The sequence below is a fragment of the Pseudoalteromonas sp. T1lg76 genome (assembly GCF_002964725.1).
Classification (GTDB): domain Bacteria; phylum Pseudomonadota; class Gammaproteobacteria; order Enterobacterales; family Alteromonadaceae; genus Pseudoalteromonas.
On the sequence record NZ_PQCE01000005.1, the window covers coordinates 1 to 56,740 of the forward strand.

58 protein-coding genes and 1 tRNA gene (1 of these 59 cut by a window edge) are annotated in these 56,740 nt (G+C 48.7%); 39 read left to right on the top strand and 20 right to left on the bottom strand.

What is annotated here, in order from left to right:
* Position 1: 1 nt before the first annotated feature.
* Positions 2 to 86, top strand: a tRNA-Leu gene (locus C2M35_RS01000).
* Positions 87 to 251: 165 nt separating this feature from the next.
* Here C2M35_RS01000 and C2M35_RS01005 read toward each other — a convergent pair.
* Positions 252 to 1,415, bottom strand: coding sequence for an FAD-dependent oxidoreductase (locus tag C2M35_RS01005; RefSeq protein WP_105200658.1), 1,164 nt, complete (start codon positions 1,413 to 1,415; stop codon positions 252 to 254).
* Between the two features lie 267 nt (positions 1,416 to 1,682).
* Here C2M35_RS01005 and miaB point away from each other — a divergent pair, with 267 nt between their 5' ends.
* From miaB to lnt, 5 genes are read left to right on the top strand one after another with little or no spacing between them, the layout of a single operon-like run.
* Positions 1,683 to 3,119, top strand: a complete 1,437-nt coding sequence (miaB, locus tag C2M35_RS01010; RefSeq protein WP_105213645.1) for a tRNA (N6-isopentenyl adenosine(37)-C2)-methylthiotransferase MiaB — start codon at positions 1,683 to 1,685, stop codon at positions 3,117 to 3,119.
* A gap of 53 nt (positions 3,120 to 3,172) precedes the next feature.
* Positions 3,173 to 4,204: a PhoH family protein gene (locus C2M35_RS01015; protein WP_105213766.1), complete on the top strand. Its 1,032-nt coding sequence runs from the start codon at positions 3,173 to 3,175 to the stop codon at positions 4,202 to 4,204.
* Entirely contained in the window at positions 4,201 to 4,662 is a 462-nt protein-coding gene (ybeY, locus tag C2M35_RS01020) for an rRNA maturation RNase YbeY (protein WP_105213646.1), read from the top strand. The genes C2M35_RS01015 and ybeY overlap by 4 nt, the downstream gene beginning before the upstream one ends.
* Before the next feature lie 60 nt (positions 4,663 to 4,722).
* Complete coding sequence (gene corC / locus C2M35_RS01025) at positions 4,723 to 5,604, top strand: CNNM family magnesium/cobalt transport protein CorC (RefSeq protein WP_105200661.1); 882 nt, start codon at positions 4,723 to 4,725, stop codon at positions 5,602 to 5,604.
* Positions 5,579 to 7,129 (top strand): apolipoprotein N-acyltransferase, encoded by a 1,551-nt coding sequence (gene lnt, locus C2M35_RS01030; RefSeq protein ID WP_105264488.1) that lies wholly within the window; start codon positions 5,579 to 5,581, stop codon positions 7,127 to 7,129. Before corC ends, lnt begins: the two co-directional genes overlap by 26 nt.
* A 29-nt stretch (positions 7,130 to 7,158) precedes the next feature.
* Here lnt and C2M35_RS01035 read toward each other — a convergent pair whose 3' ends face one another.
* From C2M35_RS01035 to C2M35_RS01050, 4 genes are all read right to left on the bottom strand, one after another.
* A complete protein-coding gene (locus tag C2M35_RS01035) occupies positions 7,159 to 8,403 on the bottom strand; it encodes an amidohydrolase (protein WP_442792743.1) in 1,245 nt (414 codons plus the stop codon).
* Positions 8,404 to 8,623: 220 nt separating this feature from the next.
* Positions 8,624 to 9,097 (bottom strand): FKBP-type peptidyl-prolyl cis-trans isomerase, encoded by a 474-nt coding sequence (locus C2M35_RS01040; protein WP_105264423.1) that lies wholly within the window; start codon positions 9,095 to 9,097, stop codon positions 8,624 to 8,626.
* Positions 9,090 to 11,498, bottom strand: a complete 2,409-nt coding sequence (locus C2M35_RS01045) for a Lon protease family protein (protein ID WP_105200664.1) — start codon at positions 11,496 to 11,498, stop codon at positions 9,090 to 9,092. Before C2M35_RS01045 ends, C2M35_RS01040 begins: the two co-directional genes overlap by 8 nt.
* 63 nt (positions 11,499 to 11,561) lie before the next feature.
* Positions 11,562 to 12,020 (bottom strand): zinc ribbon-containing protein, encoded by a 459-nt coding sequence (locus C2M35_RS01050; protein WP_105200665.1) that lies wholly within the window; start codon positions 12,018 to 12,020, stop codon positions 11,562 to 11,564.
* A gap of 166 nt (positions 12,021 to 12,186) precedes the next feature.
* Here C2M35_RS01050 and leuS point away from each other — a divergent pair, with 166 nt between their 5' ends.
* The 15 genes from leuS (at position 12,187) to C2M35_RS01125 (ending at position 27,509) form a co-directional block, all read left to right on the top strand.
* Positions 12,187 to 14,769, top strand: a complete 2,583-nt coding sequence (gene leuS / locus C2M35_RS01055) for a leucine--tRNA ligase (protein WP_105264424.1) — start codon at positions 12,187 to 12,189, stop codon at positions 14,767 to 14,769.
* A gap of 1 nt (position 14,770) precedes the next feature.
* A complete protein-coding gene (locus C2M35_RS01060; protein WP_105200667.1) occupies positions 14,771 to 15,265 on the top strand; it encodes an LPS-assembly lipoprotein LptE in 495 nt (164 codons plus the stop codon).
* A complete protein-coding gene (gene holA, locus C2M35_RS01065) occupies positions 15,265 to 16,299 on the top strand; it encodes a DNA polymerase III subunit delta (protein WP_105213651.1) in 1,035 nt (344 codons plus the stop codon). The genes C2M35_RS01060 and holA overlap by 1 nt, the downstream gene beginning before the upstream one ends.
* 2 nt (positions 16,300 to 16,301) lie before the next feature.
* The gene (nadD, locus tag C2M35_RS01070; protein ID WP_105200669.1) at positions 16,302 to 16,946 is read left to right on the top strand and encodes a nicotinate-nucleotide adenylyltransferase; all 645 of its coding nucleotides are present in this window, start codon (positions 16,302 to 16,304) and stop codon (positions 16,944 to 16,946) included.
* Between the two features lie 51 nt (positions 16,947 to 16,997).
* A complete protein-coding gene (rsfS, locus tag C2M35_RS01075) occupies positions 16,998 to 17,315 on the top strand; it encodes a ribosome silencing factor (protein ID WP_105213653.1) in 318 nt (105 codons plus the stop codon).
* A 3-nt stretch (positions 17,316 to 17,318) separates the two neighbouring features.
* Positions 17,319 to 17,789: a 23S rRNA (pseudouridine(1915)-N(3))-methyltransferase RlmH gene (gene rlmH, locus C2M35_RS01080; RefSeq protein ID WP_105200671.1), complete on the top strand. Its 471-nt coding sequence runs from the start codon at positions 17,319 to 17,321 to the stop codon at positions 17,787 to 17,789.
* 9 nt (positions 17,790 to 17,798) lie between these two features.
* Entirely contained in the window at positions 17,799 to 19,682 is a 1,884-nt protein-coding gene (gene mrdA / locus C2M35_RS01085; RefSeq protein ID WP_105200672.1) for a penicillin-binding protein 2, read from the top strand.
* On the top strand, positions 19,679 to 20,782 hold the full coding sequence (gene rodA, locus C2M35_RS01090; protein ID WP_105258510.1) for a rod shape-determining protein RodA: 1,104 nt from the start codon (positions 19,679 to 19,681) through the stop codon (positions 20,780 to 20,782). The genes mrdA and rodA overlap by 4 nt, the downstream gene beginning before the upstream one ends.
* Complete coding sequence (locus C2M35_RS01095; RefSeq protein WP_105213656.1) at positions 20,782 to 21,573, top strand: septal ring lytic transglycosylase RlpA family protein; 792 nt, start codon at positions 20,782 to 20,784, stop codon at positions 21,571 to 21,573. The genes rodA and C2M35_RS01095 overlap by 1 nt, the downstream gene beginning before the upstream one ends.
* 48 nt (positions 21,574 to 21,621) lie before the next feature.
* The gene (locus C2M35_RS01100; protein ID WP_105200674.1) at positions 21,622 to 22,785 is read left to right on the top strand and encodes a serine hydrolase; all 1,164 of its coding nucleotides are present in this window, start codon (positions 21,622 to 21,624) and stop codon (positions 22,783 to 22,785) included.
* A gap of 154 nt (positions 22,786 to 22,939) precedes the next feature.
* On the top strand, positions 22,940 to 23,218 hold the full coding sequence (ybeD, locus tag C2M35_RS01105) for a DUF493 family protein YbeD (protein WP_105200675.1): 279 nt from the start codon (positions 22,940 to 22,942) through the stop codon (positions 23,216 to 23,218).
* A 21-nt stretch (positions 23,219 to 23,239) separates the two neighbouring features.
* Positions 23,240 to 23,887, top strand: a complete 648-nt coding sequence (gene lipB, locus C2M35_RS01110) for a lipoyl(octanoyl) transferase LipB (protein ID WP_105200676.1) — start codon at positions 23,240 to 23,242, stop codon at positions 23,885 to 23,887.
* Positions 23,884 to 24,852 (top strand): lipoyl synthase, encoded by a 969-nt coding sequence (gene lipA / locus C2M35_RS01115; protein ID WP_105200677.1) that lies wholly within the window; start codon positions 23,884 to 23,886, stop codon positions 24,850 to 24,852. The genes lipB and lipA overlap by 4 nt, the downstream gene beginning before the upstream one ends.
* 356 nt (positions 24,853 to 25,208) lie before the next feature.
* On the top strand, positions 25,209 to 26,180 hold the full coding sequence (locus tag C2M35_RS01120; protein WP_105200678.1) for a DUF4382 domain-containing protein: 972 nt from the start codon (positions 25,209 to 25,211) through the stop codon (positions 26,178 to 26,180).
* Positions 26,181 to 26,333: 153 nt separating this feature from the next.
* On the top strand, positions 26,334 to 27,509 hold the full coding sequence (locus C2M35_RS01125; protein ID WP_234000002.1) for a type III PLP-dependent enzyme: 1,176 nt from the start codon (positions 26,334 to 26,336) through the stop codon (positions 27,507 to 27,509).
* A gap of 47 nt (positions 27,510 to 27,556) precedes the next feature.
* Here C2M35_RS01125 and C2M35_RS01130 read toward each other — a convergent pair whose 3' ends face one another.
* Positions 27,557 to 28,315, bottom strand: coding sequence for a DUF4124 domain-containing protein (locus C2M35_RS01130; RefSeq protein WP_105264425.1), 759 nt, complete (start codon positions 28,313 to 28,315; stop codon positions 27,557 to 27,559).
* 129 nt (positions 28,316 to 28,444) lie between these two features.
* Here C2M35_RS01130 and C2M35_RS01135 point away from each other — a divergent pair, with 129 nt between their 5' ends.
* Both C2M35_RS01135 and C2M35_RS01140 read left to right on the top strand, forming a co-directional pair.
* A complete protein-coding gene (locus C2M35_RS01135) occupies positions 28,445 to 29,743 on the top strand; it encodes a DASH family cryptochrome (protein WP_105264426.1) in 1,299 nt (432 codons plus the stop codon).
* 13 nt (positions 29,744 to 29,756) lie between these two features.
* Positions 29,757 to 31,313: a cryptochrome/photolyase family protein gene (locus C2M35_RS01140; RefSeq protein WP_105264427.1), complete on the top strand. Its 1,557-nt coding sequence runs from the start codon at positions 29,757 to 29,759 to the stop codon at positions 31,311 to 31,313.
* A gap of 316 nt (positions 31,314 to 31,629) precedes the next feature.
* Here C2M35_RS01140 and C2M35_RS01145 read toward each other — a convergent pair whose 3' ends face one another.
* The 4 genes from C2M35_RS01145 to C2M35_RS01160 form a co-directional block, all read right to left on the bottom strand.
* Positions 31,630 to 32,286 (bottom strand): hypothetical protein, encoded by a 657-nt coding sequence (locus C2M35_RS01145; RefSeq protein WP_105264428.1) that lies wholly within the window; start codon positions 32,284 to 32,286, stop codon positions 31,630 to 31,632.
* Positions 32,287 to 32,890: 604 nt separating this feature from the next.
* Positions 32,891 to 33,379, bottom strand: a complete 489-nt coding sequence (locus tag C2M35_RS01150) for a LabA-like NYN domain-containing protein (protein WP_199774375.1) — start codon at positions 33,377 to 33,379, stop codon at positions 32,891 to 32,893.
* Between the two features lie 14 nt (positions 33,380 to 33,393).
* Positions 33,394 to 33,735, bottom strand: coding sequence for a Fis family transcriptional regulator (locus C2M35_RS01155; RefSeq protein ID WP_105264429.1), 342 nt, complete (start codon positions 33,733 to 33,735; stop codon positions 33,394 to 33,396).
* A gap of 66 nt (positions 33,736 to 33,801) precedes the next feature.
* A complete protein-coding gene (locus tag C2M35_RS01160; protein ID WP_105200687.1) occupies positions 33,802 to 34,248 on the bottom strand; it encodes an Hsp20 family protein in 447 nt (148 codons plus the stop codon).
* A gap of 219 nt (positions 34,249 to 34,467) precedes the next feature.
* Here C2M35_RS01160 and C2M35_RS01165 point away from each other — a divergent pair, with 219 nt between their 5' ends.
* The 5 genes from C2M35_RS01165 (at position 34,468) to C2M35_RS01185 (ending at position 38,844) form a co-directional block, all read left to right on the top strand.
* Positions 34,468 to 34,959, top strand: coding sequence for a TlpA family protein disulfide reductase (locus tag C2M35_RS01165; RefSeq protein WP_105200688.1), 492 nt, complete (start codon positions 34,468 to 34,470; stop codon positions 34,957 to 34,959).
* The gene (locus C2M35_RS01170) at positions 34,952 to 35,998 is read left to right on the top strand and encodes a Kelch repeat-containing protein (RefSeq protein ID WP_233997959.1); all 1,047 of its coding nucleotides are present in this window, start codon (positions 34,952 to 34,954) and stop codon (positions 35,996 to 35,998) included. The genes C2M35_RS01165 and C2M35_RS01170 overlap by 8 nt, the downstream gene beginning before the upstream one ends.
* Before the next feature lie 10 nt (positions 35,999 to 36,008).
* A complete protein-coding gene (locus tag C2M35_RS01175; protein ID WP_105200689.1) occupies positions 36,009 to 36,287 on the top strand; it encodes a peptidylprolyl isomerase in 279 nt (92 codons plus the stop codon).
* A gap of 100 nt (positions 36,288 to 36,387) precedes the next feature.
* Complete coding sequence (locus tag C2M35_RS01180) at positions 36,388 to 36,654, top strand: GrxA family glutaredoxin (RefSeq protein ID WP_105200690.1); 267 nt, start codon at positions 36,388 to 36,390, stop codon at positions 36,652 to 36,654.
* Between the two features lie 333 nt (positions 36,655 to 36,987).
* Entirely contained in the window at positions 36,988 to 38,844 is a 1,857-nt protein-coding gene (locus tag C2M35_RS01185) for a DEAD/DEAH box helicase (protein WP_105264430.1), read from the top strand.
* A 49-nt stretch (positions 38,845 to 38,893) separates the two neighbouring features.
* On the opposite strand, the gene C2M35_RS01190 is transcribed toward C2M35_RS01185, so the two are convergent.
* The 3 genes from C2M35_RS01190 to fadR form a co-directional block, all read right to left on the bottom strand.
* Positions 38,894 to 39,235 carry a 2OG-Fe(II) oxygenase gene (locus C2M35_RS01190; RefSeq protein ID WP_105258518.1) on the bottom strand — a complete coding sequence of 114 codons (342 nt, stop codon included), beginning with the start codon at positions 39,233 to 39,235 and terminating at the stop codon, positions 38,894 to 38,896.
* A 116-nt stretch (positions 39,236 to 39,351) separates the two neighbouring features.
* Entirely contained in the window at positions 39,352 to 39,957 is a 606-nt protein-coding gene (locus C2M35_RS01195) for a peroxiredoxin (RefSeq protein ID WP_105200693.1), read from the bottom strand.
* Between the two features lie 272 nt (positions 39,958 to 40,229).
* Positions 40,230 to 40,943: a fatty acid metabolism transcriptional regulator FadR gene (fadR, locus tag C2M35_RS01200; protein ID WP_105200694.1), complete on the bottom strand. Its 714-nt coding sequence runs from the start codon at positions 40,941 to 40,943 to the stop codon at positions 40,230 to 40,232.
* Between the two features lie 223 nt (positions 40,944 to 41,166).
* On the opposite strand from fadR, the gene dsbB reads away from it, so the two are divergent.
* Both dsbB and C2M35_RS01210 read left to right on the top strand, forming a co-directional pair.
* A complete protein-coding gene (dsbB, locus tag C2M35_RS01205; protein ID WP_105258519.1) occupies positions 41,167 to 41,682 on the top strand; it encodes a disulfide bond formation protein DsbB in 516 nt (171 codons plus the stop codon).
* The gene (locus C2M35_RS01210; protein ID WP_234000003.1) at positions 41,679 to 41,981 is read left to right on the top strand and encodes a DUF6170 family protein; all 303 of its coding nucleotides are present in this window, start codon (positions 41,679 to 41,681) and stop codon (positions 41,979 to 41,981) included. The genes dsbB and C2M35_RS01210 overlap by 4 nt, the downstream gene beginning before the upstream one ends.
* 22 nt (positions 41,982 to 42,003) lie before the next feature.
* Here the strand turns inward: C2M35_RS01210 and C2M35_RS01215 are convergent, their stop codons facing one another.
* Positions 42,004 to 42,321 carry a ComEA family DNA-binding protein gene (locus tag C2M35_RS01215; protein ID WP_105264431.1) on the bottom strand — a complete coding sequence of 106 codons (318 nt, stop codon included), beginning with the start codon at positions 42,319 to 42,321 and terminating at the stop codon, positions 42,004 to 42,006.
* 213 nt (positions 42,322 to 42,534) lie between these two features.
* On the opposite strand from C2M35_RS01215, the gene C2M35_RS01220 reads away from it, so the two are divergent.
* The gene (locus C2M35_RS01220; RefSeq protein WP_105264432.1) at positions 42,535 to 42,852 is read left to right on the top strand and encodes a YebG family protein; all 318 of its coding nucleotides are present in this window, start codon (positions 42,535 to 42,537) and stop codon (positions 42,850 to 42,852) included.
* A gap of 55 nt (positions 42,853 to 42,907) precedes the next feature.
* Here the strand turns inward: C2M35_RS01220 and C2M35_RS01225 are convergent, their stop codons facing one another.
* Positions 42,908 to 44,101: an amino acid aminotransferase gene (locus C2M35_RS01225; RefSeq protein ID WP_105264433.1), complete on the bottom strand. Its 1,194-nt coding sequence runs from the start codon at positions 44,099 to 44,101 to the stop codon at positions 42,908 to 42,910.
* 46 nt (positions 44,102 to 44,147) lie between these two features.
* A complete protein-coding gene (locus C2M35_RS01230; RefSeq protein ID WP_105200699.1) occupies positions 44,148 to 44,798 on the bottom strand; it encodes a GAF domain-containing protein in 651 nt (216 codons plus the stop codon).
* 221 nt (positions 44,799 to 45,019) lie between these two features.
* Between C2M35_RS01230 and C2M35_RS01235 the strand changes: the two genes are divergently transcribed.
* Positions 45,020 to 45,349, top strand: coding sequence for a stress response translation initiation inhibitor YciH (locus C2M35_RS01235; RefSeq protein ID WP_105200700.1), 330 nt, complete (start codon positions 45,020 to 45,022; stop codon positions 45,347 to 45,349).
* Positions 45,350 to 45,395: 46 nt separating this feature from the next.
* Here C2M35_RS01235 and sixA read toward each other — a convergent pair whose 3' ends face one another.
* Entirely contained in the window at positions 45,396 to 45,863 is a 468-nt protein-coding gene (gene sixA / locus C2M35_RS01240; protein ID WP_105264434.1) for a phosphohistidine phosphatase SixA, read from the bottom strand.
* A 165-nt stretch (positions 45,864 to 46,028) separates the two neighbouring features.
* Between sixA and C2M35_RS01245 the strand changes: the two genes are divergently transcribed.
* Together C2M35_RS01245 and C2M35_RS01250 are read left to right on the top strand one after the other, a co-directional pair.
* A complete protein-coding gene (locus C2M35_RS01245) occupies positions 46,029 to 48,722 on the top strand; it encodes an insulinase family protein (protein ID WP_105264435.1) in 2,694 nt (897 codons plus the stop codon).
* Positions 48,723 to 48,750: 28 nt separating this feature from the next.
* Entirely contained in the window at positions 48,751 to 49,329 is a 579-nt protein-coding gene (locus C2M35_RS01250; protein ID WP_105200703.1) for a DNA-3-methyladenine glycosylase I, read from the top strand.
* 48 nt (positions 49,330 to 49,377) lie between these two features.
* Here C2M35_RS01250 and C2M35_RS01255 read toward each other — a convergent pair whose 3' ends face one another.
* A complete protein-coding gene (locus C2M35_RS01255) occupies positions 49,378 to 49,932 on the bottom strand; it encodes a hypothetical protein (RefSeq protein WP_105264436.1) in 555 nt (184 codons plus the stop codon).
* A 477-nt stretch (positions 49,933 to 50,409) separates the two neighbouring features.
* On the opposite strand from C2M35_RS01255, the gene C2M35_RS01260 reads away from it, so the two are divergent.
* The 5 genes from C2M35_RS01260 to C2M35_RS01280 all read left to right on the top strand — a co-directional run bounded on the left by C2M35_RS01260 (position 50,410) and on the right by C2M35_RS01280 (position 54,216).
* On the top strand, positions 50,410 to 51,384 hold the full coding sequence (locus C2M35_RS01260; protein ID WP_105200862.1) for a transposase: 975 nt from the start codon (positions 50,410 to 50,412) through the stop codon (positions 51,382 to 51,384).
* Between the two features lie 301 nt (positions 51,385 to 51,685).
* Entirely contained in the window at positions 51,686 to 52,849 is a 1,164-nt protein-coding gene (locus C2M35_RS01265) for an alpha/beta hydrolase-fold protein (protein WP_105264490.1), read from the top strand.
* 47 nt (positions 52,850 to 52,896) lie between these two features.
* Positions 52,897 to 53,196: a hypothetical protein gene (locus C2M35_RS01270; protein ID WP_105264437.1), complete on the top strand. Its 300-nt coding sequence runs from the start codon at positions 52,897 to 52,899 to the stop codon at positions 53,194 to 53,196.
* A 79-nt stretch (positions 53,197 to 53,275) separates the two neighbouring features.
* Positions 53,276 to 53,605, top strand: coding sequence for a hypothetical protein (locus C2M35_RS01275; RefSeq protein WP_105264438.1), 330 nt, complete (start codon positions 53,276 to 53,278; stop codon positions 53,603 to 53,605).
* A 140-nt stretch (positions 53,606 to 53,745) separates the two neighbouring features.
* Entirely contained in the window at positions 53,746 to 54,216 is a 471-nt protein-coding gene (locus tag C2M35_RS01280) for a hypothetical protein (protein WP_105200707.1), read from the top strand.
* 161 nt (positions 54,217 to 54,377) lie between these two features.
* Here the strand turns inward: C2M35_RS01280 and C2M35_RS01285 are convergent, their stop codons facing one another.
* Both C2M35_RS01285 and fadJ read right to left on the bottom strand, forming a co-directional pair.
* A complete protein-coding gene (locus C2M35_RS01285) occupies positions 54,378 to 54,569 on the bottom strand; it encodes a hypothetical protein (RefSeq protein WP_105190478.1) in 192 nt (63 codons plus the stop codon).
* A 220-nt stretch (positions 54,570 to 54,789) separates the two neighbouring features.
* Positions 54,790 to 56,740: the 3' portion of a fatty acid oxidation complex subunit alpha FadJ gene (fadJ, locus tag C2M35_RS01290; protein WP_105264439.1), read on the bottom strand. The gene runs 401 nt beyond the window's last position; the window shows 1,951 of its 2,352 coding nt (coding positions 402-2,352); its start codon lies off the right edge, out of view; its stop codon occupies positions 54,790 to 54,792.

Genomic DNA, 56,740 nt, shown 5'->3' on the forward strand with positions numbered 1-56,740 from the left:
TGCGGGAGTGGCGGAATTGGTAGACGCGCTGGATTTAGGTTCCAGTATCTTCGGATGTGTGAGTTCAAGTCTCACCTTCCGCACCATGTATTAACCTTCTTAGTTATCCTTCAAAAATATCAATCCTGATTCTTAATCATTTAAACACCCTTAAACTTCTTTCTATCCATTCGTTATATACCTGATTTTTTATGGCATAAAAAAAGCCGCCCTATTGAGCAGCTTAGATAGATTTGCAGTCACTTTTACAATTAAGTAATGCCGCCCATGGCGTGTTTCAAGACCTGTTGTTTCAGCGGACCAGCCTTGTTCGCTGCTGTCAAAGCCAAATTACGCAAATATTTAAGTGGCGATACGCTGTTCGAGAAACCAAAATAACAGGCATCCATCATACTCATCATCAGCAGATTGTCCGTGCGGCGCGTGCGCTGATAATGCGCCAGAGCGTCCGCTAAGGTCGCGCTGGTATCAGCTAACGCCTTAGCAAGTGCATCCACATCTTTAAAACCAAGATTAACTCCTTGTCCCGCCAAAGGATTAATGGTGTGGGCAGCATCACCAATGAGTGCGACGCGTGAGCCGATATAGGTATTTGCATGCTGACGGGCTAATGGGAACACGGCGGCGGCTTCTACCTCAAAGTCACCGGGAAGAGTAAAAAAGTGCGCTTCAATCTGTTTCTTTAACGCCGATTTATCCAGCTGTTGCAGTTGCTTAAGCTTGGCGCCTTGGTCATACCAAATAAGATTGGCATAGGGATATTGCATGGGTAGAAAAGCAATGGGGCCACTGGGTTTAAATTGTTGCCAGGTTTTCGTTTGTTGTGGGGCGTCCAGTTTTATCAGTATGCCCATACAATGTTGCTGATACTGCCAGCCGGTCACACCAATTCCTGCTAATTGACGAATACGAGAGCGGCCACCGTCGGCGGCAATAATCAGATCACAATGAAACTGCTCGTGTTCATAGATAAGAGTCGCTCCTTGAGACGTTTGCAGCAATTGCTGAGCTTGTCCCTCGGGTGAGCATACCTTGATGTCGTATTGGTCGAACTGGGCCCACAGGGCTGCTTGTAGAAGCTTGTTCTCGACCAGATGTCCTAAGTGGCTGGCGCCAAGTTCCTGGCAGTCGAAAAGCAGCTGCTCGGGCTTATCTTCGTACGCCTCCAATTGGGTGTACTGGGCAATACGGTTTTGACGCAAAGCCGGCATGGCCCCTAACTCGTCCAACAGCTGCTCGGAAAAGCGGTTAATAGCGGATACGCGAATATCAACCTGATCGCTTTGTAGAACCGCCTGCGGGTCTATTACCTGCTGCTCGATAACGCATACCTGCATGCCCTGCTTGGCCAGCTTGATGGCACAGGCTGCGCCCACCATACCGCCACCGACAATCAGCACCTGTTTTACACTCATTGGCCTTGTCTCTTATTCTTGTTTCGCTGGCGCAATTGTAACCCAGTTCTTTAGGCAAATGGCAGTTGTTGACATCAAGATGTCAAGCATCTTTGATTTACTGCACCCCGGCGCGGCAAATATCAAAACTATACTTGGCTCATAGCGCGATAGCATATAAAATACGCGTCCTTTAGGCTAAGCTAAGTCAATGACCACAGGTCCAGAGTATTAACTTGGCCTAGTCGTGCATAGTCAGTACCGGATTGAAAACGAGGCAATATTTCAATGAGCAAAAAGCTGCATATTAAAACCTGGGGTTGTCAGATGAATGAATATGACTCCCAGAAAATGGCGGATCTTCTAGATGATACCAATGGTTATCAACTGACCGAAGAGGCCGAAGATGCGGACGTGATTTTGCTTAACACCTGCTCTATCCGTGAAAAAGCACAAGAGAAAGTATTCCACCAGTTAGGCCGCTGGAAGCCGTTAAAAGATAAAAACCCGGACCTGGTTATCGGTGTGGGTGGCTGTGTTGCTTCACAAGAAGGCGACACCATTCGCCAACGCGCGCCTTTCGTTGATATCGTATTTGGCCCGCAAACCTTGCACCGCCTGCCGGAAATGATCCAGCAAGTACAAGCCAAAGAAGGCTCGGTCGTTGATATTACCTTCCCGGAAATCGAGAAATTTGACCGTTTACCTGAGCCGAAAGCGGAAGGCCCGAGCGCTTTCGTATCAATTATGGAAGGCTGCTCTAAGTATTGTACTTTCTGCGTGGTGCCTTACACCCGTGGTGAAGAAGTAAGCCGCCCTCTTGACGATGTTTTGCTAGAAGTGGCCCAGTTGGCCGAGCAAGGCGTGCGTGAAGTGAACCTGCTAGGTCAAAACGTAAATGCCTACCGTGGTGCCACCCATGACGGTGAGATTTGCTATTTCTCAGATCTACTGCGCTATGTCGCCGCCATCGATGGTATCGACCGTATTCGTTACACCACATCGCACCCGGTTGAATTTACGCAAGACATAGTCGATGCCTATGCCGATATACCAGAGCTTGTTGACCACTTACACTTGCCAGTGCAAAGCGGCTCAGATCGCATACTTAATCTGATGAAACGCGGCCACATGGCGATGGAATACAAGTCGACTATTCGTGCCCTGCGCAAGGTGCGCCCGAATATCAGCATGAGCTCTGACTTTATTATCGGCTTCCCAGGTGAAACCACCGAAGACTTTGAAGCAACAATGAAGCTTATCAATGACATCGGCTTCGACATGAGCTTTAGCTTTATCTACAGCGCCCGTCCGGGTACGCCGGCGGCCGATTTACCGGATGACGTAAGCGAAGACGAGAAAAAGCAACGCCTTTACATTTTACAAGATCGCATCAATCAAATGGCGCAGAAGATCAGCCGTGATATGTTTGGTACCGAGCAGCGTATTTTGGTTGAAGGTCCTTCGAAGAAGAACCCGATGGAACTGCGTGGCCGTACCGAGAACAACCGTGTGGTAAACTTTGAAGGTCCACACTCGGTGATCGGTCAATTTGTCGATGTACGTATTACCGAAGCGCTGCCAAACTCACTACGTGGTGAACTTATCCGTACCGAAGCAGATATGAATCTGCGTCGTGACGTAGCCCCAAGCGACATTCTCGCCAAGGCACCAAGCGAAGAGCAAACCAATGAGATTGGCGTGGGTACCTTTACCCCTAATTAATAAAAATAATGCGCTGTGGCCAAGGCCACGGCGCCAATCAACAGGAAGCAACTTTGAGTAACCAGCTGAAGAACATCGATATTTATTTAGAACCGTCCGATAACACCCGCCTTTCTTCTTTATGCGGTCCTTTTGACGAGAACATAAAACACATCGAGCGTCGTCTGGGAGTTGAAATTGCGCACCGCGAAAACCTCTTTAAAATAACCGGCAAACCACATACTGCAAAGGCTGCAGGCGAGATCATCAAAAGCCTGTACCTTGAAACTGCACCGGTCAAAGGCAAGCAAAAAGAAATCGAGCCCGAGCATGTGCATCTGGCCATTATTGAAGCCGATGTGCTGGAGCAAGAAGCGCCGAGCGTCTGGGGTAAAGAAGTCTTTATTAAAACCCGCCGAGGCGTGGTAAAGCCCCGTAACCCGAATCAAAGCCAATATGTGGCCAACATCCTGAACCATGACATATGTTTTGGTATTGGCCCTGCCGGTACGGGTAAAACCTATCTGGCCGTTGCAGCTGCCGTTGATGCCCTGGAGCGCCAGGAAATCCGTCGTATTTTACTTACCCGCCCTGCGGTAGAAGCCGGTGAAAAACTGGGCTTCTTACCGGGTGATTTAACTCAGAAAATAGACCCCTATTTGCGCCCGCTTTACGATGCCTTGTTTGAGATGCTGGGTTTTGAAAAGGTTGAGCGCTTAATTGAGAAAAATGTCATTGAGGTTGCACCACTTGCCTATATGCGTGGCCGTACCTTGAACGACGCCTTTATTATTCTCGATGAAAGCCAGAACACCACGGTGGAGCAAATGAAGATGTTCCTGACCCGTATCGGCTTTAACTCTAAGGCGGTGATCACAGGTGATATCACCCAGGTCGACTTACCTCGTGGCGCCCGCTCAGGCCTGCGTCATGCCATTGAAGTCTTGGGTGAGGTTGATGAAATAAGCATGAACTTCTTCCAATCTCATGATGTTGTTCGCCACCCAGTGGTAGCGCGCATCGTTGAGGCCTATGAGCATCACGAAGAAACAGAGCGCGTTAAGCGACTGCAAAAAGAACAAGCCAAAAAAGAGTCTGACCAATGAGCACCACAGTCGATCTGCAAATAGCCTGTGAGTTTGATAACTTACCAAGCGAGGCCCAGTTTCAGCGCTGGGCGGCACTGGTACTGGATGAGCTGAAGCCCGACTCAGAGGTCACCATTCGCATTGCCGACGAGCAGGAAAGCCAAAGTCTGAATCACAGCTACCGTGGTAAAGACAAGCCGACCAATGTCTTATCCTTTGAATTTGACGCCCCGGCCGGAATCGAATTACCCTTGGTGGGTGATTTGATTATTTGCCCGCAAGTGGTATATGGTGAAGCCTTGGAACAACATAAGGCATTTCATGACCACTTTGCCCACATGGTGGTACACGGGTGCTTGCATTTACTTGGCTATGACCATATAAATGAGGCCGATGCCGAGATTATGGAAGCGTTGGAAAAACGTTTGCTGGCCAGCATCAATATTAGCGACCCATACAGGGATGATGAGTGTTAATCCCAATAGTGAGCTAGGTCTCATTATCGGAATTAATTCAACTTGGAGCGCATAAAGCTAATGAGCGACGAAAACTCGCATAGTAGAGAGGGTTCTTCTGGAAAATCCTGGTTAGATCGTATTAGCCAGATGTTTCAAGGAGAGCCCCAAAATAAGGAACAGCTGGCAGAAGTGATCTCAGATGCCCAGGAGCGCGATCTGATCGATCCTGAAACCAAGGAAATGATTGAAGGTGTTTTGGGTGTCTCTGAACTCAAAGTACGAGATATCATGATCCCCCGCTCGCAAATGATCACCCTGGATGTCGATAAACCCTTGTTCGACCAATTACCGCAGATGATCGAGTCGTCACACTCGCGTTTTCCTGTGGTCTGTGAGGACAAAGATCATATTGAAGGGATCTTGCTGGCGAAGGATTTACTTCCTCTGCTGATGGATAAGGAAGCCGATCTTCCTACCTTACGCGAAGTATTACGCCCGATTGTGATTGTTCCCGAAAGCAAGCGTGTTGACACCCTGCTTAACGAGTTCCGTCAGCAACGCTACCATATGGCCATAGTCATTGATGAATATGGTGGTGTATCCGGCCTGGTAACCATTGAAGACATTTTGGAAATTATCGTCGGCGAAATCGAAGATGAGCACGATGATGAGGAAGAAAATCTGCAAATTAAGCAAATTTCCAAACATGTTTTTTCAGTGCAAGCCCTCACTCCTATCGATGAATTTAACGATAAATTCAACACAGATTTCAATACCAACGAAGCCGATACCATAGGTGGTATTGTTCTTCATGCCTTTGGCCATATGCCAGGGCGCGGTGAAATCATCGACATCCCACCCTTGCAGTTTAAGGTAACAAGCTCCGACAGCCGTCGTATTTTGCAACTGCAAGTGACTTTGCCAAAATCGAATGATGGCGAAGACTCTGACGCGGCTTAAGGGCGCACTAAGGGATAATAAAACCTGGCTGGCCTTCGTGGCCGGCCTTGTTTTAACCCTGGCCTATGCCCCATTTTCAATTTGGCCCATCGCCTTTCTCAGCATCGCAGTGCTGAGCTGGTGCAGCTATCAACAAACTCCCAAAAAAGCAGCCCGGTATGGTTTTGCCTTTGGCCTTGGCTGGTTTGGCGCCGGAGTTAGCTGGGTTCATGTTTCCATTGCCGAGTTCGGCGGCTTACCCATTATCGCCTCCTTGGCGGTCATGGCCCTATTGGTGTGCTATCTGGCCCTGTTTCCCGCTCTGGCGCTGGCGATTACCGGCTGGTGTTACCGTCGCAGCGGCAGCTGGTTTGCCCCTCTAATTCTTAGTTTCGCGTTCGCTGAGTGGCTACGCGGCACACTGTTAACCGGTTTTCCCTGGCTCTCCCTGGGTTATACACAAACCGACTCACCGCTTAATATTCTTGCCCCCCTGGTCGGTGAGTTTGGTCTCGCCTGTGTCGTATTGGCACTGGGTTACGGCCTGTTTCGCTTAGTCTTGAACCGTGCCTGGCAACCCCTGGTTGGTACTTGTGCCCTGGTGGCTATAATAGCGCTTAGTGCATACTTTGCCCCGGCTAATCAGTATGCCAACAAGCATCTTTCGGTGGCTCTGGTGCAGGGCAATATCAAACAAAGCATGCGCTGGGAGCCGGAAAACTTCTGGCCAACCATGCTCAAATACCAGGATATGACCCGCACTCACTGGCAGGCGGATCTGGTGGTCTGGCCCGAGGCGGCCGTGCCCGAACTGGAGTCCCTGGCCGGCGACTTCCTGCGCTCTTTGGATAAGGCCGCGGTCTTTAACGACAGCGCCCTTATCACCGGCATAGTGGATTACCAGTATGACACCCGCAAGGCCTACAACACGCTTGTGGTTATGGGTAAACAAGAGGCCGACAGCAGTGAGGGTCAATATACTTACCTGCATAGAAATCGCTATCGCAAGCACCAGCTTTTGCCCATAGGCGAGTTCGTGCCTTTTGAGGATCTCCTGCGCCCCATAGCGCCGCTGTTCGACTTGCCCATGTCGAGCTTTAGCCGTGGAGAGCGAGTGCAGAATAATCTGCTCGCCAACGGCTATCATATTTTGCCGGCAATCTGCTATGAAATAGTCTTTCCCGATTTAGTGCGCGCCAACTATCGCAGTGACTCGGATATTCTCTTTACCGTCAGCAACGACGCCTGGTTTGGCGACTCCCACGGCCCCCATCAGCATATGCAAATATCACGTATGCGGGCGCTAGAGCTAATGCGTCCCCTGGTTCGCGTTACCAACACAGGGGTCACTGGGGTGTATGATCCGCTGTCACAAAAGCAGGTGAGCCTGCCTCAGTTTGTTGATGATGTATTACTTACCGATGTACAGCTTATCGACGGCGACAGCTTCTACGCCCGCCAAGGTACATGGCCGGTGTGGCTGCTGTTGATTGGCTTTGCCCTGGTTAGTATGGGCATTACTTACCGAAGTAAAAAAGGCGCTTAATAGCGCCTTTTCACTTTCCTATTTCAGTATCACTTATCCAGGTAATCAAACACCAGATTAGTGAGGGCCTTCACGCCTAGCGGCAACCCCTGCTCATCAATATAGAAGTGTGGCGAATGGTTGCTTGGCGCCGTTTTTGCGTTTTGCTCGGCTGGAGTGATCCCTAAGAAAAAGAACATTCCCGGCGTTTCTAGGGCGTAGTAGGAAAAGTCCTCGGCACCTGTGATCAGATCAGTGATAATGACATTATCCTTACCCGCCGCTTGCTCCAGGGTAGGCATCATCTTCGCCGTGAGTTCGGGGTTATTCACAGTCACCGGATAGCCATGGTCTATATGCACCTCGGCCTTGGCACCTGCGGCTTGTGCAGTCAATTCGGCAGTATGTTGTAAGCGTTTTTTAATGTCGGCGCGCATATCCTGATCAAAGGTGCGAATGGTGCCGACCATTTCCACCTCATCGGGAATAATGTTATTGCGCACACCCCCTTTAATGGCACCGTAGGAAATAACCGAAGGTGCCTTGGTCACATCTACCTGACGTGACGCTATGGTTTGAGTGGCCATAATGATCTGACTGGAGGCCACGATTGGATCTATGCCATTCCACGGCCTCGAACCATGGGTTTGACGGCCACTGACCTTGATACTAAAGGCATCCGAGCTGGCCATCAGTGGCCCAGAGCGCAACCCTATCTGGCCGCTGTTAAGGGATGAGGTTACATGCAGGCCGAATACCGCCTCGGGCTTTTGCGCAAACAAACCTTCTTTCAACATTAACTCGGCACCACCCTCCTCGCCTTGAGGCGCCCCTTCTTCGGCGGGTTGAAAGATCAAGAGTACATCGCCGGCAAGTTCATCCTTTAAGGCCACCAGCGACTGTGCCACCGCCATTAAGATGGCGACGTGAGCGTCATGGCCACAGGCATGCATTACACCCACGTCTTCACCACGGTAAGTGGCTGTTTGCTTTGAGGCAAAGGGCAAGTCCACCTGCTCGGTCACCGGCAGCGCATCCATATCGGCGCGCAGCGCTATCAAGGGACCACTTTTACCACCCTTAATTTTTGCCACTACCCCGGTGTGGGCGATGCCCGTTTGTACCTCTAGGCCTAAACTTTCGAGATGTTCGGCGACATATTTGGCGGTTGCAAATTCGCGGTTACTGAGCTCCGGGTATTGATGTAAGTGACGACGCCACTCGATCAGCTTGTCTCCTACCTCGGCATTGACGGTATCGATTTGCGCCGCTAATGAAGCGGCATAGGTGTGCATACTTAGGCCAGTGACGGCACTAAAGAGCAGAGCCTGACATAAAGGTTTACCTAGTTTCATTGTTTCATCCCCTGTTGATTGCTTTGGGCTGCTGGCTCTGTGAACGGCACAGCTTCATTAAAACTAGGCTATCAAGGCGGGGAACAACAGCGCAATGCGACAAAAGGCAGGTATAAAAAACCAACGCAGGGACGGTGGTTTTTTATTGATTAGTACTGATTTAACCTAGGCGCAGTAGCTCAACCTCAAAAATTAACGCACTGGCAGGCTCAATGATCCCCACGCGACGGTCGCCATAGGCGAGGTGGGCGGGGATGTACAAGGTGGCCTTATCGCCCACACGCATCTGTTGCAGCCCTAGCTGCCAGCCCTTGATCACCTGATTCAATTTAAAATCTAAAGGCTTGTCACGCTTATAGGAGCTGTCAAACTCACGGCCATCTAGCAAGGTGCCACGATAGTGCACACAAACCTTGGATGTTGGCTCTGGCTGTACTCCCTCATCGCTGCGACTCTGCCACAGGATTTGCACCCCGCTTGGCAGCTCCTCCAGCCCTTCCTGCTCTTTGTTTTTGGCAAAGAAATCGGCTTCCTTCTGCTTGTTGAGGGCCGCAACCTTACGGTTGCGCAGGTGCCCACGTATGGTCAAGACCAGTAAGACAAGAATAATGGCCGAAAGAATAAGATTAAGCATCGTCTTCATCCTCCCCACCGACTATGGCGGCAATTTCGCGCAGTCGGGTCATGGCCAGGTCGTGAATACTGCCCTTGGTATAGGCGCCATCTTTTAGCTCGCCGCATTCCTTGCCTGTAAGCAGGCTTAGCGCTTCATCGACATTGGCCACAGGGTAAATATGAAAACGTCCCTGCTCCACGGCATCGATCACGTCCTGGTTTAATACCAGATTCAAGCAGTTCGATTTAGGGATAATCACCCCCTGCTCACCACTTAAGCCGCGCATCTGACAAAGCTTGAAGAAACCTTCAATCTTCTCATTCACACCGCCTATGGCCTGCACCTCACCGCGCTGGTTAATCGAGCCGGTCATAGCGATGCCCTGGTCAATGGGCACTCGGGTAATACTCGATACCAGGGCACACAATTCCGCCAAAGACGCGCTGTCACCATCGATATAGCCGTAGCTTTGCTCGATGGCAATATTGGCGCTCAGGGTCAGGCTGAAATCCTGGGCATACTTGCTACCCAAATAACCTGTCAACAGCATCACCCCTTTAGAGTGAATCGCCTTACCCAGCTCGGCCTCGCGCTCGATATCGATAACACCATCACTGCCAGCATAGACGGAAGCACTGATGCGCGCCGGGGTACCAAATGAGGTATCACCCACGTGCAACACGGTAAGACCATTGACCATGCCCACCGCCTTGTCCTCGGTGGCAATCAAAATATGACCTTCGCGGATATCGCTGAGCATATGTTCACTCATTTGCCCGGTGCGGTATTCCTTGCCGGCCAGGGCCTCGTGTACATGAGTGGCGTGGATCTGCTCGCTGCGGTCCTGACGGGCGTAATAGCTGGCCTCTGCCACCAACTCCATCACATCGGCAAAACGCGCCGAGAGTTTTTGCTGATGTTCGGCCTGACGGTGGCTAAAACGCAGCAAAAGTGACATGGCATCGCAATTCACTTCGGTTTTTAAGGTCTCGCGGCAATATTCCTGCACCTTGGTAATAAACTGATACTGGTATTTGTCCGTGCCCGGCAGGTAGAAATCAAAGTCCGCCAGCACCCTAAAGTGCTCGGCAAACTCTTCATCGTATTCGTTAAGTGCGTAGTAGAGGTCGCGAGAGCCCAACAAAAGCACTTTTACATCCAGGGGAATAAGCTGGGGGCGCAGGGTAAAGCTGCTGCCCACAGAGCTGTCCTGATAGGGCAAATCATTTTTGATCTGGTGGGTTTTTAAACTCAGCTTTAAGCCATCCCATACCTGGGCATTGGCCATCACCTTCTCGGCATCCATAATCAGATAGCCGCCGTTGGCACGGTGCAAGGCGCCGGGCTGAATACTGCGATAACTGGTCACCAAAGAGCCTTGCGAGGTAGAATATTCAATCTTGCCAAAAAGATTACCAAAGGTGGGATTCGGCTCGTAAATTACCGGTGCGGCATCGTGCTCCTTGTAGGGCACCAAAAGGTTAGGAGCAAAGAATTCGGTAAGCATTTCCTTGCGGTCATACTCCTCCTCGCTCTTGTCATTGCTCTGCTCTTCATCGAGCCATTCCAGTACTGTATCCACCAGCTCCGAGCGCAGGTCTTTTAGATAGCGTAATACGCCGATATGGGTGGCGTATTTGTGCTCCAATTCACGCAGTAACGGCTTAATGGCCGCCTCTGCGGTGGCCTTTTTCAGCTTACGCAGCGCTTCGCTCGACTCACGTTTCCATTTCGGCAGCTCGATCAGGGCATCGATTAAGGCATCTTCGAGCTCAGTAATGGCGTTGATAAAGCGCTCCTGAGTGTGCTCGTCCAGGGCACTGAATTGCTCATCACTTAAACGTTGATTGTTCACTATGGGCACAAAGCCAACGTTGTTTTGATCTTCAATCAGCTCCACGCTGTGTTCATTGGCCAGCTCTTCTACATGGGCCAGCGCATCTTCGTATTTGTCTTCAAATTCGCGGTCGATGGACTTTTTCTTGCGCTGATAGCCAGGGTTGTCAAAGGCAGCAGGAAAGGTATCGAGAATTTCCTCAAGCACGGCGTCAATATCGTCCACCAGAACCTGCCCTTCACCCGGGTTCATCAAGATAGCAATAGGCTCACGGTGATCCTGATAGTTGTTTACGTACAACCATTCTCTGGGGGTTTCCCTGTCCTTGGCATACTGTTGCAGCTTGTGTTGCACCAGGGTGTAACGACCCAGAGCCGGCTCGCCCATCACATAAGCATTGTACCCCGGCAAGTGCATACCCAAGGCAAAATCAAGGGCACTGTCGGCACGCTTTTGGCCGATAAAAGGCAGCTCTTCGGGGTAAGGATGAGTGAGACAAGTACGAATATGATTTTCGGAAATTTGCGGCGCAAGAGCGCAAGCACTTAAGGTGCTGACCACGCCTGATGTTTTATGTTTCATACAACACGTCTTTTGCTGGGCCCATAGCCGGGCCCTTGTTATTTTTAACGCCGCTAAAATCGGCTATGGCTGCAGCGCCTGACGATTAAAGTGAATGCCGCCGCACTCGGTGCAGGGCAGAATTTCACTGGGGTGGTAAACATCTACCTTAGAATGGCAATTTTGGCACACTAAGGTGCCCATGGCTATCCATTCTCCGCTATGATAAACCCCTTTATGTTTAAAGTCTTGGCTCAACGCCTGCCACTCCAACTGGGACTTGTCTTCGATATGGGATAACTCAAACCAGAGGCTCTCCTTAAGCTCCTGCCAGGCCAATGAGTTGTAATAGTTCTCGTGCTCGATAAGGTGGTCTATATCCCGAGCCAAATAACGCTTATATTCTTCGTACTTATCCTTGCTTAAATCCTTTAGCGCCTGCTTAGACTCTAAAAAGGTGGCCACCATATCTTTGACTTCATGGTCGTTTACATCCTTTAGCCAATCGCTAAATTCGGATAACCATTGTCGATAATCTGCCATATTAACTCCTTGCATAATTTTTACCCCTACTAGTTAACTATAGCCTGCCTGCCCACAATTCAATAATGGCGACAAAAAAGCCTGTCCCTTGCTGTGATTAACCATAGATTTGGGGTATGCTATCGGGCAAATTTGTCATCATTTTGCAAGAAGTCTGGAAGAGTAGATGCAAGAGCAATATAACCCGCAGGAAATTGAAGCGAAAGCCCAGTCATACTGGGAAGAAAACAAGGTATTTAAAGCCACAGAAGACGACTCAAAAGAGAAGTTTTACTGTCTCTCCATGTTCCCCTACCCCAGTGGTCGACTGCACATGGGTCACGTGCGCAACTACACCATTGGTGATGTAGTTTCTCGCTTCCAGCGCCTGCAAGGTAAAAACGTAATGCAGCCTATGGGTTGGGATGCTTTTGGTCTACCTGCTGAAAACGCCGCGATTAAAAACAACACGGCGCCGGCTAACTGGACCTATCAAAATATCGATTACATGCGCAACCAGCTAAAACTGCTTGGTTTTGGTTATGACTGGGATCGTGAAATCGCGACTTGTCACCCTGGATACTACAAGTGGGAACAGTGGTTCTTCACTAAGCTTTACGAAAAAGGCTTGGTTTACAAGAAGATGTCAACAGTTAACTGGGATCCGGTAGACCAAACCGTACTTGCCAACGAGCAGGTTATCGACGGTAAAGGTTGGCGTTCAGGCGCGGTGGTTGAGCAAAAAGAAATTCCGCAGTGGTTTATTAAGATCACCGACTATGCACAAGAGTTGCTGGATGACTTAGACAAGCTAGAGCACTGGCCTGAGCAGGTACGCACCATGCAGCGTAACTGGATTGGCCGCTCAGAAGGCGTAGATATCACCTTTAAACGTGCCGATGGCCAGGGTGAATTCAGCGTTTACACTACCCGTCCGGATACCTTTATGGGCGTGAGTTATGTGGCCGTGGCCGCAGCGCACCCGATTGCCCAGGAAGCAGCGGCAGCCAATGCCGAGGTAGCAGCCTTCGTTGAAGAATGTAAAAACACCAAGGTGGCCGAAGCCGATGTTGCCACCATGGAGAAAAAGGGTATTGCCACAGGTTTGTACGCCATCCACCCATTAACGGGTCAGGAAGTGCCAATCTGGATCGCCAACTTCGTATTGATGGATTACGGTTCAGGCGCAGTTATGGCCGTACCGGCACACGATCAGCGCGACTTTGAATTTGCAACGGCTTACGGCCTTGATATCAAACAGGTTATCGCAGCAAACGAAGGCGATGAGTGTGACCTTTCAAAAGCCGCCTACACGGAAAAAGGCACGCTGGTTAATTCTGGCGAGTTCGATGGCCTGGATTTTGATGGCGCCTTCAATGCCATCGCCGACAAGCTAACCGCGCTTGGCGTGGGTGAGCGCAAGGTTAACTTCCGCCTACGTGACTGGGGTGTAAGCCGTCAGCGTTACTGGGGCTCACCAATTCCTATGTTGAACACAGAAGATGGCTCTGAGCTGGCCGCGCCTGAAGACATGCTGCCGGTGCGTCTGCCAGAAGACGTAGTCATGGACGGTGTAACTTCGCCGATCAAATCAGATCCAGAGTGGGCCAAGGCTACCATTAACGGCGAAACCGTGTTCCACGAAACAGATACCTTCGATACCTTTATGGAGTCGTCTTGGTACTATGCTCGTTATTGTAGCCCGCGCTACGATGAAGGCATGTTAGAGCCGGGTGCAGCCAACTACTGGCTACCGGTAAACCAATACATTGGCGGTATCGAGCACGCGATCTTGCACCTATTGTATGCGCGCTTCTTCCACAAGCTATTGCGTGACTTCGGTCTAGTTAATTCTGACGAGCCGTTCGAGCGCCTGCTGTGTCAAGGCATGGTACTTGCTGAAACCTACTTCCGTAAGGATGAAAAAGGCGGCGATATCTGGATTTCACCCACTGACGTTGAAACCGAAAAAGACGACAAGGGCCGCATCATCAAGGCATGGCACAAAGACGACGGCCAGCCGGTAGAAAGCGCCGGTATGAGCAAGATGTCGAAGTCGAAAAATAACGGTATCGACCCGCAGCATGTTATCGATCAATACGGTGCCGATACCGTGCGCTTGTTTATGATGTTCACTGCGCCACCAGAGCAAACCCTGGAATGGTCAGACTCGGGCGTAGAAGGTGCGCACCGCTTCATTAAGCGTGTTTACAAATATGCGCTAGACGTGAAAAAAGCCGGCTTTGTGGCGTTAGATGTTGCTTCGCTTTCGAAAGAGCAAAAAGAACTGCGTCGTGAACTGCACAAGGCGATCGCCAAGATCACCGACGATCTAGAGCGCCGTCAAACCTTCAACACCGCCATTGCCGCCGTGATGGAGCTGTCTAACAAGCTGATCAAGGCACCATTAGCGGATGAAGGTGACAAAGCGGTGGCCAACGAAGCCCTAGAAGCCATGTTGATCATGCTTGCGCCTATCACCCCGCACTTGTCGCACCAGCTATGGCAAGACTTGGGCAAAGAAGGCGATGTGCTTGACGCTACTTGGCCGGTTGCCGATGAATCAGCTATGGTTGAAAGTGAAAAGCTGGTCGTGGTCCAGATCAATGGTAAGGTACGTGCGAAACTGACTCTTGCGGCGGATGCCAGCCAAGAAGCGGTAGAGCAAGCTGCTTTTGCCGATGCCAATGTACAGAAATTCACCGAAGGCCTGACTGTGCGTAAAGTGATTTATATTAAAGGCAAAGTGCTTAACGTGGTGGCGAACTAAGATGTTCGCCCCATCGCGTTTGCTCAACCTTATGATCCTCGGCTGCTTAGCGCTTATGCTAAGCGGCTGCGGCTTTCATCTTAAACGAGCTTCCGACCTGCCTGAAGAGCTTATGACCTTAGAAGTCACAGCGCAGGACCCTAACTCGGCCCTTTTTGCCGAGGTATTGCAGGAGCTTGAGCACAGCAATGTGCTGGTAAACCAAAATCTTAGTGCTAAATCCCCGACACTCACTCTAAAAGCCGATAGTCTCGACAGACGCGTACTATCGCTGTTTAAAAACGGCCAGGTAGCAGAATATGAGCTGATTTATTCGGTTTCCTATCGCTTAGAGCGCGCCAACGCCGAGCCAATTGAGCAATACTTTGAGCTCTATCGTAATTATCAGGATGACCCGGATAATGCCCTGGCTAAGGCCAATGAGATGACCATCTTGCTCGATGAGTTGCGCAAACAGGCCAGTCGTCGCATCGTTCGTGAGTTGGCCCAGCTCTAATGCGCGTCTACGCCAATCAACTGCCGCAACAACTACAAAAAGGGTTAGCGCCATTTTACATGGTCTTTGGCGAGGAGCCCTTTCAAGTCAGTGAATGCGTGCAGCAAATTCGCCACAGCGCCAAGCAACAGGGCTTCGATGAAGTCATTAAGCTGAGCGCCGGGGCGCAATTCGATTGGCTAGAGCTGGACGCCCATTATCAAAGTATGTCGCTCTTTAGCGCCCGCACCCTGATTGAAGTGGATATGGCGGGGCAAAAACCGGGCAAAACCGGAGCCGAGCACCTAAAAGGCTATGTGCAATCCCCTAACCCGGATTGTGTTATCGTCCTGCACGGCATGAAGGCATCGCAAGAAATCCAGCGCAGCGCCTGGTTTAAGGCTCTAGATCAGCAGGGCCTCTTTATCCCCTGCTACCCTTTAAGCGGCAATCATTTGCGCCGCTGGCTCGACGGCCATTGCCGTCGCCTGCAGTTAAACCTCGAAGGAGATGCTAAACAGGTGTTGCTCGACACCACGGAAGGCAACCTGCTGGCCTGCTATCAGGAGCTGGAAAAGCTCTCCCTGCTCTATGGGCAGCGCGCCATTAATGGCCATACCCTGCTCGGAACCTTACTGAATCAAAACAAGTTCGATATTTTCGATTTGGCCAATGCCATCTTGCTGGGCGACAGCACTAAGGCCATCCAGGTATTAACCCGGTTGCAAAACGATAATACCGAGCCCACCGCCATTGCCTGGGCCCTGACCAAGGAAGCGCAGCAATTACAAAAGCTGCTGAGCTTGCAACAAAACGGGCAAGACTTTAACAGCGCCTGCAAACAGCTGGCCATATGGAAAAACCAACAAGGTATGTACAGCCAGGCCTTGCAGCGCCTGCGCAGCGAACACCTAAGTGCGTTGCTCGACCTGCTGGCCGATTTCGATAGCGCCTACAAAAGTGGCAAACTGGGCTCTCCTTACCCCATGTTGGCCCATATCAGCGTCAGCTTTTGCCGGGCACTGCCTTTTGCCGCACCTAGCTTTGTGGAGTAAGCATGTTGTTATTTGGCGGCACCTTTGATCCGGTGCATTTTGCTCACCTGAATATGGCCGAGCAGTGCCTTGAGCACTTCGGCGGTAACACCCTATTTTTTATGCCCAATCGGGTTCCCGCACATAAACAGGCAAGCGGTATCGACAATGCCGATAAGTTGGCAATGCTGAAACTCGCCATTGCCGCCGAGCCCCGCTTTGCCATAGACGAGCGCGAATTGCACCGCAGCGGCCCCTCTTATTCCTTATTGAGCCTGCAAGAATTGCGCAGCGAACTCAACGCCAGCGGTCGGACGCAGGAACCCATTTTGTTTTTGTTGGGTATGGACTCCTTTAACGGCTTTGATTCTTGGTACCAGTGGCGCGACATTCTCGAGTTATGTCATCTGGTGGTGTATCAGCGCCCCGACGAGCATCTGTCCCCCTCGCCTCAGTTGCAGGCCTATTTAAACCAGCACCAATGCAACCAAGGTTCGGCGCTGGAGTCTAAACAAGCGGGACTGGTTTACTTTTTAGCCGGGCCGCAACGGGCTGTCTCTTCAACCTTGGTGCGCGAGCGCTTGCAACGTGGAGAGCCCTGTGAAGATTTAATACCCGCGGCGGTGAGCCAATATATACGCGATAAGCGCCTGTATATGGCCGGTTAAAAGTGATAACATCACCCGCTTAAATGAATTTGATTAAACAGAGAGTGTATTTTGCAAACCAACGAACTCCTTGACTTTGCATTAGACAAAATTGATGACATGAAAGCCCGCGACGTGATCACCTTAGACGTACGCGAAAGCTCAGACATTACCGACTACATGGTGGTGTGCTCTGGTAACTCCAAACGCCAGGTACAATCTATTGCTCGCCATCTAGCTAAAGAAGCCAAAGAACATAACCTCGACGTGATCGGCCAAGAAGGTCAGGACGTGGGTGAGTGGGTATTGGTCGACCTTGGCGATGTAATCGTCCATGTTATGCAAGACGAAACCCGCGACTTCTACCAGTTAGAAAAACTCTGGGGTTAAGCGGTGAAGATCCAATTGGTCGCCGTGGGCACCAAGATGCCTGCTTGGGTTGAAGCGGGCTTTAGCGAATATCAGCGCCGCTTTCCCAAAGATATGGCCTTAGAGCTGGTCGAGATCCCCGCCGGTAAGCGCGGCAAGAATGCCGATATTAAACGCATCTTGCAGCAAGAAGGTGAGCGTACCCTGGCCGCCATCCCTAAGGGCAACCGCATAGTCACTCTGGAGGTGACGGGCAAGGCCATGGACACCCATCAATTGGCCAAAGCCATGGAAAAGTGGCAGCTTGATGGCCGTGATGTCAGCTTATTGATCGGCGGCCCAGAAGGCCTGGCGCCCGAGTGTATCGCCCGCTCGGAACAAAAATGGTCGCTATCGAATTTGACCTTGCCACATCCCTTGGTTCGCATTATTGTAGCCGAAAGCCTGTACCGGGGCTGGAGCTTAAACAACAACCATCCTTATCACCGAGAATAATAAGAACCCATGCTGCGTAAACGCACTCCGATCCGCGACCATTCCGCCGAGGCCAATTTGTTTGCGCGGCGGGCCTTTACCGCCTTTGTTTTTGTCTTGATCATGGTCGCGATACTTATTTCAAACCTGTATAACTTACAGATAGTTTCGCACCAAACCTATCAAACACGCTCGAACGATAACCGCATTAATGTGATCCCCATAGCGCCCAACCGCGGCCTTATTTATGACCGTAATGGCAATCTGCTGGCGGAAAACAAGCCCGTGTATAACCTGGAGGTGATCCCCGAAGAGGTGGATGATCTCGATGCCGCACTTGATGAAATTGGTAAACTGATCAGCATTAGCGAGCAACAAAAAGAAGAATTTTTAGACGATATACGTCATAACCGCCGCTTTAAAAGCCAGGTGCTTAAAGGCCGCCTTGATGAAAAAGAGGTAGCGCTTTTTTCCGTCAATCAACATAAATTTCCCGGCTTTAGCATAGAAGCCCGACTGGCTCGCCATTACCCCTACGGCGATACCTTAACCCATGCCCTGGGTTATGTGGCCAAGCTCAATAAAAAGGAGCTGGCACAGCTTGAGGCCGAAGACTTAGCCACCAACTACCGCGCCACCCGCGACTTCGGTAAATTGGGCTTAGAAAAATTTTATGAAACCGAATTGCACGGTGAAGTGGGCTCGCAATCGGTGGAGATCAATAACCGCGGCCGCGTGCTGCGCAGTTTGGATGAAACCGCGCCTGTGCCGGGTAAAGATCTGGTACTGACCTTAGACATTGGCCTGCAACAAATCGCTCAATTGAGCATGGAAGATAAGCGCGGTACGGTAATCGCCCTGGATGCGAAAACCGGTGGCATCCTGGCCCTGTATTCCAACCCCAGCTACGACCCTAACCTCTTTGTTCACGGCATCAGCTCGGCGGACTACAAGGCCCTGTTAAATCCAGACAGACCGCTTATCAACCGCGCTACTCAGGGGCGCTACGCTCCGGCTTCAACCATCAAACCGCATATGGCGATTTTCGGCATGGAAGAAGGATTAGTGACAGAGCAAACCAAGATGTTCGACCCAGGGTTTTTCCAAATTCCCAATGTTGAGCATAAATGGCGTGACTGGCGCCGCTGGGGTCATGGCCATGTTGATGTGTATAAGGCCATCGAAGAGTCGTGCGACACCTATTTTTACGATATCGCCTATCGCGCCGGCATCACCAAGATCAGCGACTTTATGGCGCAATTTGGCTTTGGCGATCTCTCTGGTATAGATATTAAAGAAGAAACCACCGCCATTTTACCTACCAGGGAATGGAAAGAAGGACGTTTCCGCGAGCCCTGGTGGCGCGGCGATACCATCTCAGTGGGCATAGGTCAGGGTTACTGGACGGCAACGCCGATTCAAATCGCCAACTCCATTAATATCCTGGTGAATAAGGGCAAACACCATCCGCCGCATCTGGCACAAGCGCTGCGCCGCGATGAGCAAGTAGAAGTAATCAATAATGATGAAAAGCCACCCATAGTCTTGAACAACCCTAGACACTGGCAAGTTGCCCTCGACGCCATGCATAATACCGTGACCAAGATCACAGGTACGGCACATAAAGCCTTTAAAGGTGCGACCTACGATCCGGCCGGTAAGACCGGGACGGCGCAGGTAGTCAGCATAGCCCAGGGTGAGCGTTACGAAGCCGATAAACTTAAAGAGCGTCATCGCGACAACGCCATCTATGTGGGTTTTGCCCCCTTTAACGACCCGCAAATCGTGGTCACCATTATTGTGGAAAACACCGGTGGCGGCGCTTCGGTGGCGGCACCTATTGCCCGTCAGGTAATGGATTATTATTTCCTCGCCAATCCCATTAGCCAAGGCAAGAAGGAGCCGCAGTCATGACGCCAGTCACCAATAAGGTTTCTATTTGGCAGCGTGTACATATCGACCTGCCGCTGTTTTTGGCACTGTTAGCTATGATGGCAGGTAGCTTAGCCATAGTGTATAGCGCCAGTGGCCAGGATACCGGCATGATGATGCGCCACAGCACCCGCATGGGCGGCGCCTTTATTGCCATGATGATCTGTGCACAAGTCTCGCCAAGCACCCTAAAACGCGTGGTGATCCCCGTCTATCTGGTGGGCACGTTAATGTTGGTCGCCGTGCTCTTTGTCGGTGTCAGTTCCAAAGGCGCGCAGCGCTGGCTGAATATAGGTATTCGCTTTCAACCCTCGGAAATCATGAAACTGGCGGTGCCCATGTGCGTCGCCTGGTATATTGGTCGCAACCATTTACCGCCGAAATTAAGCAACCTCTTTATCGGTTTGGTGATCGTCATGGTACCGACCTTGCTCATTAAGGAGCAGCCTGATTTAGGTACCTCGATTCTGATCGCCAGCTCAGGCATCTTTGTGCTGTTTTTAGCTGGCGTCAGTTGGCGCCTGATCGGCTCTTTAGCGGTATTAGTCGGCGCCGGTGCGCCGCTGTTTTGGCACTATGGCATGCACGCCTATCAAAAGCAGCGGGTACTCACCTTCCTCAATCCGGAAAGTGACCCTTTAGGCTCGGGTTATCATATTATTCAATCGAAAATCGCCATAGGCTCAGGTGGTATTGAGGGCAAGGGCTGGCTGCAAGGCACTCAGTCGCAACTGGAGTTTCTACCCGAGCGCCATACCGACTTTATCTTCTCGGTACTGAGCGAGGAGTTTGGCCTTATCGGCGTCTTATTCCTGCTCGGTGTCTACCTCTTTATTATCGCCCGCGGCCTCTATATCGCCGTGAATGCTCAGGAAGCCTTCGGTAAACTATTGGCCGGTGCTCTGACCCTGACCTTCTTTGTCTATGTCTTTGTAAATATCGGCATGGTATCTGGCTTATTGCCTGTGGTGGGTGTTCCGTTGCCGCTGATCAGTTACGGCGGCACATCTATGGTGACACTGCTCGCAGGCTTTGGCATCATAATGAGTATCGCCACGGAAAAACGGATGTTGAATAAATAATGGCCTTACGCGCGCTTTTTATCGTCTTACTTAGTTTCATTATCACCGCCTGTAGTTCACCCGGCAGCGCCCCGAGCAAGGGTCAATCCGGCCGCTATCAGATGGAGCATGATGCCGCGCCTTTGCGTCACCCCTCGGACTTAGAACTACAAGACGCTGTGGTCACCGACGAAGCGAAAAGCGCCGCGGCGAATCGTCCTTACCAAGTCAGGGGCAAGCAATATGTGCCTATATTTGATGAAACCGGTTTCACCCAAAGCGGTATCGCCTCCTGGTACGGGCGCAAATTTCACGGCTATCACACCTCCAACGGCGAGGTGTACGATATGTTTGCCATGACCGCGGCCCATAAAACCTTGCCGCTACCTAGCTTTGTACGCGTCACCAATATCGACAATGGTCAAAGCGTGGTGGTACGAGTTAACGACCGCGGCCCTTTCCATGAAGACCGTATTATCGATTTATCCTACGCTGCGGCGTATAAACTGGGTTATCACTTAAAGGGTACAGCCAAGGTTAAGCTCGAAGCCATTACCCTTGCCGACGCAAAGCCGCGCACCAAATACATACAAGTTGCTGCCGGGTCACAATTGGCGAATATTCAGGCGCTGGCACTGCAGCTAGAGCAGGATTATCACGTCCCGACCCATATAAAACAGCACAAAGATGGAATTTTTCGCCTTCGCTTAGGTCCAATAAGCGACGAGCAACAGGCTAAGACGTTATTAGAGCAATTAAAAAGTACTAGGTTTGCCCAAGCTTTCTTGCTTTATGACGACCAAGCCCTTTAAGATAACACCCTAACCGCACTTTCACCCAAAACAGATTAAACAAGCATAATGAAATCAATTAAACATTCTCTTCTAAAAGGCTTAAGTGGACTGCTATGTGCTAGCGCCGTTTTTACCGCTAACGCCCAAATTATCCCCGCAGCTCCTGAGGTTAATGCCAAGGGTTATTTCCTGGTTGACTTCACCACAGGCAAAGTAATCGCTGAAGGCGAAGCCGATACCAAATTGGCACCGGCCAGTTTAACGAAAATGATGACCAGTTATGTGGTAGGTACAGAAATCGCCGCAGGCAACCTGGCTCCCACCGATATGGTGACGGTCAGTGAAAATGCTTGGGCAAAGAATTTCCCAGAATCATCAAAAATGTTTATCGAAGTAGGTAAACAGGTCAGTGTTGAAGATCTTAACCGCGGTATCATAATTCAATCTGGCAACGATGCCTGTGTAGCCATGGCCGAACATATTGCCGGCAGCGAATCAGCATTTGCCGATTTAATGAATGCGCATGCGGAAAAACTAGGCATGAGCAACAGCCACTTTATTAACAGCCACGGCCTAGACACCAACGAGCATTACACCACGCCACGCGATATGGCGACCCTAGGTGCCGCCTTGATCCGTGATGTGCCGGACGAGTATGCCCTGTATAAAGAAAAAGATTTTACCTATAACGGCATTAAGCAGTTCAACCGTAACAGTCTGTTATGGGATCAAAGCCTTGAGGTAGACGGCATTAAAACCGGTCATACCGATGATGCCGGCTATAGCCTGGTTTCTTCAGCGACCAAGGGCGATATGCGCTTAATCGCTGTGATCATGGGTGCCAGCTCTGAGCGTGCCCGTAAGGTTGAAAGCAAAAAGCTGCTTAACTACGGCTTCCGCTTTTTTGAAACCATCACTCCGTATCAAGCCGGTGACAAGTTTGCCGAGCAACGTATTTGGATGGGTGATAAGGAAATCGTTTCTCTGGGTATTTTAGAGAGCACACCAATCACTATTCCGCGTGGTCAACAAAAGAACCTGGAAGCCAACTTCGAGCTTGATACTACATTGGAAGCGCCACTGGCCAAGGGCACTAAGGTAGGTACCTTATACCTGCAGCTAGCCGGTGAAGACATTGCCAGCTATCCTTTAGTCACTCTGGAAAGTGTTGAAGAAGGTGGTTTTTTCAGCAAGATCTACGACTACTTACGCTTGCAAATCATTGAGTAAGTAGAAATATACTTACAACTGGCCTAATCCAGAATAAGCGCCCCTATTGAGGGGCGTTTTTTTTGCGCTAAAAAATGCTAGAATATGCGCCATTGTGAACTAATGAGCCCATTAGTTTGTCTGCGTCCTGTGCTGTAAATGAGGGTCAAGCATTATGGTCAATCCGGTTAAAGACACCAAGTTTGATGAGTATCTAGAGTTTCCTTGTCCGTTTACCTTTAAGGTAATGGGCCTTGCTAACGTAGAATTAACTGAGCAAGTACTTACAGTTATGCAAGAACATGCTCCGGGCGACTACGCGCCAAGAACCAAGCCCAGTAGCAAGGGTAACTACGAGTCGGTCACCCTGATTGCGACCGTAACATCAAAAGAGCATATCGAAATTATCTACACTGAGCTGGGCAGCCTTGAGCATGTCCGCTACGTGCTTTAACAGCACCACAGAGGACACGCAGTGAGTAATCTAATTGTTCGCCAGCTAGGACGCCAAGAATACATGCCCATTTGGCATGCCATGCAGGAATATACCGATGTGCGCGATGAGCAAAGTGCTGATGAAATCTGGCTGGTTGAGCACGATCCCGTATTTACCCAGGGCCAGGCCGGTAAAGAAGAACACCTGCTGATGCCGGGTGATATTCCTGTGGTTCAGGTCGATCGCGGCGGCCAGGTGACCTATCACGGCCCGGGCCAGCAAATGCTCTATGTACTGTTTAACTTACGCCGCCTGAAAATTGGCGTACGCGAGCTGGTAACCTGGCTCGAAGAAAGCATTATCGATTGCCTGCAAGAATATGGCGTCGAAGCCTATGCCAAAAAAGATGCCCCGGGCGTCTACGTGAATGAAGCCAAGGTTGCCTCGCTAGGCCTGCGTGTACGCCGTGGTTGCTCCTTCCATGGGCTGGCCTTAAATGTCGATATGGATTTAGGCCCATTTTTACGCATTAACCCTTGTGGTTACGCCGGCCTGCAAATGGTGCAATGTAAAGACTTAGGCGGTCCACAAAGCGTTGAAAGCGCCGGACAAGGACTGGTGCAGCAATTAATTAAACGACTCAATCCTGCAGAGGTTGAGTACCAAGAAGGTTTAGTGAAAGAATGACAAAATCATCTGTACGTATGGAGCCGGGCGTAAAGCTTCGTGACGCCCAAAAAATGGCACTGATCCCGGTTAAGGTCTTGCCGACAGAAAAAGAAGAAATGCTGCGCAAGCCACAGTGGCTGAAGATCCGTTTGCCTAAGTCGAGCGAGCGTATCGATGGTATTAAACAAGCCATGCGTAAACACGGCCTGCATTCGGTATGTGAAGAGGCCAGCTGCCCTAACCTGTCCGAATGTTTTAACCATGGTACGGCCACCTTTATGATCTTGGGTGCTATCTGTACCCGCCGCTGCCCGTTTTGCGATGTGGCACACGGCCGTCCGCTTAAACCGGATGCCGAAGAGCCGGAAAAACTAGCACTGACCATCAAGGATATGAAGCTAAGCTATGTGGTGATCACCTCGGTTGACCGTGATGACCTGCGTGACGGTGGTGCTCAACACTTTGCCGATTGTATCCGTGAAATTCGCAAGCACAACCCGGGTATTACCATAGAGATCCTGGTTCCCGACTTCCGTGGTCGTATGGAACGTGCACTTGAGATCCTCAGTGAAACACCGCCGGATGTGTTCAACCACAACCTGGAAACCGCGCCACGTCTGTATAAACTGGCACGTCCAGGTGCCGATTATAAATGGTCACTAGAGCTGCTACGTCGCTTTAAAGAAGCGCACCCAGAAGTTCGTACTAAATCTGGCCTAATGGTTGGTTTGGGTGAAGAAATGAGTGAAATCGAAGAAGTGTTACGTGATCTACGTGAGCACAATGTTGATATGCTGACCGTGGGTCAGTATCTGCAACCTTCGAAGCACCACCTGGCGGTGAAGCGTTATGTGCCACCCGAGGAATTCGACGCACTAAAAGAATATGCCGATGAAATTGGCTTTTCTCATGCTGCCTGCGGACCTTTCGTTCGCTCCAGCTACCATGCCGACCAACAGGCGGCGGGTAAAGAAGTTAAGTAACACCCAAAAACACGGCACTGCGTCATGCAAGTGCCGTGTCTATTTCAGGCACATCTTGGGCGCTTCCATAACCCTAGTGACATTACTCCCACAGACCGGCAAGATCTTTATCTCCAACCAGTGCCCTGCTCAATATAACTTCCCTTAAAATTCCACCTCAAAGTGCGATGGCTAACCGAGTTTTGTCTCAGTATGATACTTAACCGCTAAAGCTAAAACAGAACTAAAAAGTATCTTTGGGCAACTTAAATAGCATTTTCAGCGCACTTTTCAATCTTTGACTTATGCTTGTTAAATGCCTGTTCAGCCTCATTTGTTAAGCTCAAAAATACTGCAAACAAAGGGAATCAAAAACTATGAATAAACTATTACTAGCAACGGCCATCTCAGCTACTTTACTAACAGGTTGTGGTGGTTCTTCGAGTGAAGAAGAAACGGCTCAATTCAGCCTAGGTGTATCTGATGCGCCTGTCAGTAATGCAAAAGAAGTATGGGTAGCTTTTGATAGCATCATCATTAATGGTGCCGACGGCGAACGTCCAATGTTCGAAACCCGTACCGCAGACGGTGAACCTGTAATGGTTAACCTTTTAGAATTCACCGGTAGCGACGTATTCAGTCTTATCAATGATGAAGTTGTAGCGCCGGGTCAGTACAACTGGCTACGCGCCAATATCGTGAACGGTGATGAAGCCAATATCGCGATGACTTCTCACATTGTATACAACGATGATACCGTTGCTCCTTTGGTAGTTAACCGTAAAAACAAAGATGGTCTTGGTGAGATTCAAATCAACGACTTCACCCTAGCGGTAGGCGAAAACCAGTTCGTTCTTGAGTTCGACCTGAAAAAATCACTGGTTGATCCTAGCAACAGCGAAGTTGTGAACCTTAAACCTACCGGTATCCGCCTTGAAAACCTTGCCGATGTTGAAGACATCGAAGGCTTAGTAACAGAAGCCATGATTACGAGCTGTGAAGCCGACAACATCGCCTTTGCTCCAGAAACAGGTGCCTTTGGCCATGCAGTTTACCTATACAGCGGTGATGTTGTTGAGCCTAAAGATCTGTATGTTGAGGCAGACGGTGTAACCTCACCTGCCGATGCACCAATCGCAACGGCTAACGTGGTATTCAATGAAGAAAGCGGTCTGAACGAGTTCGAAATCGGCTTCGTTGCAGCGGGTAGCTACAAGCTTGCCTACACTTGTACGGCACACCTTGACGACGCTGAAGTACTGAATGAAGAAGTTACTCTGTACTCTACTCAGGACGTGACTGTAGTAGCCGGTGAAGACGCCCAGGTTACTTTCGATATCGCTGAATAAACAGCTGAAATAGAGCGATAAAATTTTTAAAAATTTTGCTTGCGTGGCGCAATAATTTGGCTATTATTGCGCCACTTTTATTAGATAGCCAATCCTAGTACAGCATTTCTTGCCAAGGCGAAAGAGTAACTATCCAAATTAACTTTTGGAGTTATGATGTCGGTTTCTACCTTTGCTCAGCCTTTTGCTACAAACAACGAGCACCTTTCTCTATGCACCGCCCTTGCGAAGCAACACGGCACCCCATTACTGGTGCTTGATCTAAACCAAGTGCGTGAAAATTATTTACAGCTGGCTAACGCCTTGCCTAATGTTGCCTTGCATTATGCGCTTAAGCCTTTGCCTCATATTGATGTGGTACACACGTTAAATGAGCTTGGTGGCAGCTTTGATTTAGCCACGAACGGCGAAGTGGATCTTGTGGCTCAGGCGGGTGTCGCTCCTACTCAGGTGATCCACACTCACCCGATCAAACGCGTAAGTGATATAGAGCATGCTCTTAACTATGGCTGTACCACCTTTGTGTTCGACAGCGAAAATGAGCTGCATAAGTTTGTGCCCTATCGCGACCAAGTCGAGTTATTGCTGCGCCTGAGCTTCCCTAATAAAGATGCGGCCGCTGACTTGTCCAAGAAGTTTGGGGTGATCAGAGCTGATGCCTTACCCTTGCTTAAGCGCGCAAAAGAGTTAGGCATTCGCGTACGTGGTTTATCATTTCACGTTGGTTCACAAACCATGGATGCGGGTAAATATGTGCATGCTATCGAACAATGCAAAATAGTCTTCGAAGGAGCCGTCGCCGAAGGCCTAGGCGCCATGAATACCTTGGATATTGGCGGTGGTTTCCCGGTGAGCTACGCAGGACAGCCCATTGATATCTATGAATTTTGCGCACCGATACGCGATGCTTTGAGCAGCTGGCCCGACACGGTACAGTTTATTGCCGAGCCAGGACGCTTTATCGTTGCTTCGGCTATGACCCATGTCATGAGCGTGATGGGTCAAAGCAAGCGCGGGGGCACCACCTGGTACTACATGGACGATGGTGTCTACGGCGCCTTTAGTGGCCGAGTGTATGGTGAGCCAGAGCAGCGCTTTTACAGCCTGGCATATGAAGATGTGCAACCCTGTGTTTTAACCGGGCCGACCTGTGACAGTATCGATGTGATCAGCGATAACTGTTTAATGCCGGCCTTAGCCGACGGTGATTTGGTGTTTACCGAGAATATGGGTGCCTATACCTGGACCACCAGCACCGAGTTCAACTTCTTTGCTAAAGCGCAGTTGATCAGTCTCAATTCAACGATGCTAATCGCAGAAGTGGGTTAAATTAAAAAGCGGTGCCATTAAGGCACCGTTCTTTTTAGAACCATATTCTACTTCGCTTTTAATAGCGCATACTCGTTTGTTAGACGTTGCAATGCTTTTTGTTCTATGTCGATTAAAGTTGCGTACTTAGCTGTTATTGCTGACATTCTTTGCGCATTGGCGTTATCGAACTTCGCAGCCACTAAGTTCGCAGACTGGCCTGTGGTCTTAATCTTCAACGCCTTGAGCTCCGAATCTAATTGCTGATGATAGGTCTCAATTTTATCTTCATGCTCTCGTATCTCCCGCTCAATTCGCTGCATTTTGATGTATTCATCAACGCTATCATCGTTATTCGATGGCTCAGCAGTCATCTGTTGCTTGAGAAGAAGACGATCGATATTAAGTTGCTCTCTGTTTATCAACGCTTGGTAATGATCGATGCTTGATTGCATTTGTGTTGCTATCGCCTTTTCTCGTTCAGCACCGGCAAGATTCTTGCGCTGACCGTTAGCTTGGGCTTCGAGCTCAGTTAACTCCTGCCTCATCTGCAATGAGTAGGTATCTATTTTGTCTTTGCTTTGCGCTAACTCACGCGATATGGCTCGGTTATCTATGTAGTTCGTAATACCTGAATCTGCCGGCGTTGAGGTCATTACTTGTTGTTTATCGACTAGCGTTTTGACATCAAGCTTTTGCGCATCTTGGCTACAGGGTAATTGTGAGTAGCTTACAACCCCATCAATAACACATTTGTACACCGCGGTTTGTGCAACTAACTGATTACTAGATAATAATAACGTTATCGCCAATATCCTTTTGAACATGATAAAAACTCCTTTTGCACTGTTTAATTGCTTCCATTGTAGCTGATTTACACACCTGTCTTCGCTAAAACGATCGAACTCACTGTTAATTCCGTATCACTAAACATAGAACACTCACATGATGAACCTATGTCTACGGGCTTATATCTATTTAGTAACGATCTCAGAATCGCCGACAATGAGTTGCTGCAACGACTTTGCCAACATTGTAAGCAGCTTATTTTCATCTATACGCCACTAAATGAGCTCGTCGGTGCTAGCTACAACGCTTATCCAAAACAAGACGTCTCCAAAAGCGTATGTTCGTTTAGAGGGCAAACGCTTAAATGCCTCGCCGATGAACTATCGCGCCAAGGGCACAACCTCTATTTCGCAGACAGCATAGAAGATTTAGTTCGCATAATACGAGAGCATAAAGTGAGTGATATCGCCATTGCCAACCAATTCGGATGGAATGAGTCATTAGCACTGCGTAAATTGACACAGCAAGTACGGGGGATCAACTTTTGGCATAAGTCCAACCATACGCTGTTTGCAAAAGAGCAGTTACCCTTTCAAATTGACGACACTCCCGACACCTTTAGCCGCTTTAGAAAGCTTGTGGAATCTAGCGTTGCGGTCCATCCAACCATGGGAAGCCCACTACATTTTCCTACTTCGGTGCAATGTAAATTACCCTTATGCACGGACATATACAATGATTTGCAGCCAATGGGCGCATGGTTTTCACAAACAGCGACTACAGCGTTAACTAGTTATTTCAGTAGCACTTCTCCTAGTCGCTACAAGCAAACACGTAATGCCTTATGGGGAGATAAATTTTCTACCGGATTGTCACCTTGGTTAGCCAACGGCTCACTTAGCGCGAGGCAAATGTATATGGCACTAATAAAATATGAAAATAAATATGGAGCGAACGAATCAACCTACTGGATCTACTTTGAACTCTTGTGGCGAGAGTATTTTCAATGGCTGGCTCTAAAGCAAGGCCGCTCGCTATTTGTATTTAAAGGCATGAACCACACGGCCCCAAAAACCAGCTTTTACCCGGAACGTTATCAGGCCTGGTGTCATGGCAATACCGAGTTTGAGCTGGTCAATGCGCTTATGCATCAACTCAATACCAGTGGATGGATGTCCAACAGAGGCAGGCAAATCGTCGCCAGTTGTTTTGTCAATGAATTGGAACTGGATTGGCGCTACGGCGCGGCCTACTTCGAGCATCACTTAATTGATTACGATGTTGCCAGCAATTATGGCAACTGGCAGTACATAGCCGGGGTCGGTGCCGACCCCCGCGGCGGACGGCATTTCAACATAGCCAAGCAAACCGAGTTATTCGACCCCGACGGCCGGTTTATCAAGCGTTACGGTGGAGTGGCTGTGCAAGCACAGGAGCGGGATCACAATGGCTGGCCACGGCACTAGTAAGAGAGCGAGCATGAGCAAGCAACAATACAAAGAAGTTCGCCTGATTTTAGGCGACCAACTCAATGCCAATCATTCCTGGTTTAAAACCAAGCGAGATGATGTGCTTTACATCATTGCTGAGCTGCACCAGGAGATGCACTACAGCAAGCATCATATTCAAAAGATCATGTGCTTTTTTGCTGCGATGGAACGGTTTGCGTCTGCCCTTAGCCAGGCGGGGCATCAGGTTTTATACCTTACTCTGGACGACACCCAAGAGTTTGCACAGCTCAATGAGTTAATTGCCCACTGTGTCACCGAGCATCAAGCCGACTGTTTTAGCTATCAGCTACCGGATGAATATCGGCTACGCCGGCAACTGGAGCAGCTGACATTAAGTAGCGTTGAGATAAGGCGCTATGACAGTGAGCATTTTATGCTCGGATTTGAAGAATTAGGCGACTATTTCCAGGCGGATACCCATCACACCATGGAGCAATTCTATCGCAAGATGCGCAGGCGCTTCGATATCTTGATGGACCAGGGTAAACCCCTTGGCGGCCAATGGAACTTCGACAAAGAGAACCGTAACAAGCTCAAGGCCGAGGACATTAAACAGCTTCCCCCTCCCTTGTGCTTTGATAACGACGTTAAGGCAATTACCGAGCGCATTGCTCGCCATAAAATAAAAACCATAGGCAAAGGCGGGCCCAGGCTGCTGTGGCCGGTGACACGCAAACAAGCACTGCAGTTGCTTGAGTATTTTTGTAATCATCTGCTGCCTCTGTTTGGCACCTTTCAGGACGCCATGACCTGCCACAGCGACGCTAAATGGTCCTTGTACCATAGCCGCCTGTCGTTTGCGCTCAACGCAAAAATCCTCCACCCACTGCAAGTCATCAACGCGGCAATAGAGGCATATCATGAATCTGAAGGAAGGATCACCCTTGCGCAAGTTGAAGGCTTCGCCAGGCAAATTTTAGGCTGGCGTGAATATGTCAGAGGCGTCTATTGGCTCAATATGCCCAAGTACGCACACAGTAATGCCCTCGAGGCGCACCAAGCGCTGCCGGAATTTTTCTGGAGCGGCAAAACAAAAATGAACTGCCTGCAACACGCCATTGGCCAAAGCCTGGACTATGGATATGCCCATCATATCCAACGCCTGATGATCACCGGCAACTTTTGCTTGCTGCTGGGCGTTGACCCGGACCAGGTGGATGCCTGGTACCTGGGTATTTATGTAGATGCCATTGAATGGGTGGAAATGCCTAACACCCGGGGCATGAGTCAGTTCGCCGATGGCGGCATTATTGCCACCAAGCCCTACTGCGCCGGCGGCAATTACGTCAATAAGATGAGCGATTACTGCCAAGGCTGCCACTATAAGGTCAAGGAAAAAACCAGCGACCTCGCCTGCCCCCTAAATAGCCTCTACTGGCACTTCTTACACCGGCACAGAGCGCGCTTTGGCAATAACCACCGCATTGGCATGATTTATCGAAACTGGGATAAGCAAAGCGATGAGGCCCGCCGGGCCGTGCTTAATAGAGCGCAGTGGTGCATCGACAACATCGAGTCATTATAAGGATTGTTGCAAAGTTGCAGCTAACAAAGCAAGCACTAAAGGAGTTGCCGCGCTTCCATTTGCAGTCGCTAAAGCGCGGTGGGCACACTAGGCAAGAAACGAGCACTATTTAGAAAAGGTGTTGAATAGCAAGTAAATTTTCATGCTCTTGCCCTGAAAGCTTTCCTAGTTAGAGGGGAGGTAGAGAATAACTTTTCAGGTACAAAACTTTACTAGATGGAAAGGTAGCTAACTGAAATGGAACCCGCTTTTTAGCGGGTTTTTGGGGATGCCCTAATTGGCTTTTTTACTATTTTTTATGTGGTTATGTGAGCCTTTATTTAACAATTATCTTTGCGTCCTTATAATTCAATATAACTCGTAATTCTTTTACTCCTTGTACTTCTACTGGTTGCATAACAATGCTAATTGGTTGCTCAATTCTTTGAATAAGATCCTTGGAAAACTGCTCCGGTGAATCCTGTTGGGAGTAATCAAGAACGGCAGCGCAAACCTCATCATTGCAGCCAATACTTCTCGGCAACATTCCATTATTGGATTGAGCAACATCGTGAACTGTATTTCGAAACTGCTGTTCGAACTCTTGGTTAATTCCGGTGCTTTGAAGTTGATATACTAGAGAATCAAAGTTTTTTAATCTAAATGCCGTTTCGATTGAGGTATCAGAAAGGCCACCTTCGTTCGAGGATAGGTTATTAATCAGGTTGTCTATAGAAGAGGCATCGTCATGCTGGATCCTGTCATCCAGTTTTATAGTTATTCCTGAAGCTTTTATAGTATTAATAGAGATCTTGTTTTCGTCAGGGAGCTGTTCTGCCGAATTCAATGGATCCATAGCCTTATAATAATCTGTTGAATCTGCTGGTTGATTAAACACAGTGTCGTTGGTCGGGGGGGGAGATTTGGGTGAATAGAGGAATACTAACGTTGCAACAACGCTAAGCCCTATTAGTAGTAAATATAGTTTTTTCATAAGTGAACTCTCTAACTGACACTAAAAAAGCATAAAGCACCTAACAACCGAAGTCATTGTTAGGTGCGCCTATTACTAGGCTCTATTCTATTATGATCACGTCTCGCCTGAGCTCAGCGACAGTTCCTCCACAACAATCGCCGATCGTCATAGGAGGTCCGGAGTCAATGCTACAAGAGTTAGAGCATTCATAAGTAGTTCCATTTACAGTCACTTTGTCCGCATAGCTAACACCAGAAAAAGCAAACGTTGCTAATATTGATGTAAAAAATATTTTTTTCAAAGCACTGTCTCCACAGTTGATTATTTATTGGAGAGATAACTCTAAAGACTGCAGAATAAAGCGAAAGTAATTATCTACGTACATCGTCTCCATTTCTCCTTATTTTCAAGCTTTAAAATTACCTAAAGCTGAGAATAAATATTGTAAAAACTTTTTATTTTTGTCAAGCACAATTAAAATATTTATACAAATATAGTAAACCGAATAAACTGGACACTCACTCTAATATTTCACACTAAGCATTGACTACACCCCGAATTCAGATATCGCAAAATGATCAGATGCTATAATGTTGGCTAGTTTAACTATAGTGGTCCTCGATCATCCCAACAACAAGCTCTCATCTATGGCGCGAAAATGACTGGATGCATTAATTAACGATGCGGCGGTGAGCTTTTCGCTGCTATACACTTCCACACGCTTGTTTTTTTCGTCCCGTAACTTTTTCGCTAACAGGTCAAAATCGCCATCGCCGGAGAGTAAAATGGTGGTGTCGGTTTGGCTACCATATTCAATGGCGTCCAGGGTAATGCCCACATCCCAGTCCCCTTTCGCCGAGCCATCGGCGCGTTGAATAAAAGGCTTAAGCTTGACCTCAAAGCCGATGGCACGAAGGATATTTTGGAATTCCCGCTGCTTGTTATCGCCCCTGTCGATGGCGTAGGCGATGGCCTTTTCAATGCGATATTGGCCGCTGACTTCACGCCAAAAAGCGTTGTAATCGAAGTTGCGTGCAAAGGTTTCGCGACAGGTATAATAAATATTTTGCACATCGACAAAAATTGCGGCGCTGGGCAGTTCGGTGCTCATACTTTGAGTCCTTGTTATTTTAACCGTTTTGCCCAATTCCCCCTATGGTGAATCTGGCATTGTTGTTCGCTGTCGTAGACTAACTGTTTGGTCTTATTAATCGGGCTCAGCCCTATCACTTTAAGAGCCTTAACTAGCTCGTCTTCAACTAACGCTCGGGTATCGCTTGCTAAATATGCCTCTAACTCATCGTCCGTGGTAAAAACAAGGGTGAGTGTGAGGCTCTTTTGTGGGCTTTTCCAGTCTATTTTATGAGTTAACCAGCAAAAGCCGGCAATGGCTTTACAATGATCGTCACAAATTTCGGTGAGTAGGTCACGCAATTGTTTATCGCGCTTTTTATCCGTTTTAGTCACATCGGGCTCTAAATAATAAAAACGCCGCCCAAAAGGGCGGCGTATCAAAGGGAGAATGGCAAGTAATTATTTACTCTCTAGCAACTTACCTGTGCCAATTTCAATTTTGCGCGGCTTTAATGCCTCTGGAATTTCGCGCTGCAGGTCAATCACCAGCAGGCCATTTTCCAAACTTGCGGCCAACACTTTGACATGGTCGCCCAGCTGGAACTTACGCTCGAAGTTGCGCTCAGCAATCCCTTGGTGGATAAACTTGCGCTCTTCTGTCGATTCTTTGGCGGCCTTTGTTCCGGTAACCTTGAGCGTGTTATTCTCCGACTCAATGGTCAGCTCGCTTTCGCTGAAACCGGCTACGGCCATGGTAATTCTGTACTGATCTTTACCCAGTGCCTCTATGTTATACGGCGGGTAACTTGGTTGTTTATCGGTGCGTGCCGCTGCATCCATAAGTGATGCCAGGTGATCAAAACCGATAAATGAACGATATAGTGGAGAAAGGTCTACTGTACGCATAATAATATCCTTAATTTAAGCAATATTTGGCGGTTGTTTTTCTGCTGAACAAACAACCTTTATATATAAATATCAATAACTTTGTTTTGGTTGGGGCCCTTTATGGCGTCCTCATAATCAGATGTATGGACGCCATATATATTTTCAAGATAATAATTTCACATTTTTCTTAAAAAAGCCGGTCTACAATATGTATCAATTTGAAACTAAAGAATTTTTATGAAGAAGTTTTTTTTCCAACTTGTGCTGATGGCGGTGGTATTTTTCGCGGTGAGCGCCTATCAGGAGCGTAACCTCTTGTCTGCCGACCACAGCCCGGCGCCTTATTTTTCCCTGCCGCAATTACACAGCGATACCCGCTTTAGTATTAAGGAACTGCAAGGGCAAAAAACCCTGGTATATTTTTTCGCCCCCTGGTGCTCTGTGTGCAAGTTGTCTATGCCGAATTTACAAAAAGCCATGGACAAGGGCGATGTTCACGCCATCGCCATTGCCCTGGACTATCAATCCAAGACGCAGGTACAAGAATTTGTCGATGATTTACAGCTGACAATGCCTATACTTTTAGGTAGCGAATACACCGCACAGCAATATAAAATATCCGCCTTTCCAACCTATTACGTGATTGATGAGTCTTTATTGATCAGTGCACGGGCAATGGGTTACTCCACTGAGTTGGGTATTAAATTAAGAGGTAGATCAGATGATTAAAATGCTTTGCGCCGCCATGGGCCTGGCCCTGTGTGGCCCCCTGTTCGCCGCAGAGTTACCGGCACTCCCGGAACCTGTCAGTAATAATGCTGTGGCCAAGGTGGACACAGATCAAGGCAGTTATTTCCTCAGCTTTATGGGTCTTGGGGCGGGTAAAACGCACCTGGATATCCATAACAAGGTGTGGGCATTAAAGCTTGGCAGCAATGCCTGGCACACTAAAGCGCCCGTTCCGGCCTCAACCCAGCTTACCGGACGCCTTGCAGCCACCGCCGTGGGTGTAGGTAAATACGCCTATGTGTTTGGTGGTTATACAGTGGCTGCCGATAATACCGAGCTATCTGTACCGGATGCCTACCGCTATGACGTGGAGAAAGATCAGTATCAGCGCTTGGCCAACATGCCGGTGCCGGTAGACGACAGCGTCGCCCTTAATTACAACGACCAATACATCTATCTGATCAGCGGCTGGCACAACGACGGCAATGTCAATTTAGTGCAGGTTTACGATATCGCCAAAGACAGCTGGTCTCAGGCCTCACCCTTCCTTGGCGATGCGGTATTTGGCCATGCCGGGGCCATTAAAGATAACCTGATGATCATTTGTGACGGGGTTAAAACCGTGGCCTTTGCCGATAAGCACCGTGGTTTTGCCGCCAAGGCCCAGTGCCTTAAAGGGGTTATCGACCCACAAGACCCACGCGAGATCTCATGGCACAGCCTGACTCATCCAACCGGCAAAGCACACTACCGCATGGCGGCGGGCACCATTAATGGCAACCTGGTATTTATTGGCGGCTCACCCAATCCCTACAACTATAATGGCATAGGGTATAATGGCAAACCCAGCTCGCCCTCAAGCCAGGTATGGCGCTTTGATATTCCCAGCAATCGCTGGCAACGCATGGAGCACGCCCAAAAGGCAACCATGGATCACCGAGGCCTGCTTGCCCATGAAGGCACCGCGTACCGCATCGGCGGCATTGGCGAGAAACAAAAGGTGTTAGACCAGATCACACCGTATCGATTTAAATTTTAGGAGTAAAACCATGGCCAAAGCCTGTGCCTATCACATTCTCGTGAAGAGCAAAGAAGAGTGTTTAGCAATTAAAGCCAAACTGGATAAAGGCGGTGATTTCAATAAGCTTGCGAAGCAATACTCAACCTGCCCGTCGAAAAAACGCGGTGGCGATCTCGGCGAATTTGAACGCGGCACCATGGTCAAGGCTTTTGACGATGTGGTCTTTAAAAAGCCGCTTTTTGAGGTGCACGGCCCGGTAAAAACCAAGTTCGGTTATCACCTGATTAAAACCGTTTATCGCACTTAATCGCTTTTAGCGAACAGATAAATCGTTTTTTGGCATTTTACCTGAGCCCTTAAGCTCGTTACACTGCACCTCGTACCTTAAAAGAAGCACTGGAGAGATTATGTTAACTGTTATTTTTGGTCGAGATGGTTGTCCTTTTTGCGTGCGTGCAAAAGATGTCGCCAGTCAACTAGCCGAGCAACGTGATGATTTTAAATTCCGCTATGTGGATATCATCAAAGAAGGGATCAGCAAGGCAGATCTGGAGAAATCAGCCGGAAAACCTTGTGAAACCGTGCCGCAAATTTTTATCGGCCAAGAGCATATCGGTGGCTTTACAGAATTTGAAGCCTACGCCAAGGCAAATTTGGGTCTGTATCAAGAATAACAGCTGCCCTAAAGCGCCGCTCACCCAAGCGGCGTTTTCATTTGTTCATAAAACAAACTAAAAATTAAAAAAACAAGCGTAGCGCGAAACAAATCAATAAACACCTTATTTTCAGCATTTTTATTCTGCCATTTCTACTTTGGGCAAGGACTAAAAAACTCTTTATTCGCTAACAGAAAACCCTTTATTTATGCCGTTTACACAGGTTTCCTAAAATACACCTGATTAAATTTCATACAAAACCAATCACATAGGAAATAGTTTCAATTTATACAAGCAATTACTGCTTCATTCCTGTACAATGCGCGCTCTTTGAATTCCTGAGGCGTTTTAATGTCAGAACCAGTCACCTTTGAGTCGTTGAACCTTTCTCCTGCTATCTTAAAAGCAGTGGAACAGTTGGGTTATGAGACTCCTTCCGAGATCCAAACTCAATGTATTCCCCTTTTACTCGACAAAAAGGATGTCTTGGGAATGGCGCAAACAGGTACAGGTAAAACTGCTGCCTTTGCTTTGCCTTTATTGAACAACATTGATGCCGATGCTAAGCATCCGCAGATCCTTGTACTTACCCCCACTCGTGAGCTTGCTATCCAGGTAGCGGAAGCGTTCGAGCAATATGCAAAATTTACTAGGGGCGTAGAAGTCCTAGCACTTTACGGTGGCCAGAGCTACGGTATCCAGCTAAGTGCATTGCGTCGCGGCGCACAAATCATAGTCGCGACCCCTGGTCGTCTATTGGATCACATCAGCCGTAAGTCTATCGACCTATCTCGTCTTAGCGCACTTGTGCTGGACGAAGCAGATGAAATGCTGCGCATGGGCTTTATCGACGATGTAGAAAGCATCATGGCGCAAACGCCAGAAGACAAGCAAACCTGTTTGTTCTCTGCGACTATGCCAAAACAAATTCAGTCTATCTGTAAAACCTACCTGCAAGATGCCGAGCAAGTGCGCATCACGCCACGTAACAGCACGGTATCGACCATAGAACAGGTTTACTGGCAAGCCCGCGTACACAAGAACAACGCTATCGTGCGCTTCTTGGAAGCGGAAACGTTTGACGCCGCTATCGTATTCGTACGTACCCGTAATGACACGGTACAGCTGGCAGAACTGCTAGAACGCGAAGGTTTCTCAGCGGCACCGCTTAACGGCGACATGAACCAGCAAGCCCGTGAGCGCACAGTAGACCGTCTGAAGAGCGGCTTACTTGATATCGTTATTGCTACCGACGTAGCGGCCCGTGGCCTTGATGTTGAACGCATCAGTCTGGTTGTGAACTACGATATCCCACAAGACAGTGAAGCCTATGTACACCGTATCGGTCGTACCGGTCGTGCTGGTCGCCAAGGTAAGGCCATCTTGTTTGTTAAGGGTAACGAGCGTTACCTGCTTAAAAACATTATACGCCACACCAAGAGCGACATCGCAGAAGTACAGCTACCAAGTGCTAAAATGGTTGAGCAAAAGCGTATCGACGCCCTTGAAACCAAGATTGCGGCAGCCCTTGAGCACAAAGACAGCGAGTTCTTTGCCCAGGTTGCCAGTTCAATCGGTAACAAGCTGCAACTTAGCCAAGGCGACCTTGCCGCAGCCCTGCTATGCCTAGCGCAACAGCAGACGCCATTGAAAGTGGAAGAGATCAAAGCGAAGGAACGTCCAGAGCGCGGTGAGCGCAACGACCGAAATGAGCGCCGTAACGAACGCGGTGATCGAGGTGAGCGTCGTCGCGACGATAACCGTCGTGATGGCGATAAGCCACGCCGTGAGCGTCGTGACTCAAACACACCTATGGATACCTACCGTATTGAAGTAGGCCGTGAGCACGGTGTACAGGTTAAAAACATCGTTGGCGCTATTGCTAATGAAGCTGACATCTCTAGCAAGTACATTGGCGACATTCGCTTGTTTGATGCTCACAGTACCGTTGAGCTACCTCAAGGCATGCCGGCTGAGAAAGTGGCACACTTCCAGAAGGTATACATCTGTAAGCGCCCAATGAAGCTAACATTGAGCCCTTCTGAAGCGAATGCGCCACGTGAGCAACGTGAGCAACGTGATTCACGTCCACCACGTGACCGCAATGATCGTAATGAACGCAGTGAAGGCAAGAAGCGCAGCTTCCGTGACCCTAATGCGAAAAGCAAAGCACCGCGCAAAGAGCGCCGCGCTGTAAGCTTTCAGTAATTGCACTCGCAATAGTTAAAAAAACCGCCTCAGGGCGGTTTTTTATTGTCTAGTTATTACGTATCCAGCCAACACTGAAGACATATCGAGTACCTTCCTCTACCTCTGTGACTTCATGAGCATGCATATCGGGGCGAAACAATTTAATGCGCTTACTGGCATAGATGGGCTGCTCGCAGACGAACTCACCGCCTTTCCCTGCGGCTTTAATAACGATATTAAGGCGATAGTGGCGGCCGGACTCCACCTTGTCTGTATGGCGCCTGATAAAACTACCTTGCTTAAAGCGCAACAGGTAACAATCAAACTTAATCGGCCAATAGGCACCGGCCAAAAACATTTTATCGTACCCAGATAATTGGCGGCCCATTTGCCAGCGCAACCAACCCATAAGCTTACCTTGTTCACATAAACGGACTATATCTTGCTGTTTATCAGCGAGTTTGGCAAATATCCAGGCACAAAAAAACCGCGCCTAAGCGCGGTTTTTCAAACTAGGGTGAAACCTTATAGGTCGCCTTCGTTTTCAGATAGGAACTTAGCAACACCTTCAGGGCTTGCGTCCATACCTTTTTTACCTTCAGTCCAACCAGCAGGACATACTTCGCCGTGCTCGCTGTGGAATGCTAGTGCGTCAACCATGCGTAGCATCTCGTCGATGTTACGGCCTAGAGGTAGGTCGTTAACTACCTGGTGACGTACAGTGCCTTCTTCGTCGATTAGGAAAGAACCACGGAAAGCAACGCCCGCTTCTGGGTGCTCAACGTCGTATGCTTGACAGATTTCGTGCTTAACGTCAGCAACTAGAGCGTATTTAACTTGACCGATACCGCCGTCTGCAACAGCAGTGTTACGCCATGCATTGTGTGAGAATTGTGAATCGATAGACACACCAATTACTTCAACGCCACGCTTTTGGAATTCTTCATAACGCTTGTCGAAAGCGATTAGCTCTGAAGGACAAACGAAAGTGAAATCAAGTGGGTAGAAAAAGATAACTGCTTTCTTGCCTTTGATTGTCTCGTGTAGGTTGTAGCCATCTACGATTTCGCCATTACCTAGCACTGCTGCAGCTGTAAAGTCTGGTGCCTTGCGGCCTACTAATACACCCATTTTATTCTCCAAAATAGTTTGAGTTTATCGTACTTTGCGACTGAGACGATGACTTCGCCCCGTCTGTATTTCTTCCTGCACATAGATATAGTGGCGGGCTGTTGAAAAACAACCCCGACAATAAAAATACATGCATTTATATTCTGAGCGCTATGTTACTGAGCTAGGGCGCAAAAGAACAATCGCATTTAACGATAGCAGCTATCGAAAAAAGTGATTGTTAAATTTTTAAGTGAGCAGAGACAAAAAGGCCCGCAATAGCGGGCCAATTATTAATCCATAATATTTTCGGGCATATCGCCACGAATTTCCTGCCAGATTTGACCACTTTGATGACCATAGCGACGCATCAAGGAAATAGCACCATCGTGATCTTGCTTCTCAGCCAGCTCAGCCAAGTCCGAGTAGAACTGACGTGCTAACTCACGAGTACGAGGATCAGAGAAATAGTGGCAACCTATCTTGGAGTAAAAACCTCTAAAGCCATTGAGGATCAACACATAAATTTTGTTGTTGCCGGCACTGGCCAGGTGGTGGTGTACCAAATAATCATAATCCGCAAAAGCCTGAGCCGTGTCTTCAACACCATCGCGCTCGGCAACAATTTCCTTAACGCGCTCTGGGTCTATTTTAATCGCTGCACGCATATAGATGGCACTGATGTTAGTGCGGGCAGAAAGTAACTGATCGGTCAGCTCCGGCATTTTATCTTCATCAAGGCGCGCCAGCGTCTCAAGAATGTTCAGGCCCGAGGTTTCCCAAAAGTTATTTACTCGCGTTGGCTTACCATGCTGAATGGTTAACCAACCGTCTCGAGCAAGACGTTGTAATACTTCACGCAGTGTCGTGCGAGTCACGCCGATGAGTTCCGATAGCTCGCGCTCGGCAGGAAGAATAGAGCCTGGTGGAAACTCCCCATTCCAGATGGACTCAACTATATATTCCTCAGCAAATCCAGCTGGGCTTTTCGCTTTAAAAATTCTCATCTAAGGTCCACTTCAACACGGTTTATTTCATTTTAGTTATTCCACTGATTGTACCAGATGATCAGCAACTAACAAGAAAACTTCACTGTAAAGCACGCCTCGTATAGTCGGCAATTACACAAGACAATAATAAAGTATCAGCTTTCGAGTGCCATTGACCTAAACTTGCATAGACCTAGGTGCAGGGGCATAATCTCCAAAATAAAATTAATAAGAGAATCTCATGAGCTGGTTAAGTAGCATCTCGCGCACACGCGCTCCTTGGTTGTTGTTGGCACTGATTGCCTTTTTATTCGAGGCAACGGCCCTTTATTTTCAATACGCCATGGATTTAGCTCCATGCATCATGTGTATCTACCAACGTACCGCCGTGTTAGGCGTGTTATTGGCTGGCCTTATTGGCGCCATCAACCCTGCTAATCTGTGGCTGCGCCTGAGCGGATTGGCCACCTGGCTGGTTGCCAGCATTTGGGGTCTGCTTTTGGCCCGCGAGCACATTATGATGCAAACCACCACAGACCCTTTTGCCTTCGTTTGTGAATTTGAGCCTAATTTCCCGGTGCCCTTGCATGAGTGGATCCCTGGATTTTTCGCTGCAACCGGTGACTGTGGCAACATAGACTGGCAGTTTTTAGGTCTGTCTATGCCGGGTTGGATGCAGGTTATTTTTGCAGCCCTTGCTGCGGCAGCGGTTATCGTGACCTCTGCGAGCTTGTTCTTTAAGCCAAACAAGCCATGATTTATTTTTTAGCCAGCCAGATCCCCAGCCTGCAATCCTTTAGCCACCGCCAGCGTTTGCAACTGGTGGCTGAGGCGTTGGAAATGTTAAGTGCCCAGGAACGTATCCTGCTCAATATTATTAAACTGCTGCTGATCACGCCGCTGTTTTTATTGTTGGTGCGCTTTGAGGGGTGGAGCATGCTGCCCTGGTTATTGATCGCCGGTCTTGCCTACCCCATTTTGGTGCTGCCGGTGCGCCACTACTTTGCCTGCCGTCACCTGGAGCAAGCGATTGCAGAACATAATAAAGGCAGCTAACGCTGCCTTTATATTATGCCAATTACAACGACACCTTTTCCTTGAGCTCAGCCATTAGCCGCTCGCCTATCCCTGGCACATCATCCAATTGCTCAATACTCTTAAAACCACCGTTTTTATCGCGATAATCGATAATTGCCTTGGCTTTCGCCGGACCAATACCGGGCAAGGTCTGCAATTGCTCGGCCGTGGCCTGGTTTAAGCTGACCTTAGCATGGCTTGAGGCTTCGCTTTTATTGGGCTCGGCTGGCGCTGCAATAACCGGGGCTGTGGTGGCAAGTAAGAGTGTGGTGGCAAGAACGCCGATAATGGCGCTTGCAGAGGTGTTAAGTAGTTTCATACTTCTCTCCTTAAAGTGATGAATCTTCCATTGGTACTACCGTTATTAAATAAAGAAGACGAGACAGGGCTTGTCAACCTAAAGGCTTATGAACGCGGACACTAAGCCTCTCACTCGCTCACAAGTTAAGTAAAAAGCGTAAAAACACCTTGACCTTAGCTGCTTGCCACCCTAATCTAACTGTATAAAAAAACAGTATAGTTAGGAGATCCCATGGCTGTTGTCGTTAAGTACGTAGTTGAAAGAAGTGGAGTCGAGCGCATGACCTTTACCAGTAAGAAAGAAGCCGATGCTTATGACAAAATGCTCGATATTGCCGAAAGCCTTGAAGGTCTGTTGGCAAATGCCGATGTGCCCTTAAGTGAACAACAGGTAGAAGGCCTAGCACTGCAAATCGCTAAACAAAAAGATGAATTTATGCAGGTGTTAAAAGGCGCGAAACCAAGCGAAAATAAAACAGAAAAAAAGCCAAAAGCGCAAGATAAAGACAGCCAGGAAAATGTCACCGAACTGAAAGCCAAAGAAGCCTAAGTAAAAAAAGAAAAGCCAGCAAATGCTGGCTTTTTTGCTTCGCTCTAAGCGAAAGTTATTTCGTTACTTCGGCTACGGCGTCGGCGAAGTAATCGATATTGGCGTGGCTGATACCGGCTACGTTAACGCGGCTCGAACCAACGATGTAAATCGAATACTCTTTTTGTAGACGCTCGATCTGCTCTTTATTAATACCTAAGAAAGAGAACATACCGTGCTGGCGCTCAATAAATGAGAAGTCCATGCCGTGGCATTTGGCGTTTAGCTTCTCTTTTAGCAATGAACGGAATTCATTGATGCGTGAACGCATTTCATCCAGTTCATCGTGCCACATAGTAGTAAGCTCAGAACTAGATAGAATAGTGCTAACAATGTCCGCACCGTGCGCCGGTGGCATAGAGTAAATGCTGCGCACTACACTCAATAGTACCGAGTTAGATACATCGGCAGCGCTGGCATCTTTAGAGATGATAGAACAGGCGCCGATACGGTCACGGTAAAGACCAAAGTTCTTCGAACATGAAGAACAGATGATCAGCTCTTCAACCTGTGAAGCAAGCAGGCGTAGGCCAGCAGCATCTTCGTCCAGGCTAGTACCAAAACCCTGATAAGCGATATCGATAAGCACGGTAAAGCCTTGTGCTTTAGCGATGTCGGTTACGGTTTGCCATTGCTCGGCGTTCAAATCCATACCGCTTGGGTTATGACAACAAGCGTGTAGCAATACCACATCACCTGCTGGGATCTGACTTAAGGCGTTAACCATTTCGTCGAACAATAAACCCTTATTTTCATAGTCGTAGTAAGGGTATTCTTTTACCGTCAGACCGGCAGCTTCAAACAGGCTGATATGGTTAGCCCAGGTCGGAGTTGTCACCCAAACAGTGGCATCTTCATTACAACGCTTAATAAACTCAGCGGCTACGCGAAGTGAACCTGTACCGCCTGGAGTTTGTGCCGTGCGTACACGGTTTGCCAGCAAAGCAGGGTGTGCATCGCCTAGCAACAATTCTTCCATTTTCTGACAATAATCCAGGTTACCGGCCAATCCGATATAAGACTTGCTGGTCTCATTGGCTAAGCGAAACTCTTCCGCTTTTTTTACCGCTTTTAGCACAGGGGTATTACCCTGCTCGTCTTTATAAACACCGACACCTAAGTCGATTTTATTGGCATTGGTGTCAGCCTTAAACGCAGCCATCAACCCAAGAATGGGATCCGTCGGTAATGGTTTTAATTGTGAGAACATGGGACTCTCTTTTTATTTATCTCAGGGTTAGCAGTACCCGGCCACATTAGGCTGGCAGATGCGCGACAATTTCTTTGCTTGCGGCGACCAACAAGGCTATGCGTTCGGGGGTAAAAAAATCTGTGCTGAATGCTTCTGCATCTATGATGCCCACTACTTTACCCTTCTGCGAATAAAGCGGCAAGCAGCTTTCCGCCTTCACTTTAGGATCACATGTATAGTATTCGCCACCGCTGGCAACATAGTCTTCCACATTGTTGATAATTCTGGCCTTTCCAGAGCTTACAACCTGCACATTATTACTGGTGGCGGCAAATTCAGGGGTAATGGGAAACAAGGGACGACTGGGGGCGCCATGATACGCCAGCTTTAGCAACTGCGACTGACCATGGATATCACGAGACTGATAAATACCGAACCAATCGACGCCGCTTTGTTGTACGACAAAATCGACTATCCCCTGCAACTTGGCAAGCTGTGCCTCGGCATCAATATCAAGATGTTCCCGCAGGCTAAAGGGCTCTTCCTGTAAATGACCAAACAAGCTGCATGCGCCGCCCTCACCCAGCTCTGGAATAAGGTATTGCCATTGCACCTGGGCACTTGTATTCGCCAAATACTCTTGTAATAAAGCTTGATAATGCAGGGTCTGCGACTCATCCGCCTCAATTTGTGCCCACTCGTTATATAAAATCATTTAGCCATCCAAACATCCAAAAATTTGAAAGGATGCTAGCACAGAGGCAAAAGCACAGGCAATAGCAAAATGAAATGGGATCGGGGCCGGAGCAACTGCTTACCTAGAGCTCATAAGCCTATGATTATCTACCCGCTTGAAGTGCAGTTATCAGCACTATTTTGGCAAGACGCAGAGCCCAGTTATGATAAGCTAACAGCTTGTTTAGGTCGGAGGTACTGATGAGCGACAATAACCTAGTGTATTCAACTGAAACGGGCCGTATTAAGGCACCCGTTGAGAAAGAGCAAGCCGACGTTAAGTTGTTTAAAGACGGGGCGCTGCGCATAGAGCGACAAACCAAAGGTCGTAAAGGCAAAGGGGTGATGCTGGTTGTGGGAATTGATCCGCAGGAGCATGATCTGAAGAAGCTGGCCAAGCTGTTAAAGTCAAAAATGGGCCAAGGCGGCGCCGTTAAAGATGGCGTTATCGAAATCCAGGGAGATGACCGCGACAAGCTCAAGGGCTTGCTTGAGGCACAGGGCTTTAAGGTAAAAATTGCTGGCGGCTAAAGCCGGAGAGCAGCAGTTATTGCGGGCTATGCTATTGCGGGCTATGCTATTGCGGGCTATACAAGGCCCGCCAATGGCCACGTAGCGTCTGTGGGTCATAATCTATCTGAGCTACACCACAGGTTGGGAAGATAGGCATCTTATCCGGACACAACTCCGCCACCATATAGCTGACTATGGGCATATGGGCGACCACCAGCCAGCAATCAATTTCATCATGCACAGCTATCAGGGCGCTGAGGTAATCAATGGCGCGTTTGGCATCGGCACTAGGAGTCACCTCTTCGCTGTCTTCACTGTAAATAAAGTTACGACAATGCCCCTTCACCTGCATCGCGGTTTGCTGCGCCCGTACATAGGGACTGACAATTAACCCTTGTGGATTAAAGCGTTGCGCCAGCCACTGACCAACATGATCCGCCTGCGCCAACCCCTTATCGGTTAACTCACGCAAATTATCTTGTCCCTGCACTGCCTGCGCATCCCCATGACGCATGATTAAAACTGTTTTCATTTCTGTTAAATCAACTAATTAGAGAAAAAGTTTTGCCGCAAAAGCTAGCCATTAAGGCGCGATATTCGCTATAGTTTAGCTTTACCACCCGATATTCAGGTAGGCACTTCGCCGTAACCGCTGGCCCTGAACATCTTGTAACTTTTCTAGTTTCAGGAGCAATAATTGAATATCAGCCGCAATGATAACAGACTCTACCAAGCGCTAACACTGCCCAATGGTCTTAGGGTTTTGTTAGTCGCCGACAGTGATAGTCAAAAAGCGGCCGCCGCGCTTACCGTTAACGCCGGGCATTTTGATGACCCCTGGCACCGTCAGGGCCTCGCCCATTTTGTTGAGCACCTGCTTTTTCTCGGCACCGAAAAATACCCCGAAGCCGGTGAATTTCATGACTTTATCAGCCGCCATGGAGGCAGCATCAATGCCTGGACCGGCACCGAGCACAGCTGCTATTACTTCGACATCACCAAGCAATTTTTTCAACCGGCACTGGAGCGTTTTAGCCAGCTGTTTATCGCGCCGCTGTTCAATGACGGGGAAATAGACAAAGAGCGCAACGCCATCGATGCCGAATTTAAACTCAAGATTAAGGACGATGGCCGTCGTATCTATCAGGCGCACAAGGAAACGGTGAATCCAAAGCATCCCTTTGCCAAGTTTTCGGTGGGCAGTCTCGATACCCTGAGCGATGCTCACGGCCCGATAAAGCAAGAGCTGGAAACCTTCTTTGCCGAGCACTACCAGGCCCAGTGGATGACCTTGGTGCTGTGTGGTCCTTACACTCTGGCGCAATTAAAGGCCTGGGCCGAGCACCTTTTCGCGGATATCAACAGCAATGCAACCGCTAAGCCGGATATTGCAGAGCCTCTGTATCGCCCGCAAGATCTGGGGCTGGAGCTGCATATTGAGCCCCATAAGCATTTGCAAAAGCTGATCATCAGCTTCGCTATGCCAAGCATAGATAAGTTTTATAAGCACAAAACGGTCAGCTTTCTTGCCCATTTACTCGGCTATGAAGGCGAAGGCTCCTTGCATTCTCTGCTAAAAAATCAGGGCTGGATCAATGCCCTGTCTGCCGGTGGTGGCATTAACGGCAGCAACTTTAAAGACTTTAATATCAGCTTGGCGCTGACCGATGACGGCATCGAGTATTATCAGGATATAGTCGAGATGGTGTTTGCCTATATCGCCCTTATCCGCCAAAACGCCGAACAATTACATGCCCTGTATCGGGATAAGCAAACACTGTTGCAAATCGCCTTCGATAATCAGGAAAAGGCTCGTTTACTGGATTGGGTCAGTGGCTTGAGCGTGAATATGCACCATTACCCCAGCGAGCATTATCTTAACGGCGACTATTTGATGGCCGGTTATGAGCCCCAGCAGTTTGCTAAGGTGCTCGACTGGTTGAGCCCGAAGAATATGCGCTTGGTGTTGATCCACCCGGGCGTAAGCAGCAGTAAAACCACACAATGGTACAACACCCCTTATTACACCAAGGCGTTGGAGCCTCAGTGGCTCGATGCCCTGGCCGCCATAGATACGCCGCTGGGCACCATGTCGCTGCCCGAGGTAAATCCTTATTTGCAGCGCCCTTGCGTGCTTCATGAGCTGGAATCCCCCGGTGCCACCCCGGAAAAACTGGCCTCACATCCGGGCTTTAATTTCTGGTTTAAACAAGACGCCACCTATCGCGTTGCCAAGGGTCATTTTTACCTCGCCATAGATTCCCATTTGGCGGTCAAAGATGTACAACATATGGCCCTGACCCGCTTATTTGCGGATCTCTTTATCGACTGCGTGGCCGAGCAGTTTTACCCCGCCGAACTGGCGGGCCTGAACTACCATTTATCGTCGCACCAGGGCGGTTTAACATTGCATACTGCGGGCCTGTCTTCGAGCCAGCTTGAGTTGGCGCAGGGGCTCTTGGATGCCCTCTTTAATGCAGATATTTGTGCCAAGCGCTATGCCGAATACAAGAAGCAATTGGTACGCCACTGGCAATCGAGTAATCAAAACAAACCTGTGAGCGAGATTTTCAGCCGCATCGGCGCCGAGATCATGCCTTGGAATCCAACCCCGGAGGCCTTAGCACAGGCACTGAAAAGCACCAGTTATTTGCAGTTTAAGCAATTCCGTCAGGAGTTTTTTGCCGCCGTGCATATTGAAGCCTTTTTACATGGCAATTGGCGACCCGCCGATGCTTACGACTTTTTACGCTTGATCCAGACACATCTGGAACAAAGAGCCAATATCGAGGCCATTAACCGCCCCCTTGCGGAGATCACCTCTGTAATCCAGCAACAGCTTAGTTTGCCCAGTAACGACCATGCCATGGTGATCTATTATCAGGCCGCCACGCACGATATTGAAGAGAAGGTGCTGATGATGGTGGTCAATCACCTCCTTAATCAGCCTTACTTTAATGCCCTGCGCACCGAGCAGCAGCTTGGCTATTTGGTTGGCGCCGGTTATGCACCTTTTAATTCCCGCGCAGGCCTGGCATTTTATGTGCAGTCGCCCAATGTCTCGGGAAAGGAGCTCTTGGCGCACCATAATCAGTTTATTAGCCAGTACTGCCAGCAGGTGGCGCAAATGGATGAGCAAACCTGGGAGCACAGTAAACAAAGTCTGTATCGCCAAATTGCCGAGAAAGATAAAAACCTGCGCCTGCGCTCACAGCGCTTTTGGCTGGCGATCAGTAACCCGGGGGTTGATTTTACTTTGCAGGCCAACCTGTTGAACACTTTAGAAAATATAGAGTTTGAGCAGGTACTGCAGTATCTTAACGCGCTATTTGCGCCACAACGAGCACGGATGGAATGGTTGAGTGATCCCCAAGGCTCAACGCAGGCGTAAACCTGCCCCCCAACCCAAGGAACAAGTTATGTGTACCAGATGTAGCTGGGTGGATCTCAGCAAAGAAGATTATGTGGCCTACCATGATAATGAATGGGGCGTGCCCATTTATGACGACCAACAATTGTTTGAGTTTTTAACTCTGGAGTCGGCCCAGGCCGGACTGAGCTGGTACACCATTTTAAAAAAGCGCGACAACTACCGCCGCGCCTTCGCCAACTTTGATGTACACAAGGTGGCCGCCTTTAACGACCAGGACGTCGCCCGCCTGCTCGACGATGCAGGGATCGTCCGCAATAAACTCAAGATCAACGCCACCATTAATAACGCCCAGCGTTTTATCGAAGTGCAAAAGGAATTTGGCAGCTTTAGCGCCTATCAATGGCAGTTTGTCGATAACAAGCCCAGGGTGAACTCGATTCGGTCGCGTGAGGATTATGTCGCCACCAGCGAACAATCCGATGCCTTTGCCAAGGATCTAAAAAAACGCGGCTTTAAGTTCTTAGGGTCAACGACCGTGTACGCCCATATGCAAGCCTGCGGCATGGTCAACGACCATCATGATGACTGTTATAGAAAGGCGCAGGTTTTGGCTATGTATAAGTAAGTAGCTAAGGCGAACTCTTGCGCCTTTTAGTTGGTGAGCGAGTAAGTGTCAGAAATTGGTATTTACACCCAATGTTGAGATTATTTCGTAATAACCGAAAAGCACAAGAATAAAAAAAACAATTAAAATTAGCTCTTGTTTGAAGTGATGGCGTAGATAGAACAAGCGCTCTTTATGGTGAAAAACGTCCATCAGTTCATCACCAAATCGGATAGACAGAAACGTCCCCACCCCAGACAGCAAAATAACCAGCCAATATGGAAAAGGTGTGGTTAATATCATTTTCATAGTCTGGGTAACAAATGTTGTTTCATAAAACTCAGGAAGGTAAAACAACAAAAACACATTGATCATAATAGCAATCAACCAGACTGCTATTTCTGAGAACACCATACGAATACCCAGTAATAATCGAATGGGAAAGTCCAGTAAAAAGCCCGCATCGGCAACCGGAGTGCAAAGCACAAAGAAGCTCCAGGTAATCAGGGATGCGACCCCGCCTGTCACAAAGTCATACTGGTAAGTTAAATAACCAAAGTAGGATAATAAAATTAACAACAGCAGTATGAACTTTACCCATACCTGATGCCTAGGATGCTTCATTAACCGCTCCTACTTAACTATTTGAATGCCAGAAGAAATACGCCTTTAGAATCCGACCAAAAGCATCAACTTCTTAAGCCCATTTCTCGTTACATCGAGCGAGCTTTACCAGTAACGACTTTTTCGCAAGCGTATTTAATCAATAGTAGAAAAAGAGGAAGGTTTCCGCCTGTCCAAGGCTAGCAGAGGCGTTAATTAACAACTCGCAGCCAATATCACTATTGTTAGCCCGATCATTTGCGATGAGCTTGAGTTTATAAATAGCTGAGGCGAGCTGTTACGCCTTTTAGCTGGTGAGGGTGAAACGCAGCTGAAGTGCACTAACTCAGACACCCACTTCAAAAAATAACTAAGACACCCACTCCAAAATTTCACACTTCCAGACTCATAAAACTAACTTAGACACCCACTCCAAAATTTCACACTTCCAGACTCATTGACTACACTTTGAATGTTCGACTCAAGGAGGAGTGGATGATGGCAACGCCTCGTAAAAACCAAATTAGTCTGGCTGATACCCCCTATTATCACTGCATCTCTCGTTGTGTACGGCGGGCGTTTTTATGTGGCATAGACGCACTGACCGGCCGCTCTTATGAACATCGCCGCGATTGGGTTGAAAGTAAACTGTTGCAGCTAGCGCAAATTTTCTGCATAGATGTATGCGCTTATGCAGTGATGAGTAACCACACCCATGTGGTGTTGTATGTGGATAAGCCTAAAGCCCAGCACTTAACGGATAAAGCCATAGTGCTGCGTTGGCATAAATTGTTTAAAGGCACCGTGCTCTGCCAACGTTTTGTGCAAGGAGAGCAGCTTGATACAGCAGAGCTGGCCGCGCTGCACAGTCGTATCTTGATTTATCGGGAGCGTCTTAGTGATATCAGCTGGTTTATGCGTGTCCTCAATGAAGGGATTGCCCGTCAAGCCAATCGCGAAGATGACTGCACCGGCCGTTTTTGGGAAGGGCGTTTTAAGTCCCAGGCCCTCCTTGATGAAGCTGCCTTGGTTGCCTGTTTAGCCTATGTGGACTTAAACCCGATCCGTGCAAAGGCTGCTGATTTACCCGAACAATCCGACTACACTAGCGTGAAAACTAGAATCGCTTCAGCAAAGAAGGGTCAGCAACCCACTACCTTAATGCCCTTTGTTGGTAATCCACGCAAAAACATGCCTAAGGGGTTGCCATTTGAGCTACAGAGTTACTTAGAGCTGATTGAATGGACAGGACGCTGTATGCGCGAAGATAAGCCAGGGCATATTTCATCAGATGCAGCCCCCATACTTCAGCGCCTCGATATTTGCCCGAAAAACTGGCTAGCGCTTACGACTTCATTCACCAAGGTCTTTCACGGTGCGGTAGGTAAGGAGCAAGCCTTAACAACCTACTGCCAGCATCAACACCGAAAGCGACGTGTAGATTTAAGTAATAGCCAAAGCTTATTCGCTTAAGTGTTACTTTCCTTCCCTATGTTTGAGTCCTTAACCGAAGTGTCGATTTCGCACGTCCAGAATTTACGACAATGACAAAAACGAAGGGTAAATCCACTAAAAACCGCTTGTTCTGATTGAACTCGCTTTAAAAATGTATTTTCTTGTTCCGTTGCACAAGCTCAATTCTTAAAGTGGGTGTTTTGTTTGTTTTGGTTATAATTGTTTTATTCTTTTGTAGAGGATGCTAGTTTGAGTCAAATAACGCGTTTATATAAAGGGATTTATTGTGAGTCTTCTAAAGCCGACCTACGCTCTGCTGATGACTTTTTTTGTCGCCACGCTGACCTCAACCATGACTTTGGCTCAAGAACAGCCAGATAACATCTACAGTCAACACACCGAAATCATACAGTCAAAAGTGCTTGGTGAAGAGCGCAGCATCCTGGTGCAATTACCTAAAAGCTACCACACCAACCCTGACAAGGTGTACCCGGTAATTTACCGCCTAGATGGTGCCAGTAATGTCCCCCTGCTTACGGCGGTTATAGAGCGCTTACAGAATGCCCAATCAGCTCCCGAGGTTATTATTGTCGCCATAGAAAATACCAACCGCCTGAGAGATCTTTATCCCACGGTAAACCAAGACCCAAGGGGGCCGGTCGGACTCGGTGGCGGTGGCGCCAAGTTTTTGGATTTTTTCGAACGTGAATTAATCCCTTTGGTCGATAATAAATACCGTACCCATGACTTTAGAGTCATTGCCGGCGCTTCCGCAGCCGGAGTCTTTGCCCTTTATGCGCTACAAACCAAGCCCGAGCTTTTTCAGGCCCATATCGCCTATAGCCCTGCGGTGTGGTGGAACCATGGCGCGTCGGCAAAGAGTACCAAGGAGTTCATTGCCAAAGCAAAAACGCTTAATAGCTATGTGTATATGAACATAGGTGAAGAAGGTGGCGATATGCGCGCTGTGTATGATGACTTGCATCAGTTTATGATAGCCAATAAACCCAAGAATCTGACCCTGGTCACCAACGCCTTCGATAACGTAGCGCACGCACTGACATCCAGCGCCGGCATATTCAATGCGTACCATCATTTATTTATGCCCAGGGCCATGCCGGTACAAGCATTCACCGGCGAGCTGGACTCTATTACCGACTACTACGCTCGCCTTTCACAGCAATACGGCGAACAGATAGCGCCGCCGGAACAGGTAATAAGAGAACTGGGTTACCACTTTGTCTTTGAAGATGACTTTACAACGGCAATAAAGCTATTCAAGTTTAATATCGAATTGCACCCTGAGTCCGCCGATGCATATAACGGACTGGCCTTTGCCTATGAGCGCAACGGACAATATAAGGACTCACTGCAACAGGTTAATATGGCCTTAGAGCTGTCCAAAGAAGACGATGCTGGTTATGACTTCTTTATCCAACGTCGCGATAGATTGCTTCCGTTAGTGAAGGGCACGCAAAGTTAACTGGCTTAAAAGGCCGCGATAATCAACTTTAGTTTGAAAAGGAAATCATGGGTGCATTTGTATTTTTATACTTCTTTCTAATTATCTATGCACTTGCAATTAGGTTTGCATCTAGAAAAGAGTTCTCTTCTGGTCATGTTAGTTGGGCATATAAATTACAAGCTTTAACTTGTGTTGCTATTACAGCATTAACTAGTGCATCAATTGCATTTCTTTTTGCTCAAAATATAGCCGAATGGTTATATCAGTTTATACCTGCATTTATTGTGGCAGTCATTGTTGCTGCAAATAAGCCTATTGATTACATTGAAATTCAAACTAACAAGTTGTTAAAGCAGGACAAGTAAAACTAGGCTGGCGCTAATTTTAGCCAAGCTGAATCTGCCCATCATGCGGATGTTATATCTCTAAGGAAGGAGTTACCTCATGGAAGAAGAATCGACATTTATTACCTTTGCATTGTTTACACTCTTGGCTGCCATTAGTCCCATTATTTTGGCCATTATTGCAAGCGTGAAACTACACAGAACCTTTGGCAAGGGAGCCATCTTTTTTCTTAGCATTGGAACCATCCTAATAGGGTTGCTGCCGCTCGACACGCTTGCCTCGGTGGCAATCGCAAGGATGGATAACGACATACTCGCTAAAGCTATGCTCTATAAAAGCTATGTTGTCATGGCGTTGACCTATCTGGGCTCGGTCTCTATCTCAGTGGGCATTTTAATGCTGTGCCACCAGTATCAAACCAAAGCCTAATCACACCAGTTAAGAAAGTATTCACTGTCTTCAGCCCTTAGATTGTGCCAGCTCGCTACCCATGCTGGTTTTAGCACAGCCGACAAGGTAAGCTAACTTCAAGGACTGAATAATAACCTATTATAAAAAAAGGAAAAATTGTGCATCCAAATAGAAATGCAATCGCTTTTGGTGGTCTGGTGGCCACGGTTTTATTCTTTGTGATCTTAATCATACTGGCCTTATGGGCTTGGCCTAAATACAAAGTATATAAATTAGAAATGAATGGTATTGCCGCATTAAAAGAGGCGGAATGGAGCAAACAAATCCTCATTGAAGAGGCCAAGGCCAGGGAGCAAGCAGCGCTCATGCAAGCAAAGGCGCGGGTCACGTTAGCCCAAGCCGAAGGTGAAGCCAAAATTGTTCAAGCAAAAGCCGAGGGTCAAGCAGACATCGAAAGAGCAAAGGCAGCCGCAGAGGCAAACAGAATCATAGGCGAGTCTCTAAAAGGGAATGAAGCTTACCTGCGTTATGTCTGGATTAAAGGCCTGCAAGAAGGCAATGGCGAGCGCATATACATCCCCACCGAGGCAGGTCTGCCAATACTCGAAGCGGGTAAAGCAGGAAACTAATCTGCTTTTGGGTGAATTGCTAAAACTAGGTAGTTTGTCCAAACTGCTGGATCTTGTCGCGGTGACGACGACACCCAACTAAGAAAACCGTTGCCGATGAGTTGCAACTCACTTACACAAAAAAGGATGCTCGGCGGCATCCTTTCCAGCACAAAGAAATATCAGGGTCGCCAAATAATCCCACAATGGGCTATGGTGCGCATCAAGGCGCGGCGGTAATGCACATTAAACAGCGCCAGGGCGAAGGGGCCACATAATCCGCCGAGTAGAGCCCAGCGCTTGGCTGGCATGCCTTTGGCGGTAGCAACAACAAATAATAAACTGGCAAACACGACGCTTAACAATAAAATCATAATCCCCCCTCATTCTCGGGCGGCGACTTTAACACAAAGCTGCTGCTTAATTAACCATACACCCCACCCTGTTTCTAGAATTCCTAGCTAGGTCATTGGTTAGTAAGTAAACTTTTTCAGTTGATTTTATTTCATCTAGAATCCGATACGCGCCCAAAAGCCTGAGTACAAAAAAGCGCAGCATATTGCTGCGCTTTTCAATCATGTACTTAGGAGGAGATTAGCTGCGAGCCTGTTCCTTGTCTTGCTCCGCAGCGTCATCGGCAACGTCATCGGCAACGTCATCGGCAACGTCATCGGTAGCGTCCTTGGCAACGTCCTCGACGACGTCCTTGGCGACGTCCTCGGCCAGCTCTTCAGTATCAACTGCTTCGGACTCGTCGTTACTTTCAGCGTCGGCTTTGTCGCTAGCCTCTGCCTTGTTCTCAGCTTCAACCTTGCTTGTAGCCTCGGCAGCCGCCTGCTCCTGCGGGTAATAACTTCCGCCCTGCTCGGCCATAGCCAGTAAGGCCGCCGCCGGAGTGAAGCTATCATTAAACTGCGCATAGGTTGCCAGGGTTGAGCACACATTGGCGGCGCCCAGTTTATCCATATAGCTAAATGGACCACCTAAGAACGGCGGGAAGCCAATGCCAAAGATGGCACCTATGTCGCCATCGCGGGCATTGCTGACGATGCCTTCTTCCAAACAACGAGCCGCTTCGTTAAGCATCTGCATAACACAGCGCTGGGCAATCTCTTCCTTGTTTAGTTTCGGGCTTAGGGTTACACCCAGGAATTCGTAAACCGACTCGTCTACCTTCTTCTGTTTCTTGCTGTAATCGTAGAAGCCTCGGCCCGACTTGCGACCTAAACGCTTATCGTCAATTAGGCGATTAAACACCTCGGGTGCCTTAAAACGCTCGCCCAGCTCGGCCTCAAGGATAGGGGCAATCTTAGAGCCGATATCAATTCCTACTTCATCGAGCAGCGCCAAGGGACCAACCGGGAAACCAAACTCCACCAGGGCCTGGTCGATTTTCTCCACAGGCTCACCGGCGAGTAACAGGTTTGCCGCCTCGTTCACATAAGGAGCAAGAATACGGTTTACAAAGAAACCAGCCTTGTCTTTAACCACAATTGGCGTTTTACCTTGCTTGCGGGCAAAGCTCACGGTGCGGGCTATGGTTTGCTCACTGGTTTTCTCGTGGGGAATAATTTCCACCAGCGGCATTTTTTCTACCGGCGAGAAGTAGTGTAAACCAATGACATTTTCCGGACGCTGCGCCTGTGCGGCAATTTGCGCTATCGGCAATGAGCTGGTGTTGCTGGCAAAAATGGTGTGCTCTTGGGCGTATTGCTCAACATCGGCAACCATGGCCTGCTTCAAAGAAAGGTCTTCAAATACCGCTTCGATCACCATGTCCACATGCTTTAAACCGCTGTAATCCGTGGTGCCGGTAATGCGGTTCATCTGCTCTTGCAACTCGGCCAGAGACAAGATTCGACGCTTACGCTTTTTCTCAAGAATTTTGTAGCTGTAGTTCATGGCACCGGCGATGCCTTGCTGCGCCACGTCTTTTACTCGGGTGCGCACACCCGCCTTAATGGCGCTGACATGAGTAATACCCGCGCCCATCAGGCCGCCACCCAACACCGCAACCTTGTCGGTGCTTGGGGCGTTATCGGCGCGCCACTCTTTTTTCATTTCCGTGGTGGCAAAGAAGATACCGCGCAGCTTTTTAGAGACATCGCTCATAACCAGATCAGCAAAGCCTTCGGCCTCGGTCTTATAAGCCTTGAGTTGGTCCAGCTCAACACTGGCACGCACCGCCTTGATAATAAGCTCAGGCGCCGGGTAATGGCCGCCAGTTTTCTTGGCCACATTTTCGGCAGCTTTTTTGAAGATCAGGTTGCGGCCAAAGGGGTTAGACTCCAGCAGCGCCGACATTTTATCGAGCTGAGGTTTCGCCGCTTTCGCTTTGCCTTTTTGGGCAAACTGCACCGCCACATCCAACAAAATCGAGTGCGGCACGCAATCATTCACCAGACCGGCTTTTTTCGCCTGCTTGGCACGTACCTGCTTGCCGGTTAGCATCCATTCCAGAGCCTTCTGAATACCCACCAGCTTAGGCAGGCGCTGAGTACCTCCGCCGCCTGGTAAAAGACCTAGCTGAACTTCTGGCAGACCC

Excerpts from the sequence above, each read along its gene's own strand:
- C2M35_RS01185 (WP_105264430.1), top strand. The coding sequence starts at position 36,988 with ATGTCAGAACCAGTCACCTTTGAGTCGTTGAACCTTTCTCCTGCTATC.
- C2M35_RS01260 (WP_105200862.1), top strand. The coding sequence starts at position 50,410 with ATGGCAACGCCTCGTAAAAACCAAATTAGTCTGGCTGATACCCCCTAT.
- C2M35_RS01275 (WP_105264438.1), top strand. The coding sequence starts at position 53,276 with ATGGAAGAAGAATCGACATTTATTACCTTTGCATTGTTTACACTCTTG.
- C2M35_RS01195 (WP_105200693.1), bottom strand. The coding sequence starts at position 39,957 with ATGGGTGTATTAGTAGGCCGCAAGGCACCAGACTTTACAGCTGCAGCA.
- lipA (WP_105200677.1), top strand. The coding sequence starts at position 23,884 with ATGACAAAATCATCTGTACGTATGGAGCCGGGCGTAAAGCTTCGTGAC.
- C2M35_RS01235 (WP_105200700.1), top strand. The coding sequence starts at position 45,020 with ATGAGCGACAATAACCTAGTGTATTCAACTGAAACGGGCCGTATTAAG.
- C2M35_RS01125 (WP_234000002.1), top strand. The coding sequence starts at position 26,334 with ATGATGTCGGTTTCTACCTTTGCTCAGCCTTTTGCTACAAACAACGAG.
- nadD (WP_105200669.1), top strand. The coding sequence starts at position 16,302 with ATGTTGTTATTTGGCGGCACCTTTGATCCGGTGCATTTTGCTCACCTG.
- C2M35_RS01250 (WP_105200703.1), top strand. The coding sequence starts at position 48,751 with ATGTGTACCAGATGTAGCTGGGTGGATCTCAGCAAAGAAGATTATGTG.
- C2M35_RS01270 (WP_105264437.1), top strand. The coding sequence starts at position 52,897 with ATGGGTGCATTTGTATTTTTATACTTCTTTCTAATTATCTATGCACTT.
- ybeY (WP_105213646.1), top strand. The coding sequence starts at position 4,201 with ATGAGCACCACAGTCGATCTGCAAATAGCCTGTGAGTTTGATAACTTA.
- C2M35_RS01220 (WP_105264432.1), top strand. The coding sequence starts at position 42,535 with ATGGCTGTTGTCGTTAAGTACGTAGTTGAAAGAAGTGGAGTCGAGCGC.
- C2M35_RS01180 (WP_105200690.1), top strand. The coding sequence starts at position 36,388 with ATGTTAACTGTTATTTTTGGTCGAGATGGTTGTCCTTTTTGCGTGCGT.
- mrdA (WP_105200672.1), top strand. The coding sequence starts at position 17,799 with ATGCTGCGTAAACGCACTCCGATCCGCGACCATTCCGCCGAGGCCAAT.
- C2M35_RS01160 (WP_105200687.1), bottom strand. The coding sequence starts at position 34,248 with ATGCGTACAGTAGACCTTTCTCCACTATATCGTTCATTTATCGGTTTT.
- C2M35_RS01225 (WP_105264433.1), bottom strand. The coding sequence starts at position 44,101 with ATGTTCTCACAATTAAAACCATTACCGACGGATCCCATTCTTGGGTTG.
- sixA (WP_105264434.1), bottom strand. The coding sequence starts at position 45,863 with ATGAAAACAGTTTTAATCATGCGTCATGGGGATGCGCAGGCAGTGCAG.
- C2M35_RS01210 (WP_234000003.1), top strand. The coding sequence starts at position 41,679 with ATGATTTATTTTTTAGCCAGCCAGATCCCCAGCCTGCAATCCTTTAGC.
- fadR (WP_105200694.1), bottom strand. The coding sequence starts at position 40,943 with ATGAGAATTTTTAAAGCGAAAAGCCCAGCTGGATTTGCTGAGGAATAT.
- C2M35_RS01170 (WP_233997959.1), top strand. The coding sequence starts at position 34,952 with ATGATTAAAATGCTTTGCGCCGCCATGGGCCTGGCCCTGTGTGGCCCC.
- C2M35_RS01045 (WP_105200664.1), bottom strand. The coding sequence starts at position 11,498 with ATGAAACATAAAACATCAGGCGTGGTCAGCACCTTAAGTGCTTGCGCT.
- C2M35_RS01285 (WP_105190478.1), bottom strand. The coding sequence starts at position 54,569 with ATGATTTTATTGTTAAGCGTCGTGTTTGCCAGTTTATTATTTGTTGTT.
- C2M35_RS01175 (WP_105200689.1), top strand. The coding sequence starts at position 36,009 with ATGGCCAAAGCCTGTGCCTATCACATTCTCGTGAAGAGCAAAGAAGAG.
- dsbB (WP_105258519.1), top strand. The coding sequence starts at position 41,167 with ATGAGCTGGTTAAGTAGCATCTCGCGCACACGCGCTCCTTGGTTGTTG.
- C2M35_RS01230 (WP_105200699.1), bottom strand. The coding sequence starts at position 44,798 with ATGATTTTATATAACGAGTGGGCACAAATTGAGGCGGATGAGTCGCAG.
- C2M35_RS01190 (WP_105258518.1), bottom strand. The coding sequence starts at position 39,235 with ATGGGTTGGTTGCGCTGGCAAATGGGCCGCCAATTATCTGGGTACGAT.
- C2M35_RS01150 (WP_199774375.1), bottom strand. The coding sequence starts at position 33,379 with ATGAGCACCGAACTGCCCAGCGCCGCAATTTTTGTCGATGTGCAAAAT.
- C2M35_RS01215 (WP_105264431.1), bottom strand. The coding sequence starts at position 42,321 with ATGAAACTACTTAACACCTCTGCAAGCGCCATTATCGGCGTTCTTGCC.
- C2M35_RS01135 (WP_105264426.1), top strand. The coding sequence starts at position 28,445 with ATGTCTACGGGCTTATATCTATTTAGTAACGATCTCAGAATCGCCGAC.
- holA (WP_105213651.1), top strand. The coding sequence starts at position 15,265 with ATGCGCGTCTACGCCAATCAACTGCCGCAACAACTACAAAAAGGGTTA.
- C2M35_RS01035 (WP_442792743.1), bottom strand. The coding sequence starts at position 8,403 with ATGCACACCTATGCCGCTTCATTAGCGGCGCAAATCGATACCGTCAAT.
- C2M35_RS01265 (WP_105264490.1), top strand. The coding sequence starts at position 51,686 with ATGACTTTTTTTGTCGCCACGCTGACCTCAACCATGACTTTGGCTCAA.
- lnt (WP_105264488.1), top strand. The coding sequence starts at position 5,579 with ATGGCGAAGACTCTGACGCGGCTTAAGGGCGCACTAAGGGATAATAAA.
- C2M35_RS01050 (WP_105200665.1), bottom strand. The coding sequence starts at position 12,020 with ATGGCAGATTATCGACAATGGTTATCCGAATTTAGCGATTGGCTAAAG.
- C2M35_RS01145 (WP_105264428.1), bottom strand. The coding sequence starts at position 32,286 with ATGAAAAAACTATATTTACTACTAATAGGGCTTAGCGTTGTTGCAACG.
- ybeD (WP_105200675.1), top strand. The coding sequence starts at position 22,940 with ATGGTCAATCCGGTTAAAGACACCAAGTTTGATGAGTATCTAGAGTTT.
- C2M35_RS01005 (WP_105200658.1), bottom strand. The coding sequence starts at position 1,415 with ATGAGTGTAAAACAGGTGCTGATTGTCGGTGGCGGTATGGTGGGCGCA.
- C2M35_RS01040 (WP_105264423.1), bottom strand. The coding sequence starts at position 9,097 with ATGCTTAATCTTATTCTTTCGGCCATTATTCTTGTCTTACTGGTCTTG.
- C2M35_RS01120 (WP_105200678.1), top strand. The coding sequence starts at position 25,209 with ATGAATAAACTATTACTAGCAACGGCCATCTCAGCTACTTTACTAACA.
- C2M35_RS01130 (WP_105264425.1), bottom strand. The coding sequence starts at position 28,315 with ATGTTCAAAAGGATATTGGCGATAACGTTATTATTATCTAGTAATCAG.
- C2M35_RS01140 (WP_105264427.1), top strand. The coding sequence starts at position 29,757 with ATGAGCAAGCAACAATACAAAGAAGTTCGCCTGATTTTAGGCGACCAA.
- corC (WP_105200661.1), top strand. The coding sequence starts at position 4,723 with ATGAGCGACGAAAACTCGCATAGTAGAGAGGGTTCTTCTGGAAAATCC.
- C2M35_RS01095 (WP_105213656.1), top strand. The coding sequence starts at position 20,782 with ATGGCCTTACGCGCGCTTTTTATCGTCTTACTTAGTTTCATTATCACC.
- C2M35_RS01100 (WP_105200674.1), top strand. The coding sequence starts at position 21,622 with ATGAAATCAATTAAACATTCTCTTCTAAAAGGCTTAAGTGGACTGCTA.
- rodA (WP_105258510.1), top strand. The coding sequence starts at position 19,679 with ATGACGCCAGTCACCAATAAGGTTTCTATTTGGCAGCGTGTACATATC.
- leuS (WP_105264424.1), top strand. The coding sequence starts at position 12,187 with ATGCAAGAGCAATATAACCCGCAGGAAATTGAAGCGAAAGCCCAGTCA.
- C2M35_RS01060 (WP_105200667.1), top strand. The coding sequence starts at position 14,771 with ATGTTCGCCCCATCGCGTTTGCTCAACCTTATGATCCTCGGCTGCTTA.
- C2M35_RS01255 (WP_105264436.1), bottom strand. The coding sequence starts at position 49,932 with ATGAAGCATCCTAGGCATCAGGTATGGGTAAAGTTCATACTGCTGTTG.
- C2M35_RS01165 (WP_105200688.1), top strand. The coding sequence starts at position 34,468 with ATGAAGAAGTTTTTTTTCCAACTTGTGCTGATGGCGGTGGTATTTTTC.
- miaB (WP_105213645.1), top strand. The coding sequence starts at position 1,683 with ATGAGCAAAAAGCTGCATATTAAAACCTGGGGTTGTCAGATGAATGAA.